Annotated in this window: 48 protein-coding genes (2 of these 48 running past the window's edge); 31 read left to right on the plus strand and 17 right to left on the minus strand. The window is 62.8% G+C overall.

What is annotated here, in order from left to right:
- From ABIC76_RS00510 to tssA, 10 genes are all read left to right on the plus strand, one after another.
- Positions 1 to 825, plus strand: partial view of a DUF4123 domain-containing protein gene (locus ABIC76_RS00510; RefSeq protein WP_354532592.1) — the 3' portion only. Its footprint begins 243 nt before the window's first position; 825 of the gene's 1068 nt are visible here — the last part of the coding sequence; its start codon lies off the left edge, out of view; the stop codon is at positions 823 to 825.
- Positions 826 to 831: 6 nt separating this feature from the next.
- Entirely contained in the window at positions 832 to 3723 is a 2892-nt protein-coding gene (locus ABIC76_RS00515; RefSeq protein ID WP_354532593.1) for a T6SS effector BTH_I2691 family protein, read from the plus strand.
- Positions 3720 to 4850, plus strand: coding sequence for an MFS transporter (locus ABIC76_RS00520; RefSeq protein ID WP_354532594.1), 1131 nt, complete (start codon positions 3720 to 3722; stop codon positions 4848 to 4850). Before ABIC76_RS00515 ends, ABIC76_RS00520 begins: the two co-directional genes overlap by 4 nt.
- Positions 4851 to 4880: 30 nt before the next feature.
- Complete coding sequence (locus ABIC76_RS00525; RefSeq protein WP_354532595.1) at positions 4881 to 5387, plus strand: hypothetical protein; 507 nt, start codon at positions 4881 to 4883, stop codon at positions 5385 to 5387.
- A gap of 20 nt (positions 5388 to 5407) precedes the next feature.
- The gene (locus ABIC76_RS00530; protein WP_354532596.1) at positions 5408 to 6484 is read left to right on the plus strand and encodes an MFS transporter; all 1077 of its coding nucleotides are present in this window, start codon (positions 5408 to 5410) and stop codon (positions 6482 to 6484) included.
- Positions 6485 to 6669: 185 nt separating this feature from the next.
- A complete protein-coding gene (locus ABIC76_RS00535; protein ID WP_354532597.1) occupies positions 6670 to 7446 on the plus strand; it encodes a putative type VI secretion system effector in 777 nt (258 codons plus the stop codon).
- Positions 7447 to 7542: 96 nt separating this feature from the next.
- Positions 7543 to 8289 (plus strand): putative type VI secretion system effector, encoded by a 747-nt coding sequence (locus ABIC76_RS00540; protein WP_354532598.1) that lies wholly within the window; start codon positions 7543 to 7545, stop codon positions 8287 to 8289.
- Positions 8290 to 8407: 118 nt separating this feature from the next.
- Complete coding sequence (locus ABIC76_RS00545; protein WP_354533519.1) at positions 8408 to 9361, plus strand: DUF6708 domain-containing protein; 954 nt, start codon at positions 8408 to 8410, stop codon at positions 9359 to 9361.
- A gap of 169 nt (positions 9362 to 9530) precedes the next feature.
- Complete coding sequence (locus ABIC76_RS00550; protein WP_354532599.1) at positions 9531 to 9938, plus strand: hypothetical protein; 408 nt, start codon at positions 9531 to 9533, stop codon at positions 9936 to 9938.
- A 33-nt stretch (positions 9939 to 9971) separates the two neighbouring features.
- On the plus strand, positions 9972 to 11048 hold the full coding sequence (gene tssA / locus ABIC76_RS00555; RefSeq protein WP_354532600.1) for a type VI secretion system protein TssA: 1077 nt from the start codon (positions 9972 to 9974) through the stop codon (positions 11046 to 11048).
- 5 nt (positions 11049 to 11053) lie between these two features.
- Here the strand turns inward: tssA and ABIC76_RS00560 are convergent, their stop codons facing one another.
- The 8 genes from ABIC76_RS00560 to ABIC76_RS00595 form a co-directional block, all read right to left on the minus strand.
- Positions 11054 to 12607 carry a TIGR04222 domain-containing membrane protein gene (locus ABIC76_RS00560; protein WP_354532601.1) on the minus strand — a complete coding sequence of 518 codons (1554 nt, stop codon included), beginning with the start codon at positions 12605 to 12607 and terminating at the stop codon, positions 11054 to 11056.
- 75 nt (positions 12608 to 12682) lie between these two features.
- Positions 12683 to 13516: a hypothetical protein gene (locus ABIC76_RS00565; RefSeq protein WP_354532602.1), complete on the minus strand. Its 834-nt coding sequence runs from the start codon at positions 13514 to 13516 to the stop codon at positions 12683 to 12685.
- A gap of 155 nt (positions 13517 to 13671) precedes the next feature.
- The gene (locus tag ABIC76_RS00570) at positions 13672 to 14490 is read right to left on the minus strand and encodes an OmpA family protein (protein WP_092975298.1); all 819 of its coding nucleotides are present in this window, start codon (positions 14488 to 14490) and stop codon (positions 13672 to 13674) included.
- 2 nt (positions 14491 to 14492) lie between these two features.
- On the minus strand, positions 14493 to 15488 hold the full coding sequence (gene tagF, locus ABIC76_RS00575) for a type VI secretion system-associated protein TagF (protein WP_027678940.1): 996 nt from the start codon (positions 15486 to 15488) through the stop codon (positions 14493 to 14495).
- Positions 15485 to 19435, minus strand: a complete 3951-nt coding sequence (gene tssM / locus ABIC76_RS00580; RefSeq protein ID WP_354532603.1) for a type VI secretion system membrane subunit TssM — start codon at positions 19433 to 19435, stop codon at positions 15485 to 15487. Before tssM ends, tagF begins: the two co-directional genes overlap by 4 nt.
- A 52-nt stretch (positions 19436 to 19487) precedes the next feature.
- Positions 19488 to 20972: a hypothetical protein gene (locus tag ABIC76_RS00585; protein WP_354532604.1), complete on the minus strand. Its 1485-nt coding sequence runs from the start codon at positions 20970 to 20972 to the stop codon at positions 19488 to 19490.
- 11 nt (positions 20973 to 20983) lie between these two features.
- Positions 20984 to 21253: a PAAR domain-containing protein gene (locus tag ABIC76_RS00590; RefSeq protein WP_027678943.1), complete on the minus strand. Its 270-nt coding sequence runs from the start codon at positions 21251 to 21253 to the stop codon at positions 20984 to 20986.
- 27 nt (positions 21254 to 21280) lie between these two features.
- Positions 21281 to 22138 (minus strand): M15 family metallopeptidase, encoded by an 858-nt coding sequence (locus tag ABIC76_RS00595; protein ID WP_354532605.1) that lies wholly within the window; start codon positions 22136 to 22138, stop codon positions 21281 to 21283.
- 261 nt (positions 22139 to 22399) lie between these two features.
- Between ABIC76_RS00595 and ABIC76_RS00600 the strand changes: the two genes are divergently transcribed.
- The 11 genes from ABIC76_RS00600 (at position 22400) to ABIC76_RS00650 (ending at position 34120) form a co-directional block, all read left to right on the plus strand.
- Positions 22400 to 23167 (plus strand): hypothetical protein, encoded by a 768-nt coding sequence (locus tag ABIC76_RS00600; RefSeq protein WP_354532606.1) that lies wholly within the window; start codon positions 22400 to 22402, stop codon positions 23165 to 23167.
- Positions 23168 to 23316: 149 nt separating this feature from the next.
- The gene (locus ABIC76_RS00605; RefSeq protein ID WP_354532607.1) at positions 23317 to 26190 is read left to right on the plus strand and encodes a type VI secretion system Vgr family protein; all 2874 of its coding nucleotides are present in this window, start codon (positions 23317 to 23319) and stop codon (positions 26188 to 26190) included.
- Positions 26191 to 26258: 68 nt separating this feature from the next.
- Entirely contained in the window at positions 26259 to 27068 is an 810-nt protein-coding gene (locus tag ABIC76_RS00610; protein WP_354533520.1) for a DUF4123 domain-containing protein, read from the plus strand.
- Positions 27065 to 27721: a DUF3304 domain-containing protein gene (locus ABIC76_RS00615; RefSeq protein WP_354532608.1), complete on the plus strand. Its 657-nt coding sequence runs from the start codon at positions 27065 to 27067 to the stop codon at positions 27719 to 27721. Before ABIC76_RS00610 ends, ABIC76_RS00615 begins: the two co-directional genes overlap by 4 nt.
- Entirely contained in the window at positions 27714 to 29696 is a 1983-nt protein-coding gene (locus ABIC76_RS00620) for a T6SS phospholipase effector Tle1-like catalytic domain-containing protein (protein ID WP_354532609.1), read from the plus strand. The genes ABIC76_RS00615 and ABIC76_RS00620 overlap by 8 nt, the downstream gene beginning before the upstream one ends.
- 44 nt (positions 29697 to 29740) lie before the next feature.
- Positions 29741 to 30016, plus strand: coding sequence for a hypothetical protein (locus ABIC76_RS00625; RefSeq protein ID WP_354532610.1), 276 nt, complete (start codon positions 29741 to 29743; stop codon positions 30014 to 30016).
- A gap of 64 nt (positions 30017 to 30080) precedes the next feature.
- On the plus strand, positions 30081 to 30785 hold the full coding sequence (locus ABIC76_RS00630) for a DUF3304 domain-containing protein (RefSeq protein ID WP_354532611.1): 705 nt from the start codon (positions 30081 to 30083) through the stop codon (positions 30783 to 30785).
- Between the two features lie 94 nt (positions 30786 to 30879).
- Positions 30880 to 31341 (plus strand): hypothetical protein, encoded by a 462-nt coding sequence (locus tag ABIC76_RS00635; protein ID WP_354532612.1) that lies wholly within the window; start codon positions 30880 to 30882, stop codon positions 31339 to 31341.
- Positions 31338 to 32261, plus strand: a complete 924-nt coding sequence (locus ABIC76_RS00640) for a hypothetical protein (protein ID WP_354532613.1) — start codon at positions 31338 to 31340, stop codon at positions 32259 to 32261. Before ABIC76_RS00635 ends, ABIC76_RS00640 begins: the two co-directional genes overlap by 4 nt.
- 172 nt (positions 32262 to 32433) lie before the next feature.
- Positions 32434 to 33798 carry a T6SS immunity protein Tli4 family protein gene (locus tag ABIC76_RS00645; protein ID WP_354532614.1) on the plus strand — a complete coding sequence of 455 codons (1365 nt, stop codon included), beginning with the start codon at positions 32434 to 32436 and terminating at the stop codon, positions 33796 to 33798.
- 52 nt (positions 33799 to 33850) lie between these two features.
- Positions 33851 to 34120: a hypothetical protein gene (locus ABIC76_RS00650; RefSeq protein ID WP_102067667.1), complete on the plus strand. Its 270-nt coding sequence runs from the start codon at positions 33851 to 33853 to the stop codon at positions 34118 to 34120.
- 40 nt (positions 34121 to 34160) lie between these two features.
- Here the strand turns inward: ABIC76_RS00650 and fliD are convergent, their stop codons facing one another.
- The 5 genes from fliD to ABIC76_RS00675 all read right to left on the minus strand — a co-directional run bounded on the left by fliD (position 34161) and on the right by ABIC76_RS00675 (position 45376).
- Positions 34161 to 36197 carry a flagellar filament capping protein FliD gene (gene fliD / locus ABIC76_RS00655; protein ID WP_354532615.1) on the minus strand — a complete coding sequence of 679 codons (2037 nt, stop codon included), beginning with the start codon at positions 36195 to 36197 and terminating at the stop codon, positions 34161 to 34163.
- 194 nt (positions 36198 to 36391) lie between these two features.
- Positions 36392 to 42241 carry an excinuclease ABC subunit UvrA gene (uvrA, locus tag ABIC76_RS00660; protein ID WP_354532616.1) on the minus strand — a complete coding sequence of 1950 codons (5850 nt, stop codon included), beginning with the start codon at positions 42239 to 42241 and terminating at the stop codon, positions 36392 to 36394.
- Positions 42242 to 42485: 244 nt separating this feature from the next.
- Positions 42486 to 43379 (minus strand): class II glutamine amidotransferase, encoded by an 894-nt coding sequence (locus ABIC76_RS00665; RefSeq protein WP_354532617.1) that lies wholly within the window; start codon positions 43377 to 43379, stop codon positions 42486 to 42488.
- Positions 43380 to 43829: 450 nt separating this feature from the next.
- Positions 43830 to 44285 (minus strand): universal stress protein, encoded by a 456-nt coding sequence (locus tag ABIC76_RS00670; protein ID WP_027678951.1) that lies wholly within the window; start codon positions 44283 to 44285, stop codon positions 43830 to 43832.
- Between the two features lie 80 nt (positions 44286 to 44365).
- Entirely contained in the window at positions 44366 to 45376 is a 1011-nt protein-coding gene (locus ABIC76_RS00675; protein ID WP_354532618.1) for a zinc-dependent alcohol dehydrogenase family protein, read from the minus strand.
- Positions 45377 to 45529: 153 nt separating this feature from the next.
- Here ABIC76_RS00675 and ABIC76_RS00680 point away from each other — a divergent pair, with 153 nt between their 5' ends.
- A complete protein-coding gene (locus tag ABIC76_RS00680) occupies positions 45530 to 46756 on the plus strand; it encodes an MgtC/SapB family protein (RefSeq protein WP_354532619.1) in 1227 nt (408 codons plus the stop codon).
- On the opposite strand, the gene ABIC76_RS00685 is transcribed toward ABIC76_RS00680, so the two are convergent.
- Both ABIC76_RS00685 and ABIC76_RS00690 read right to left on the minus strand, forming a co-directional pair.
- Positions 46757 to 46939, minus strand: a complete 183-nt coding sequence (locus tag ABIC76_RS00685; protein WP_354532621.1) for a YgaP family membrane protein — start codon at positions 46937 to 46939, stop codon at positions 46757 to 46759.
- Between the two features lie 32 nt (positions 46940 to 46971).
- The gene (locus ABIC76_RS00690; protein ID WP_354532622.1) at positions 46972 to 47439 is read right to left on the minus strand and encodes a CBS domain-containing protein; all 468 of its coding nucleotides are present in this window, start codon (positions 47437 to 47439) and stop codon (positions 46972 to 46974) included.
- A gap of 286 nt (positions 47440 to 47725) precedes the next feature.
- On the opposite strand from ABIC76_RS00690, the gene ABIC76_RS00695 reads away from it, so the two are divergent.
- The 6 genes from ABIC76_RS00695 to ABIC76_RS00720 are packed head-to-tail and all read left to right on the plus strand — an operon-like array spanning position 47726 to position 51432.
- Complete coding sequence (locus ABIC76_RS00695; protein ID WP_354532623.1) at positions 47726 to 48226, plus strand: universal stress protein; 501 nt, start codon at positions 47726 to 47728, stop codon at positions 48224 to 48226.
- A 38-nt stretch (positions 48227 to 48264) separates the two neighbouring features.
- A complete protein-coding gene (locus tag ABIC76_RS00700) occupies positions 48265 to 49104 on the plus strand; it encodes a universal stress protein (RefSeq protein WP_354532624.1) in 840 nt (279 codons plus the stop codon).
- Between the two features lie 33 nt (positions 49105 to 49137).
- On the plus strand, positions 49138 to 49791 hold the full coding sequence (locus tag ABIC76_RS00705; protein WP_354532625.1) for a BON domain-containing protein: 654 nt from the start codon (positions 49138 to 49140) through the stop codon (positions 49789 to 49791).
- Between the two features lie 20 nt (positions 49792 to 49811).
- Entirely contained in the window at positions 49812 to 50342 is a 531-nt protein-coding gene (locus ABIC76_RS00710) for a flavodoxin family protein (protein ID WP_354532626.1), read from the plus strand.
- A 46-nt stretch (positions 50343 to 50388) separates the two neighbouring features.
- The gene (locus ABIC76_RS00715) at positions 50389 to 50751 is read left to right on the plus strand and encodes a TraR/DksA family transcriptional regulator (protein WP_354532627.1); all 363 of its coding nucleotides are present in this window, start codon (positions 50389 to 50391) and stop codon (positions 50749 to 50751) included.
- A 30-nt stretch (positions 50752 to 50781) separates the two neighbouring features.
- A complete protein-coding gene (locus ABIC76_RS00720) occupies positions 50782 to 51432 on the plus strand; it encodes a BON domain-containing protein (RefSeq protein WP_354532628.1) in 651 nt (216 codons plus the stop codon).
- Positions 51433 to 51521: 89 nt separating this feature from the next.
- Here ABIC76_RS00720 and ABIC76_RS00725 read toward each other — a convergent pair whose 3' ends face one another.
- Positions 51522 to 52322 (minus strand): helix-turn-helix domain-containing protein, encoded by an 801-nt coding sequence (locus ABIC76_RS00725; protein WP_354532629.1) that lies wholly within the window; start codon positions 52320 to 52322, stop codon positions 51522 to 51524.
- Between the two features lie 296 nt (positions 52323 to 52618).
- Between ABIC76_RS00725 and ABIC76_RS00730 the strand changes: the two genes are divergently transcribed.
- The 3 genes from ABIC76_RS00730 (at position 52619) to mgtA (ending at position 57334) form a co-directional block, all read left to right on the plus strand.
- Entirely contained in the window at positions 52619 to 53965 is a 1347-nt protein-coding gene (locus ABIC76_RS00730; protein WP_354532630.1) for a PAS domain-containing sensor histidine kinase, read from the plus strand.
- Positions 53962 to 54609 (plus strand): response regulator, encoded by a 648-nt coding sequence (locus ABIC76_RS00735; RefSeq protein WP_354532631.1) that lies wholly within the window; start codon positions 53962 to 53964, stop codon positions 54607 to 54609. Before ABIC76_RS00730 ends, ABIC76_RS00735 begins: the two co-directional genes overlap by 4 nt.
- Positions 54610 to 54727: 118 nt before the next feature.
- Positions 54728 to 57334 carry a magnesium-translocating P-type ATPase gene (gene mgtA / locus ABIC76_RS00740; protein WP_354532632.1) on the plus strand — a complete coding sequence of 869 codons (2607 nt, stop codon included), beginning with the start codon at positions 54728 to 54730 and terminating at the stop codon, positions 57332 to 57334.
- Between the two features lie 29 nt (positions 57335 to 57363).
- On the opposite strand, the gene ABIC76_RS00745 is transcribed toward mgtA, so the two are convergent.
- A protein-coding gene (locus ABIC76_RS00745; protein ID WP_354532633.1) for a phosphoribosyltransferase crosses the window boundary here: on the minus strand, positions 57364 to 57671 show its end. It continues 343 nt past the right edge of the window; 308 of the gene's 651 nt are visible here — the last part of the coding sequence; its start codon lies beyond the right edge, outside the window; the stop codon is at positions 57364 to 57366.

Genomic DNA, 57671 nt, shown 5'->3' on the forward strand with positions numbered 1-57671 from the left:
CCAGACAGTGCCTTGCCAGACGGCACTAGCGACACGTTGGAGCAAGCACACGCACAAGACACTCTGGCGCCTCTCCTGGAGGCCGCCAGCAGGCAAGCGCACCAACGGCTGGTGCGGCAGGACCTGGGCGCCGTGCTGTTCAGCGCCGATTCTGCCGCCTGCGTCGCGCAATACCTGCGCATGCTCGGGCTTCAATACCCGCCGCAAAGCCGCAGAGCGAAAGTGTTCCGCTACCAAGACCCGCGCGTCATGCAGCGCGTTTGGCCCGAGTTGAGCGCCGCACAGCAAGGCATGTGGCTAGGCGCGGTGCAAGCATGGTGGACCTTGTCCCAACCCTGGGGGCCGTGGGCGATGGAAGATCTCGTCGAGACGGAAAGCGTCGCCGCGCCGATCCCCGCCTGGTTCAAGGCCGAGCGGACGATGGTGCCGGACGGGCAGACGGAAACGCTGATGGTGAACCGACTGATGGACATGGGGCAGTGGGGGGTGGCGCATTCGGCGCCCGTGGGGAATCAGAGTTGGGCGGCGTTCGCCAGCGCAAAGGTTCCCACCACGCAGCAGCCCGATGGGGCAGCCATGTCTGCCGCCATTGCTCGAGGCCAGCGCCTTGGGCTCGATGGCCAGGATCTAGAGGCATTCATCGAGGTGTCGTGGCTGCTTCCCGGCGAAGCGGGCGCGACCCATGCCCACGCACGCAATTGGGATGACGCACCGAACCGCGCCGCGCTTGAGCACACTCTGAGCCAGATGCGCAGTCAATCTGGCTTGCGTTTTGCAAGCGCGTGGCTAAGCACCCAACTCCATCCAGACCGTAGCCGTAGCTGACCGACCATGCCGTGTGAAAAACCTTGTACAAATTGCAGCCGCGAGGGCCTGCCGATTCTTTTCACCCGTTACGCGGCCGCCTACAGCGCTCAGGACAAGGGCATGGCGGCGTTGCGAAAGCTGGCGCCCGTCAAGCCCTTTGAAAACAAGCCGGGCGGCGTGGACATCAAGACCGCGGTGTATGGCGTGCGGATGCTGCGTGCCGGCTATCTCTATGTCCGTTTCAGTCATCCCGCCTACCGCGCCCCACAATGGTGGGGCTTCGCGGTGCATCCGCATGGTTACCTTGCGCAATTCACAGTTTCGCAACCGGAGACGGCGCAAGCCAAGGTGGCGTGTGCGCGCGATTCACGTCAGGCAAACAACTCCCTGGTATGGATTCCTGACGCCAAGAACGTCACCGAATTGCATTACCTGTTCCACCCTGACGTCATCGACTACAAGCATCTGATGGATGAGATCGAGCCCAAGCGAGATCAATACATGCAGAAGCTTGATATTGCCCGATGGGCTAACGGGTCCACTTCGCAGTATCACACCTGCACGCCCGATAGGCTCACCACTCAGGTGGCGGAGTTTGCGGCGCTAGGAAACCAAGTCGTTCGAGATGCCTTTGAAGGGCAGTTCTTCGGCCTCATGGGCAGCGACCCTATTGAGCGCGGTTGGGGGGATTGGGAGGAAGCTGTTGAATATGATGAAGAAGAGGATGCGCCAGGCACCGCCGGCATGATGGGCGTCAAGGTGCCAACCGGCAACAAGCTAACAACCGTCGTCAATCGCAAGGGGCCCAGTTACGACCAAGCCCATGGCCAGCGCCTCAAGCAGATGGCCGAATTCCTGCAAAAGAACAAAGGGGCAGTAGTGGCCTGCGCGGATCCCATCGGCATCGCGCAGACCCTGTCGATGTGTCTTCCACTGATGGCTGCGCCCTACGAGTTGTGGATGAATAGCGCACCAGTCAAGCCGCTCACCGACTTCCCCAAACTCACAAATGGCTGGCTAGTTTCTGCTGCGGGTTCGATCGAGAACCTGCTGGGTGCCATGAAGCAGGGGTTGACACAGTCGCAAAATGCCGAACTTAAAGCATTGAAGGAGCACCGCAAGCTGGTCAGCGATCACAACCTTTTTGTGCCGAGCAGAATGGAGCGTCAGCCGGACGGTACGTATCGCTCAATCAGCCCGGATCAAGCTCGGGCTGAACTGCTTGCACGGCTGGACGCGAGAATCAGCAAGCAGCAGGCAGACATCGATGCGGGCAAGGTAGCGGACCCCAAGAACACCTTGACTGAAGCGCGCAAACTGTTCGATCAGTCCAAGATCGACGCCTTCAACAAGGAGCAACTCCAGCCGGAACTGAAAGCGCTGGATGAACGCTTAGACGCCCTGAGCCACGATCTGATCGCCTGGCTGGATGCGGCAGCCATGCGCGGCGTGCTCGAACGCTACAACGGCAAAGATCCCGACCTGGGTGGCGACGGCGAGAACTTTGCACTCCACCTGTCAATAGCGCTGATGAATTTGGACAGTTCCAACACGGGCCGACGCTATCTGGGCGCCAAGAACCCATTCACTTACGCGCGCGACAATCTCGTAGCTCGCGTGGTTGGTTGCAACAGCAAGGCGGTGAGCAGCGAGATATACAACGCATGCCAGAAGCTGAACTTCTCCGCCGCAGCCAATACCAACGCCGCACAGCAGCGCGACCCGGCTGAACTCGAACTCAAGCAACTGGACGCCATGATCTCGATGGTGAGCGGCTGGGGCAAGGTCATCAAGTCCGCCGACAAGATGAACAAGCTGTATGACAAACCGCCTACGACCGTCAGTGAGCGGCTCAAAGCCGCCAATGATGTGCAGTCGGCCATCAAGGCGGCCGCCGGTGCCGGATGGTCCTCTGTGCTGTTTGCAGCCGCTACGTTGGTAGCCGCGCGCGCAGGCGGCACTGAAAAGGAAAAGACCTTGCTGGGCGCCCGGGCGCTGGCGTTCGCGCAGGGTTTTGGCACCGATGCGCAAAGACTGTTGCTTGCCCAGCGCAAAGAGCAGGTAGAGAAGATTCTTGCCAAGAATCCGACGCTAACCACCAAGGTCGGTGTGGGCGGTCCACGCGAGTGGCAAGCCGAGGCGGCAAGCCTGCAACGTAAGCTGAACAAGGCAGTGGAAAGCAGCGGCACCAAGAGCATCGTGGGCAAAATGCGCGTGAGCGGTCTGCTCTTCATCGCTGATGCCTTCGGCACGTTGGTGGGCGGTACAGCCAAGGCGGGCATCAAGATGGATCCTCGGACGGCAATGGAAACCACGGGTCAGTATCTGACGCTGGTCGGTACCTTCCGAGACCTGCGTACCACCATGTGCGAAGAGATGGTGTTCAAGACGGTGGTGACAGAGGTCAAGGGAGCCGAGATTACGGTGGCGCCGTTTGCTCAGGGCACAAAGCTCGATGCGGTGGCGATCAAACAACTGCTCAAGCTCAGGCAGGCGGCCGGGCGGTTTACCATCGCAGGTGCGACGGTGATGGTGGGGTTGGACGTGTTTGATGGATGGCGGTCCTTGAAGGACGACCAAAAGCTCCTTGCCACAGCGTATTTCGTAAGAGGGGTCGGCGGTAGCTTTGCAATTGCAGGTGTAGCTATCGCAATGACTACCCTCAGATATGCCACTCTTGTTGTGCGCTTGAATCTGGTAGGCATTGTCATCACTGTGGTCAGTACCGTCGCCATCGAAATGCTCAAGCCCAAGTTATGGCAGGACTGGTTCCGCGCCCAGCCCTTCCGTAGGGAAGAGGACAATACCGATGGCAGTTGGAGTCAGTGGTTTACCAAACCATCGCCGCACAAGAGCAAGACACAGATGCTGAGCAAGCTGGACGAGGCAGTTGATGATGCAAAAAAAGGAGCTTGAAATTGTTTCAGCCGCAGCTTGAGCTAGCTCATGAGTGCCGAAAGCACGGGAGGAAAATCGCGGTAGAGCTTCTTGGGGACATTCACGAATACACAAAGCTGTATGGCCCCAAAGAGCAAGCAGATGTGCCGTATCTGAACGCGCGCCAATTGTTCGACTTCAACGAGCATTTCATCGAGTGGGGCGGACCGACAGGGGATCGGACGGTGGTTAGCATGGTGCTATTGCCTGTCCTCATGCTTCTGTTGCCTGTTGGATGCTATCTGGCGCCGAGTGTGCTGTACGACACCATATTTGCGTGGAGGGATGGTGCTGGATGGGGCGGCCTCGCGCAAGGATGGGCGATCTTTGCGGGCATGTTCCTGCTGCTCGGAGTATGGTCTGTTGCGGGCATATCTTGGTACTTCTTACTGCGCGCTCATTTGTTCACAGCACTTTGCCCACGCTACCGATTCAACCGCACTACGCGTAAAGTCTATGTGCTCCGCCCTCGCCAGTTCGGCGGTAACGTGATCCTCGATTGGGATCGCGTGCTAGCACATCCGAATTGGTGCGCTGCTCCAGACAATGTATTTCACCCAGGGTTTCAACATGACCCGGCGCTGCGTGAGGCGCGCATTTCCGGCAAGGGTGGCGTCATGATGAAGTACGGTTTGGTGCTTTATTGGCCACCACTGGACGCAGAGGACCCCGAGCGCACAGGCGAAGAATTGCTATGGGTGGGTCAATGGCATTCGAGCATTAGCGACTGGGAATACATTCGCCGCTTTATGGAAGAAGGTATGGATGCCGTGCCGAAGCCCGAGGCCAGCCATTACCGACGCAAAGGGCGCAGTTCGATGCGGCAGTACTACTGGGAAGAGGAAATGGACCCGGAGTTGCGCCAAGCTGAGCTACTTGGTGAACCCGATCCACGGGCAAAACTGAACTGGCTCCAACGCTTACTTCCAGCACCATTCTTGTTCTTCAATACCCTAGGCCAATGGCTGTGCTATTGGCCAACCTTCCCCAAGGAGTGGAACAGTGACTGCGGCAGGACGCGCCGCGAGAGCGGGATTGGACCAGAAGAGCCGTTGCGCTGGACGCCAGAAAAGTGTAACGCCAGCAGGACACGGATCTCTTTCTGAACCGGCGTGATTCCCTCCAACACGTACCGCATGCCCATCACTGCTACACCAATTCTTGACCGGCTACTCTTCGACAAACTCGTCAGCCAAGAACATCATGATCTCGCCCGCCAGAGATTGGATGCCTTGCCGAACGAGCCCTACTCCAATACAGGCGAAGCCCTGATCTGGCTGCGTACAGAAGACATCCTGTCCGACTCAGATCTAGAGGAAATGGAAACGTTGTCGATGTCACAAGCCGGCTTCGCGGGTAACGCCGCTCGCATTGAGGCGGTTGGGCAACTGCATGTAGCCGTGCAGCACCACGCCGAGGCATGCGTCAAGGAAACGCTAAAGCAAAGTGACAAGGCCATGCTGGATGCGATGTTCCCTGGGCCTCGGTGGCTCTGGCTGTCCGGCGGTGCAGTCCTTGCGGTGGTCGTTGGGGCCGAAGTTTCCGAAAGAGTGGAACAGCGATTGTGGCCAGAAGCGCCGCGAGAACGGCATCGGGCCAGAGGAACCTCTGCGGTGGAAAGCCTCTCTGGAAAACACTGTTGACGAGCGCCTAGAGTCCAGACATGTTCGACTGTGAGGCGGCATTCCACGTGCATCGAAAGAAGCATGGCAGGAAGGAGGCCGTCGAATTCCTGGCTGATATCAATCGGTACACCGTGCTGCACGCTCCCAAGGAGCGCCGCAAGGATGATGCTAAGCCCAGCTTGGAATGGGCGCGTACGCTGTTCGATCATAACGAGCACTTCATCGAACTCTCCAATATGGGCGAGGAAGATCGCTCTGTTGAGTTCATGGCGGTGGGCTTGTTATGGCTTGCGCTCGGTGTTTGTTTGTTCTTTTGGATGCTGCTATCCACGATGGACCCCGTGTTTTCCAGCGGGTGGTACATCTCCATGCTGATCGGCGCCGGCATGACAGGAGTCATGGGATTTGTGTTGTCTCTCTTTTGGCCAGAGAAGATTGCGCCTAACTATTTCACGCTGCTGCGACCGCGTTATCGCTTCAATCGCACCACACGCAAAGTGTATGTGGTGCGTCCGCAGCGTTATGGCGGGAACGTCGTTCTGGACTGGGATCGCGTCAGGGCGCATACCAGTTGGTGTGCACCACGTGACATGCGGCCAGACCAGATTGATGACAAATTCGCTCGCCAGCGCAGGCAGGAGACAGGTGGAGGCTATTTTGGGCTGCGTGGCCTGGTGCTGTACTGGCCGCCGTTGGACCCGAGCGACCCCGAACGCAAGGGCGAGGAGGTTCTTTGGGTCGGCCCCAAGCTGGCTGGAGAAGGTTTGTGGCAGTACATCCGCACGTTCATGGAAGAGGGCATCGACAAGGTGCCGGTCCCGACCGAATACGAATGGCTGCGAAAAGGCTTCCATACCCCGAGTCAGCATCTTGAGGAAACGGAGTTGTCGGCCTCGCGCGTACTGGATCGTGTCGGTGGTCGCGGCGAGAATTCCGCGCAAACGCAGCTCACATTCTTGGCGACGTTTCTGTGGGCGCCTCTGCATTGCCTGGCTGAGCGTCTGTGCACCTGGCCGACGTTCCCGAAGGAATGGAACAGCGATTGCGGACGGCCGCGTAGAGAAGACGGGATTGGGCCAGAGGAACCGTTAAAGTGGGTGCCAGAAAAAGCGTGATTGGACTGGCCATAGAAACGCGTCACCTTCTTAAAGCCGAATCGCGGAAAGCAAAGCCATGTTGATGTCTTGCAGAAGTGATGCGATCGCTGCGCCTTCGGCTTGAAACGGGTGCAACCGTAAGACAGCTACAAGACCGCCGAGTCGCAGCTTGCCGCCTTCAACAAAGCCTTGACGGGGGCGGAATGAGCGATGGACTGGAACTGATCTCGGGCATGGTCAGCGGCCTGACGATTCACGATGGCGAACAAGCTTTCTTGAGCGAAGCACAGCAGGGCTCTGGTGCGGCCGTGGCTGCTGGCCTTGCGACGGCGGGGCTGACTGGAGCCGGTGCGGGCGCGGGCTTGGCGGCCACATCCACAGGTGACGCGGTGCAGTTCTTTACTTGCCAGTTGGGCGAGCGCACCGTGGCAGGTGGCTTCAGCAAGGTGACGTTCAAGAATGGGGATGAAGTCTCGTTTGTGGTTGCGCGTCAGCCACGTGCAGCAGATCGGGCCTTGGCCGCCATCAGGCCGAGGGACCACACACTATGGATGAGTTTGCATTGCTCACGGGGTGTGCGAGCGCATAGGCGCTTTGCGTATGGAGTTTTTTTGCGACTGGTAGTGGGTTTGCCGGTATTCTTTTGTGCCAGCTATTTGGCATCAAGCCTGTTTTCGTTTGGCCCCAAAATCGATGCCGGAACATTTCACGTTGTGTTGCCGATGTTTTCTACATTCGGGGTTGTAGCAGCGATTTACTATGGCCTTCGCTTCTACTTCCAATGGCGCCCCGTTGCTCAGCAAGCCGAACGTATCTTTGCCGTCCTCGGCTACCCCAATCCTTCACGCGTCGATCTGCCGCGCGACCACAAGCGTTACAGCAAGGCCCGCGGCATAAAATGGCCTTACCTCAGCGATGGGCCATGGATCTACCACTATCTTGATCCGCATGAAGAACGCGGCAGGGCAACAAGGCCTTGACAGGGACAGAATGAGCGAAGGGCTGTCGGCTAAAAGACAGCCAAGGAACAAGGCGAAAAATTGTCGGCTGCTTTGGTCAAAATGCGTTTCCGATAAATGAGCGTCGAGCAACGGCCTGAAGGGTTGGTAAAGCTGACGGGCACGATAACGAGCTACAAGGTGACCCGTGCAGAAGCGAGTTTCGTATTTACGGAGGCCGATCGGGACAAGCTCGGAGTGGTCGCCGTTGCAGCGGGCATCGCCGGGTTGAGTGGACCCGCGATCGCGACAGCAGCGTCCGCATCGAGTGCGGAGGAACATGCTGATTACGTCGAATTCGACCTCGACGGCGATCCGGTCAAGGGCTGGGTCTGGCGCAGTCCTTTCAAAGAAGGGGACAAAGTCGAAGTGGCCGCCGAATGGCGTGACGATCACTATGAGACAGCGGGCATTGCGAGACCAGAGGACCGCATCATCGCGTTGTACCCGCATTGCTCTCGGGGTAAGGCCCGGCATATCAAGAATGCGGTGAAGTGGTGGGTTATAGGAGTAGCTGGGATACTTGTGGGACTAGGGGCGCCGCTACTGGGAATCATGCTGCTGCTCGTCGAGTCGCCGCAGAATTTGCTGCACGACGTTTTCCCGTACGGCTTTTTAGCCATGAGCGCAGGGTTCTATGCGTTCTTCGGCCTGATGGCCATTAGCCTCGCCAGAAAATGGATGCCATTTGTACGTCTGACGGAGAAGGTTTGCCGCACGCTGGGCATTCCCGATTCCGGGAACGTCGATCTGGTCAAGTCGGCCAAGGTCCAACGCAAGCCGGATGACCCGGGCGAATACGGCACCTTCTACTTCAGATACTGATGCGTTGGCAGGCGGCGAGAAACAGGGTTTGGCCGATCCAACCCGGAGGGCTGTTGCGCAAGCCGGCCATGTGCCTATGCACCTAGGATTCCAGAGGGAACGATGATGAGTGCTCGAGATGACGGGAAATGCATCGAAACTGCAGCCGCAGAGCCCCTACTGGTATGAAGACTTGCCCGGCCCAACCGTGCCGCTCAAGTCCAGCGACAAGAATGACCAACCTAACCTCGCACTCGACCTGAATTACGTGAATGAAGACGTGTTTGAGTTGTCCCGGGCGTCGTCCATCCAGCGCGGTTTTGGTCTGATGTTTGGGGTGGGCGTCTCCATCGCGTTTGTCGCCATGCTGCCGTTCATCGGCCAGATGTATCAGGAGGGCCACCCTGAAGAGTCGCCGGTCATCGCGTCGGTGCTGGCCTTGATGCTGCTGGGGCTTGCGGTTCTTTTGCTTCACCTCATCAAGAGAGGGGTGCGGACGCCACGGGACCTTCCGGTTCTATTCGATCGAAAAAATCGGAAGGTCTTTGCGTTTGAGTATGTGCCCAAGGCGAATCCATTCGCCACATGGAAGACCGTGGTCAAGGAGCTGGATTGGTCGCGCGTCGAAGCGGAAATTGGAAAGATCGCCGGATACAACGGCAAGACATACTCGGTGCGCTATGGGCTGATTTTGGCGCAGTGCGAAGCGAATACAACCAAGGTCCAGGATCGGATCATCGTGAAGTCGCAAGTGGCGACTCCACTCGTGCTGCATCAGATGTGGGCGTATATCCGATGCTTCATGAGTGAGGGGCCAAAGAATCTCCGAGACATCAGGCCGTTCCCGCGCGATATCAGTTTCCGGCGGTGCCTGCTGGAGTTCTATCCGTTGTTTGACCGGACAGAAGAGGGCGCGCGGCTTCGCGCCAATATGCACGCGGTTGAGTTGGTGCTGCTGACGGCGGTTGGGATCCCGCTGTTTTGGCTGTTTCTTCCTGCGGGTATTTTCGAGTACGTCGGGCAACGCCTTGCGCCGGAGCCAAAGTGGCCGGCAGAGATCGTTTCGCGAACCGGGCGACCCTCGCGCGATTGAGTTTCCTTGTACCGGGATGCGCCACCCGTGAAGCTCAACGGTGCAGATGTGAGCGATGGGTCCGCCCACACATGAAGATTTAGAAACAATCCCCCCAACCGCCTTAAGCCTGCGTAGCATCTCCACCGTCCGCCCCGCGCGCGCGGACGTCTCATTCACGCACGCTGATATGAACGCACTGTTCCGCCTCGCCGCCGCTTCTGCTGGGGTCGCGTTGTTCGTCACGCCCGCCTTCGCACAGGACGACACCCCGTTGCAGGTTTCGTACCGCCAGGTGCTGACCGAATATTTCAAGGATGCGCCGACCGCGTCGAAGAAATACGACGGTCGCCGCCTTGTCTTCAAGGGTCAGGTCTATCCGCTGTCCGACGACAGTCTGAACACGCTGGCCCTGACGGAAGACCTGAAGGTGGGCGCGCCGTTCCAGGACGATCAGCGTGACGCGCTCAAGGCGCTGTTTCCCGATCACAAGCTTGCGGCGTACAAGCCCAGCAAGGACATCACGCTGGACTGCCTGAACCGGCAGTTCGTTGGCCTGACGCTGGCGCTGGCGGAGTGCCGCGTCGGCAAGCCCTGATTTTCGTATTGCATCCCGGTTTCGTTCCCGACCATGGCCTCTCTTCCGTTTGACCAATTGCTCGCTCCGCTGCCCGGCGCCCAACCCTGCGGCGAAGACATGCTCTTCTCTGCAGAATTCGACAGCATCCAGGATGCTCGCCGCTTTGATGACCCGTCACTCGATCAGGGCGAGTGGGTCACGGAGATCAAGGAAGCCGACTGGCGCGCCGTCATCGCCGAGAGCACGTCGCTGCTGCAAAACCGCACGAAGGATCTGCGCCTGGCCGCATGGCTGGCCGAGGCGTTGTCGAAGGAGCGTGGCTTTGCCGGCCTGCGCGAGGGCTACGAATTGATCGCCGCATTGTGCGAGCAGTTCTGGGAGCACCTCTATCCGCTGCCGGAAGCCGACGATCCTGAAGCGCGTACGGGCAGCATGGCGTGGCTTGCGACGCGTTCGAGCCAGCTCATTCGCGAGGTGCCGCTGGTGGAGGCGGGCAAGGGAGGCTATAGCCTGATCGATTGGGAAGTCGCGACCAGCCTGGTTGAAGCCATCCGCCGTGATCCGGAACAGGCCGACGAGCTGTCGCGCGGAAAAATCACGCAGGAGCAGTTTGAATCCGCACGGCGCGCCACGCCGCCAGCGTTCTACAAGACGCTGCACGACGATGTGGTCGGCTGTGGGGCCGCGCTGCTGCGGTTGGAGTCCGTGCTCGACGCACGGGCGGGTGATCACGCGCCGAGTTTCCGCCCCGCGCGCGAAGCCTTGCAAGCGGTGCGCGCGTTGGTGGAGCGCTTCGGTGGCAAGCCGGAGCCCAAGCCTACCGCCGTGGAAGCGAAGGGCGCTCCGCAACAGACGGCTCAGTCTGCCGCCGGCACCGTCATCGAGACGGTGGTTTCCGGCCCCATCCGCACGCGCGCCCAGGCGCTGAACCAGCTGCGCGATGTGGCCGAGTTTTTCCGCCAGACCGAGCCGCACAGCCCTGTTGCGTACCTCGCCGCACGTGCTGCGAAGTGGGGCGACATGCCGCTGCACGCCTGGCTGCGTACGGTGGTCAAGGACGACGCGACGCTGTCGCAGATCGAGGAACTGCTGGGCCTGGGCGATCCGCCCTCGGAAAGCGCCAGCTGATTCCGCTAGCTGCTCGAGCAGCCGCCGCAGCCGCTGGATCCGCAGCTACTCGAGCTGCAACTGCTGGAGCCACTGCTGCTTGAACTGCAGTTGCTCGACGTGTCGCCTCCGGAGCCGCCGGAACTGGCGCCGGCGGGTGGTCCCATCATCGATCGGTATCCGGCCCATGCTGTGTTGGCCAGCACGCTGGTGCCGCCAAACGCGGTCAACCACAGCAGGTCGTGCGTCGACAAACCGGCGCGTGGCCCCTGCTGGCCGCGCTGGCGATAGACCTCAAGCGCGGCGTTGGCCCCCGCGGTGGGGCCGGCTCGGCCGACGCCGATCAGCCGCGCCGTCACGCCCCAGTACACGATGGCGAACAGCGCCATCTCGATCAGTAGCCACATCACCGGACGCTCCCGGGACAGGCCCACAAAGACCTTCATCACGCCCAGCCCCAGCGTCGCCAGCACAATGACCCACGCAACGAGCGTCGTTCCCCGCATCGCGCCGCGGGTCCACAGCCATCCTTCGCTGCGCAGCCGATCTGTCATGTCGGATGCTTCGTCGACGAGCCGATTGCGAAAGTTCGGCCACGGCGAGCGCTGCTGCGTTTGCCGGGCGAGCCATGTCCACGCGTTGACGTGGCGCTCCGGCCTTCGATCTTCGTTCGCCACCACGTAGGTGTTGCGGTCGCGTTTCCGTTTAGCCGGAGGGACCATGCGGATCGCACCCGCATCAAGCAGCGTCAACGCCGCGACCTGTGCCATTCGTGCGGCATCGCCTGTGATGAGCGCCGCCTCGGCAGGCGTCAGCTGACGCGGCACGTTGCCACCCACAGCTCCCCAGGGGTTCCGGCTGTAGGCAGCGCGATGCAGGCCCCGGATCAGCAGACACGCCATCACGCACGCGCCCAGGTAGAACGCGAGAAAACGCGGCCCCGAATAGCTGAGCACATCGACATCCGAGGCGACATTCGTGGTGATGGCGATGAGGATGGCCGCGATCAGAAGCCATACGGATGGCATGAATGAGCGCGCTGTGGATGCGGGCTGCGGCATGACCGGCTCCGGCGCATGCTGTGTGGGGACGACAGTTTCCCGCGCCTTGGCTGCCTCGGGCTGCTCCGGCCTCGGCCAGACGTCGACCGGCGGCTCCTCGCCGAACGTGCGCCGGTAGCTTTCCAGTGTTTGCGCGTAATGCTGTGCGTAGGCGTCGTCTTCGTCCGGCAAGCCAATCCCCGGCGCGTGATGCAGCGGCGCGCGCAGGACTTCGCCGCAGAACACCGTCCAATACTCTTTCGAATATTGCAGATGGAGATGCCAGGCGGCATCGATCGCCTCGGAGGGCGTGACGGGGTGCCCTGCAAACACCGCCAGATACGCGAAGCGCTTGTATTCCTCGATGACGGTCAGCGTGTATAAGCGCGACCATCCTTCAGCGTCCGCCAGACGTTGGCTGTAAGGGACCGGCGCGTCAGGCGCATCGGGCGAATATTGACTCAGCCGAAGCAGGCAGGCTTGGCGATCGGCTCCGGTCGGGGCGGAATCGGGCAGGGTCGATGGGGCGGACGGTGTCATGTACGTTGCTGTCAACCGTTAATGCCTACTTGCTGGGAGGACACTGCGCGCTTGCATGCACCTAGCCGCGAACGACTAATTCTCTTCATGTCGCTCCAACGCTTCAAATACCGCGCGCTCACAGCGGCCGAAGTCAAAGCTGCGCAAGCGGAGATGGCGGTTGCCGTATTCACCAGCTGCCATTATTTCTGGGATGGAGCGCAGGGGCCCAGCCATCAGGCGCATCAGCGTCTGTGAAATGATCACGAACAACATCGGCGCGAGGGTAAACATCCCGACCATCATCCCCGTGAGGGCACTGGCACCTGCCAGGCCCAATTCGCTACCTGCCACAAAAAGCATGATCACGAGCATCAGCGCACTGAAATAACCGAGAAGGCCGATCGCCTCACTAAGGCCGGAGTTCCTGCGCGACAGTATGGTCTCCAGCGGTTCGGGCAAGTTTCGAGGGCGCTTTGCAACATAGACAGTCTGTGGCTCACGGCGGCCGGACAAGCGCATGCCCCACGCTGAAAAACAGTCGTTGTCCCACCAGCCTGCAGCAAGCACGCGCATGCCATTCAGGCCCGCGAAATAGGGTGCATTGGACCAAACCCGACGGTCAGTGACCAGGTATTCGCAGAAGTGGATAACCCGATTGTCGGTCAACGTGATAACGACGGGAGTTACGCGATAGTAGGTATCCCGCGAGATGTCGTCGGTGTAGTCGTATGCGCTGCGCGCGTTGGCGTCGACGCTCCGTCCCATGGCCTCGTAGGCCTTGAATGCCGCGCTATCCACCTGTACTGAGCGAATGATGCCGCTGACGATCGCGACAGGCGCACCCCGTCGCCGACTGGCAAGCCAGTGCTCAAGCTGTTGCCAAGCCCATACCAGATGGCACCAGAGCCACCAAATGCGCTCTTTCACCGGAGAAAATTGGGCGATTGGGTCGGACGGCCTCCTAGTGGGGTCGTGGTACTCGAGGCGGATCTGGGTGGAGGCACGCCGGTCATCACCTGGCTGCAATGGGCTAGCAGGCGACGGTTCACGCAACCGTGCCCGCCGACGAGCGTCCTCCCGCGTCACTTACTCGCCCGAAACTCGATCCGCCGATTGCGCGAGCGGCCTTCATCGGTGTTGTTGGCCGCCACGGGCTGATCCGGCCCCACGCCCATCGCGGTGAGCGTGCCTTGCTCGGCGCCCTTGGCGATGAGGTAGTTCTTGACCGTCTCGGCGCGGGCCTGGCTCAGGTTGAGGTTCAACGCGCGGCTGCCGGAGTTGTCGGTGTGGCCGACGATTTCGATCTTGCGGCCGTTCAGGCGCGGCAGCACGGCGGCCATTTCATCCAGGATCGCGCGGCCCTTGGGCGTGAGCGTGGCGCTGCCGGTTTCAAACTCGATGATGCGGTTGGCGAGCGTCTGGTCCAGCAGCCCTTGCTCGGACACCGCCGCCACGCGCAGCCCGTTCTTGATCGTGTAGCTCTGGCCCAGCGCCGTCGCCATGTCGCTGGTCAGCTGCTGGCGCTGCGCCTCGTTGCCGACGTCGCCGTGCAGGGAAACCTGCGTGCCGTCGATGTTGAGCTGCCCGCGGTTGACCTGCTTGATGGCCGGCGACAGGATCTTCTGCACATTGGCCGACCAGTTGGGCGGCGACACCACGTTGCCCACTTCGATCTGGTCGACCACGTTGGCACTGCCGTACAGCTCGCGCAGCTTGGCCAGTACGGTCGCCTTGGTGGCTTCGTCCGGCACCATGCCGCCCGCGACGACCTGGCCAGGCACGGGCGCCGCATCGCCCGCCGCGGCATGCGCGGGCAGGGCACTGCCCAGGCAGGCCAGCATTGCGGCGTTCGCCAGGAGGGTTGCAGGCCGGAAGCCGCGCTTGATTGCATCCAGACCCATGTTCATTCTCCGATGAAGACTTCGCGGAAGGTGTCGACGGCCACGCGCAGCGACAGCTGCGGTTGATCCAGGTAGCTCACGAACTTGGCCAAGCCGTACTCTCCGCTGACGTGCTGGTCGACCCATTCCGGATCGTCGATGTTGATGTTCTGTTCGGCATACGCCAGCGGCGACATGACGCTGTGCAACGTGCGTGACGAAGCGCCATTGAAGCCGATGACGAGCCGCTCTGCGCCGTTGATATCGCCCAGGAACAGCGACAGCTCGAAGTCCGCCCGCTGCAGGAAGCGCGACACCAGCTCCAGCCAGAAACTCGCGACCAGGCTGCGATAGAGCGGGTCTGCCGGCAGCGGCAGCGTGAGCCCTTTCTCAAGCCGCGACGAGCCGTTCGCCATCACGGGTTGCAGCAGCGTGCCAAGCGCAAGCAGGGTGCGGCGCAGGCGGATGTTGTGGCCCTCAGCGCGCAGCATCTGCTCAAGGCCGGCAACGGTCTGGAAGTCGATGAAATCCGAAAAGCTCGCGTCGTGCGACTGCGTGCTGGTGCCGCCCGTGCCGGTCTCCACACCGTGCTGCCCTTCGGCCAGCAGGCGTAGGCCTTCGGTGGCGTCGGTGGCGGTGCCAAGCGAAAGCATCTGCTGGCCGGCGCGCGTCCACAGGCGGGCGAGTGCAATCGGGCTGCGGGCGATGAAGTTGATCGGGCGCTCGACCTCCATGGCCGCCGCCGTCAGGAACGGAAACCGGCGCGACGACAGATCGCTGCTGGCCATGAGCGTGCCCGCAATGGCGAGCTTGCTCTGCGAGCCGAGAAACGCAAACTGCACCGGCTTCCAACTGTCGTAGGTCGTCTTCCAGTCCGGGGCTTCGGCCAGCAATTCCATGCCTTGCGCCAGCCAGCGGTCCAGCGTGTCGAGCAACTGGACGTTGTTGGCGCTTTTGACGAAATCGCCGCGCGACGGAAGCTTGCCGAAATACGAAAGCTGCAACTGGGTCTGGCTCATTGCGCCGTCCCTCCTTGCTCTTCCGTGATGTTGTGGCGTGCGGCCTGCGTGGACACGGCCGCTTGCGCCGCAGGCGGCGTGCCTGCGGGCGCTGCCGGGGCAGGCGGCGTCAGGGTGTTCTGCGGTGCCGATGCATCGGCAATCGACGTCGGCAGGCGCAAGCCGCGCAGGCCCTGGCCTTGCGGCGAATCCGATGCCGTCGTGCCGCCGGCCTGCGGGCTGCTGATGATGCGCAGGCTGATCGATACCGTCAGGTTGTCCTTCGTCCACGACAGATCGAAGGCACCATCTGGACGACGCTTGCGTTGCGCCGTTGCAATCAGGCGTTCCAGGCCAAAGCGGCCCGGCTCGTTGAGCAGCTCCACCGTGCGGCCGTCAAACGTGGTGGCCGTCACGCGGGCGCCCGGGGTGCCCTGCGGATTGGGCCACACGAAGTTGGCCCACTGCGGCGGCGTGTTGCGATAGCGCAGTTGCTGCCCGTCGATCTCGATCGTGTATTCGGTAGCGCCTTGCGACGGCACCGGCAGGATCTGGAACACCGTCTGCGGCGCTGCGGCCGCGGCACCACCAGCACCGCCGGCAGCGCCACCCGTGAGCGGCGCGATCCAGCGCGTGAAGCCCGTGGTGAACTCGGGCACAAACGCGATGCCCAGGTCGCCCCACGTGCGGGAGGCGATCATGTCGCCACGACGCACCGACAGCGGACCGATCGTCGTGCTGGCGAACTTCGCGATCGCGCCGTCCGGGCCGAACACCTGGCCGATCTCGGCCGCGCTGGCTTCGATCTTGGCGTTGGGCGCAAACGGGTACTTGTCTGCCAGCGTGGTGGCGAACGGCTGATACACCTGCGCGTTCCAGACCTTGTTGACTTCGGTCGTCGCCGGGCGGATCGCCACCGCGTACGACTGCAGCAGCGGGCGCACCAGCAGCGGACGCAGCGTCGCGCGCTCGCTGTCGGTCATGCCGGTCAGCATCTGCTCATCCACGTACTTGAGCGTGTCGGCCAGTTCGGAGCCGTTGCCGTCCAGTGTCTGCTGCATCAACTGGCGCGCACCCGGACCCGGGTCGCCCTGGTTCTTGATCTGGTTGAAGCGCGTGCGCACCTTGGAGAGTGAATCCATGTAGCCGCGCAGCAGCGACTTGTCGTCGCGCATGACGACCACGCGTGCCAGCCCCGAGAACTCCTTGCCCACCGGGCCCATCGGAATGGCGCCGGCTTCAGCATTGCCGCCCACCTCCAGGTTGACGTTCACCTGCGACGGCGTCTGGCGTGCGAACAGCTGCTTGAACCAGCCGAGCACGCCCGTCTTGGCCTGCTTCAGGCCCGCGTTGAACATCGACGGGTTGTCCCACGACGTCTGCTCATACGCGGTGTCGAGCACCTTGCGGATCGGCGAATTGGTCGGGTCGCCCAGCAGGTTCATGCCGGTGACGGCCTGATCGAAGCTGCTGAAATCCTGGATCGCCACGCCCTGCATGAAGCGTTGCCATTCGCGCGCGTATTCGGTCTTGTACATCGTGACGAGCGCCTTCTGGATCTGCTCGGGGCTGCCTTCCAGCGTGAGGTCGTCGCGCGCGGCAACGTTCAGCACCCAGTCCTTGGTCTGCAGTTCCTTGTTGGCCGCTTCCTTGATGGCGGGCTGCACATAGCCCAGCCACGCTTCCTTGGTGAACGTGCCGGGCACCGCGTAGCTGCCCGCAACCAGCCCGGCACCCGTATCGCCGACGATGCGTGCGACGGTCATCGGGGCGTAGCGCGTGGAGGCGCGGGCCTTGATCTCGGCGTACGCGCGTTCGCGTGCGGGCATGCCGCGCACCACGCGGCGCAGGTTCTCACGCGTCTGGTCGACCAGCGCGAGGTTGCCTTCCAGCAGCGGCCAGTTGTCGTCGTTCACGCGGGCCAGGAAGAACGACAGGTTGCGCTCCGCCGAGCGGATCATCTGCTCGCGCGGCATGTTGCCCCGGTTGTCTTCCAGCCAGCCGCGCCAGAAACGCGTCACTTGATCGGTCAGGTGCGCGACTTCCACGTGGCGCTTGTCCGACAGCATCAGGTAGGTCTTGAGCGCGTTGTAGCCGTCTTCCACGTTGGTGGGCGAGGCATCGGTGTAGCGCTTGGCACCGGTCGACGCCGTAGCCTGGTTTGGCGCGGCAGGCGCGTTGGCCGCTGCACCCGACGCACCCGAGGCACCGCCCACGGTGGCGGTAGCCGTCGTCACGGACGTGGTCATCACTGCGCCGGTTTCCGGCGGACGCACCATCGGGGCGAGCTGATCCGGATGCGCGTTGACCTCTGCCAGGAAGGTTTCGATCGCGCCGCCGACCGGCTTGAGCATGACCTGGCGCAGGCCGTTGTAGTACTCGTCGAGCAGCTTGTGCTGCAGCGTGTCGCCCTGGTACAGGCCCAGCGACAGCGCGAGCGGATGGTCGTTGCGATACCGGTCGAGCTGTTCGATCCGGTCTTGCAGAATGTCGAGCGCCTCCAGGCGGGCCTGCAGATCCACCCGGTTCTGCTGCATCTTCACGATCTTGTCGAGGTCTGCCTGCACGTTGGCCGTGAGCGTGCGGTTGCCCATGTACGACCACGTCCAGCCGCCCAGCATCACGCCCAGCGCCAGCACCAGCGCAAAGAACGTAGCGATGCGCAGGCGTGTCTTCGCGGGGCTAGCGAATTGCCGCACGGTTTGCTTGTCGGCAAAGATCACCTTCGAGAACAGGTCGCGCAGGAAGAAGCCGTTCTTGGAGAACACCTCGCGGGTGCGCGCGGCGCCGTCGGTCGACAGGCCAAAGCGTCGTGCGATGCGCTCGGCCGACACGCTGTTGGTGGCGCCTTCCTGCAGCGCGCTGGTGAAGTAGAAGCCGCGGAACACCGGCTTGTACTGGAACGGGTTCTCATCGAACAGCGTCATCAGGAACGCACGCAGCGTCGGCTTGATCGAGGCAAATTCCAGCGGGAAGCTCAGCAGCCCCGGCGAGAGCTTGTTGTTCCGGTGCAGTGCGATCTGCGCCACGCTGATCTCCTTCAGCCCATCGCACAGCTCGTCAAAGCGTTGGTCGAACACGGCCGCCACGTCGGGCTTCGAATCGGGCTCGAAGGGCAGGGTGGCGCCCCAGACGCGGTCGCGCTCCTGCTTCTCGCTGTCGCCAAAGAATTCGGTAAAACCGGTGATCAGGTCGGCCTTCGTGAACATCACGTACACCGGGGCAAACACTTCCAGGCGTTCGGTCAGCTCCTGCACGCGCTGGCGCAGGTTCTTGGCCAGGTTGATGGCGAACTCGGGGCGGTTTTGCGTGAGTTCCGACACGCTCACCGTCACGACGATGCCGTTGATGGGCGCCTTGGGGCGATAGCGCTTGAGCAGGTCGAGGAAGCCCAGCCACTCGCGGCGGTCTTCTTCGTGCACGGAGTAACGGCCGGCCGTGTCGAGCAGGATGCCTTCGGTGGTGAAGAACCAGTCGCAGTTACGCGTGCCGCCGATGCCCTGGATGACCGCGCCGCCCTTGTCGGCAAACGGAAACTGCAGGCCGGAATTGAGCACGGCCGTACTTTTGCCCGCCGCCGGGTTGCCGATCACGATGTACCAGGGCAGCTCGTACAGCGCTGCGCTGCCCGACATCTGCCCGAGCTTGGAGCGCTTGATGGTCTTGACGGCTTCTGCCAGGCGCACGCGCAGGGCTTCCACTTCTTCGCGCTTGTCCGGCGTGGCGGTCTTGTCAGCGGCGGCCTGTTCCAGAACGCCCTCCAGCTTGTTGCTGGCCTGGCGCGCGCGCCAGCGCTTCCAGAGATACGTCAGCAGCCACAGCGCGAGCAGCACGCCCAGCGCGATGCCGACCCAGACCAGGCCAACCTCGAAGGTCTGCGCCATCAGCAGCAGGAAGATGGTCAGCACGATCACGCCAAGAATCGATAGCGTGCGTGAGTTGGTCAGGAAGTTCAGGAAGCGTTGCATGTTGCCTTCGGCTCGGGAACAGACGGAATCGGATTCGAAATCTGGAACAAGATCAGGTCAGGCTGGGCAGCACCGCGATGGCGCCGCGCTGCTGGATGTCGTTGGCGGTAATGGCCAGCACCGGCTTGCCGGTCTGCTGGCTCAACTGGTGCGCCACCACCACCGACAGCAGCGGGCCTGCAGCGCCCACATAGCCGCACGGCGTGCCGACGGGCAGCAGATCTGCGGCAAGGTCCAGTGCGGGGAAACGTTCGGAAAACACGCGTGCCACCTCAACGGTGCGCACGGGGTGCATGCCGGTGTCTGAAACGACGCCGGCCACGGTGATGGGTTCGGCACCCGAATGGCCCTCCGCGGTTTCGGCCTTCTCGGCGGGCGCTGCATCCTGCTTGGCCTTGACCGGTGCGGCGGCCAAGGTGTCGAGTACGTGGCCCACGGCGTCGCCCAGCGCCTGCAGTTGCGGCTGGCCGCGATCAGGTGTCGGCGATTCCAGCCGCGCCACGCCGGCGCGCGTGATCGTGAACGGCGCCGTTGCCGCGGCGTCGCCGTCCAGCGCGGGTGGCAGCAGGCTCTGCGCCATCGTCGGCGCGCACAGCAGCACGCCCGCAGCGGCTTCGCCCGGCACGCGGCCATGCTGCCGATTGGCTTCGAACAGCTGCTCGTGCTGCATCAGTTGTTCGACCGCGCTGGGGCCCACCAGCGAATCCGCCACCACCACCATGCGCAGCACGCGCTCGTCGCTGGCGCGGTTGACGCCTTGCGTGGCGCGATCGAGCAACAGCAGCGCATCGGCATCGCCCTTGGCGGTGATGGGCTCCAGCGTTAAACGGTCTGCCGGCCAGATCAACGCGATGCGGCGGCGCAGCCAGCCATCGGCGGCGGCTTGATGCTGCGGTGTCCACTCGCGGGGGAGCAGTGCGGTGATGATCAGCCGCGTGGTGTCCGGCTCCGTTGTTTCCGGGGCTTGCGCAACGGCGTGTGCGGCGAGTTCTTCGGCCACCTGGCCGGCCAGCGACAGGGCGCGCAGGCGTTCATCCAGCCAGTCGACATCGGGATGTTGCTCTGCCAGTTCGGCACGCAGGTCTTCGATGTCGATGCCTTCCACTTGCGCAGCAAAGATCGGCTGGCCGAAGCCTTGCACATCGGTCAGGCCGGGCTGCGCATTGGCTTGCACGGCCTCCACCACTGAAGCGGCATCGCCGCCGGCGGGCGCACGCAGGGCGCTGGCGAGCAGCACGGCGCGCCATTGGCGCGTGGCGTCTTGCGGGTCGGCGGTTTTGGCATCGGTGCCTGTTGCGGCCGGCGTGGCCGCCGCCAGTTCGCGGCCCGCAACGACATTCGAGCGAATGCCGTCCAGCGCACGCTTGATGACCCAATAGCCGACGATCATTCCGACCGGCAGCAACAGCAGGTAGGTCAGGATGTCGCCGGTGGTCGGCATGCGGTTGGCGGACTGCCACCACACGATGACGGCAATCCACACCACCACAAAGACAGCGAGCAGCGTCAGCCCGGACCGGAAGAGTCTTGCAACCATGTCGTGCGCGTTCAGATGCTGCCGGTGTTGCCCTGGCTGGACAGGAGCGTGGCGCCGCAGGCGGTTTTGTCGCCGTGGCGCGCCGCCTGCTTGCCGTCGATGATGACGTTCGGGTCGCCCGTCACGATGACGGTCGTGCCGCCGTGGCCGGTCTTCGGGCACGTCACCTTGTCGCCCACGCAGGCGATGCCCTTGCCGCCCGTGCTTGTGTTGCCCGACGCGGTGATCACCACGCCGCCGTGGTCCGTCTTGTCACCCAGCAGGATGAAGGGCCGTGTCATTGCATGCTCCCCAAGTGTGTCCTTTCGTCATTGCCTTGGTGCGGGCTGCTTGCCGAGCACGCCCTTGCGGCGCAGCTCGACGTGGCCCAGGTCCATCATCTTCCAGCGGCCGCCCCACACGAGGCCGACCGATTCCGACGTCTGGCCATACAGCTCGTAGCCGCGCATCGCCCACGGATCTTTCTCGCTGATGACCAGCTTGCCCTCGCGGAAGAACGCGCTGTCCGCGGCCAGGCCGTACTGGTGATAGCTCTGGAACGCCGTGGCCTGCGTGACATTGCTGCCCATCGCCGCCAGCTTCACTTGCCGCTCGGGGCTTCGGTAGCCTTCGAGCAGCGCCATCTCGTAACCGTGTTCGTCGCGCATGATCTTGTAGACCAGCAGCAGGCGCTGACGGAAATCCGCATCGAGCAGGTTCCAGTCGCGGCTCGCATCGCGGATGGCCGGGCGGATCTGCTCGACTTCACGCGTGGTGAACACCTCGGGCGGCAGGGGCGGCGGCGGGATCAGCCGTTCACCGTTGAGCAATGCCGAGATGTGCGGATCCGGCTCACGCACCTGGTCGTCATCGAACTCGAACGACTGCTGCTCGCGCAGGGCCAGTGCCAGCATGGGCGGCACCGAAAGCACGCCGAGCGCGCCGAGCAGCAGCATCCGCCGCCGCACCACGAACTGCTTGAACGCCGACACCCCGGACGTTGCGTTGTCCACCGACTCGCGCAACGACCCTGCGGAGCGCGCGCCCACCACCGCAGCCCCCGTGCTCACGCGCTGCCACTGCGCACGCAGCAACGCCGCGCAGCGCTGCCGTACCGACGGCAGCAGCAGCACGGCAGCCACCACCACCATGGCAACGAAGTAGAGAACCAGAGCGACAAAAACCATACCGACCTGCGGAGCGTGCGCGCCTACGTCAATTCATCCAGATTTATATCTGTATTTACAACGCTAAATTATTAATAAACGGTAATAATCCAGCGTTCGCTACACAGAAATATTAAGAAACGATAAAGAAAATACCGCAACCTGCGCCAATCATTTGTCTTTCAGCAAGGCCAGACTTAGAATCAGCAGCCACCACCGGAATCGGCGCTTGTTTGTAATCCATACGTTCGCCGCGCATTCTATTTCAATTCTGGACCCGTGATGAGTAATAACGGCGATTTGAAACAAGAAGGGCCTCCAACGCTCTTCAATTCTGAATCCGAGACCGATGAGGCCGGGCATACGCGCATTCTTGCGAGCCTGGAGGGCCGCGTTGCGGCCAACGGCAAGGCACCGAAAAAGTCGGGGCAGCGCTATGGCGTTGCGGCGGCGGTTGTCGTGCTGGCCGCCGGTATCGGCGCGTGGGTCCTCCTGAATCCGAGCGGCGAATCTGCGCCCGCGCAGGTGGCAGAACAGGCCACGCCTGCAGCCGCGCAACCGCCTGCGTCTACACAGGCTGCGGCCGCGGAAGCCGCTCACACGGCCGCTGCGGCGCCGGTTGCCTCCGCAAGCGAGCCTGTGGCAGAAGCGCAGGCCGCCACCATCGTCAACGTCGCGCCGGGCGAAGACCACGCAGACGAGAAGGGCGGTAAGAGCGAGAAGACGCCGGTTGCCAGCGTGCCCGGCAAAGACGCGCATGACGCAACGCCAGCCGCGCATGCCGTGGCGGCAAAGTCCGGCAGCACCACGGCCGATACCGAGGAAGGCAAGACGGCAACTGCCAAGCTCGTCGCCAAATCGACCAACACGCCATTTAAGGCGTTGCAGCAGCCGACCAAACCCAAGGCGCAATCCACTGCCAAAACTGCCAAGAACCGAAAAGGCACATTGGCACCCGATGATCCTGATGCCGATCTGCTGGCCGCATTGCTCGCGCCACAGAATGCTGCCAATAAGGCCGCCAATTCACCCACTTACAAAGGGCAATAGCCGCCCGGCTATCCGGTTGGTCGTTTTTACAATCGGGTAATTGAGCGGAGGCAAGTGCGATGCCCGACATTGCGCTGCCTCGTAAATGCCCGCGCTGGTCTCACGAAAATCGTCCGTGATACGCCACGCGTTGCAGCACCGGACAGCGAATGGACGCCACGACCCTTCTTCAGAACCTCTTCGCACCCACGCGCCGCCTCTATACGCTTGAAGGCGAGGGGCCGCTTGCGGACCTTGCGGTGGAAGCCTGGCTTGGTCGCGAGGCGCTGTCCGAGCTGTTTGAATGGCGCGTGGTGGCCGTGAGCGCCAATGCGCGCATCGCACTGAAATCATTGCTGGGACAGCGGGTCACGCTGGTCACAACGCTGGCCGATGGCACGCAGACCAAGCGTACGGGCCTGATTCGCCTGGCCGAGAAACTCGGTGCGGACGGCAGCCTCACGCGCTACCGCCTGACGGTGGTGCCGTGGTTCTGGCTGACCACGCAGCAGCGCCACAGCCAGGTGTTTCAGAACCGGCCGCTCGCCGACATCATTGAGCAGATGCTGTCGCCGTACGAGCCGTACGCCTCGTGGCGCTACGCGGCCGGTGCCGAAGCACGCATGAGCGATTTCGGTACACGCGCGCACATCGCCCAATTTCGCGAGACCGACTACCACTTCGTTACGCGGCTGCTGGCCGAAGCGGGGCTCGGCTTCACCACGGTGGAAGACGACCAGGCGCATGGCGGCCACACGCTGGTGATCTTTGCCGACAGCACGCAGCTGCCGGAAGATGCGGAATCGGCTGCGGCGGGCGGTATCCGTTTCCACCGTGCGCACAGCCTGGAAGAGCGCGACGCCATCCAGCAACTCGCCTGCCACAGCCGCACGACGGTGGGCGGCGTGGCGGTGGCCGCGTGGGACCCGGAAGGCAAGCAGAACGCTCGCGCCCACGCCCCTGCACGTTTTGCCACCAGTGCGGGCAGCCCCGATGCGTATTTGTCGATCAGCCCATCGCTCGCACCGGATTCCGCCAATGCCCAGCGCATTGCCGAGCAGGTCATGGAAAGCCTGGAAGCGCGCGCGCTGTTGTTTTCAGGGCGCGGCACCGTGCGCACACTGCGCAGCGGAACGCGCCTGCAGGTGGTGGATTGCCCGCACTTACCGCAAGACGTGGAAGGCGCCTATCCGCTGCTAATGGATCTGGTCGAGCACTGCGGCATCAACAACCTGACCGTCGATACGCACAACGCGCTCAGCCAGCGTTTGGGCGGGCTCGATGCCGCACTGGCGTTCGATACGCCGCCCAGCGCACCGGAATCCGGCCCGGGCGTTTTTGGTTTCCAGGAAGCAGAAGGCCCCATCGAGCGCAGCACGCCGACTGGCGATCTGCTCAAAGCCGCACGGACGCACGGCTACGCTGGCCTGTTCCGCGCTAGCGACGCACGCCGGCCCTGGCGTCCGGCCGTGACTGAACCCGATTGCGGCCGTCTCTACGCGGCGCCCACCGCGCAAGGCGTACACAGCGCCATCGTGGTCGGCCCGGACGGCCAGACCCAAGCCGGCGGAGAAGGCGAGCATCATGCCAGCCCCGCAGGTGAAATCCGCGTGCGCTTTCCCTGGCAACAAGGCGAGCGCGCGGATGACCGCAGCAGCCGCTGGGTACGCGTCGCGCAACGGCAGGCCGGTTCCGGCATGGGCTGGCAATGGCTGCCGCGCATCGGGCAGGAAGTGCTCGTCAAGTTCAGCGAAGACGACATCGACCAGCCCGTCGTGATCGGCTCGCTGTACAACGGCCAGGGCGAGGCCGGCATCGCGCCCACGCCGGGCGGGCAGGGGGCATCCGACCAAAGCGACGGCACCGCCCTCTACAAGCAAGGCAGCGACAGCGCCGCAAGCGCGCAAGGCAACGTGGCCGGCGGCCACAGCCCCGCCTGGCACGGCATGGGCGCGGAAGCCGAAGGCCACCGCAACGCCGCCGCCCACACCGGCTTCAAGAGCGCGGAACACGGCGGCAGTGGTTACAACCACCTCGTCTTTGACGACAGCGACGGCCAGTTGCGCACGCAGCTCGCCACCACGCAGCAATTCACCCAGCTCAACCTTGGCCATCTCGTCCATCAGCAAGACAACCGGCGCGGCAGTTTCCGCGGCCAGGGCTTCGAGCTGCGCACCGATGGCCACGCCGCCGTGCGCGGCCAGGCCGGCCTGCTGCTGACCACCTACCGCGACGCCAGCAGCGGCAAAGCCGTGCCCACCGGCGACAACGCGGCCGGCATTGCGCTGATCAAGCAAGCCAAGGAATTGACATCATCGCTCGGGCAAGGGGCGGTCACGCATCAGACCGCCGCGCTGGACACTGCCAAGAACGACGATGCCCCGCTGGCCAAGCAAGCCAAGGCGGTTGCGGGGATGGTCGACGGCAAGGCGCTCGACGCTGCCAAGCAGGACGCCAGCGCCGGCAACACCGCCACGCAAGGCAAGGTGCCGCATCAGGGCGAGGCCATTGCCCACCTGGCGGGCCGCGCGGGCCTCGTCATGGTGGCGGGGCAAAACCTGCAGCTCGCCAACGGCGAGAGCATCGCGCTGGGCAGCGGCCAGGACACCAACCTCGCCGTCGGCAAACAGGGGCGCATGCACGCCGGCCAGGCGATCGGCGTGGCTGCCGGTTTGTCGAAGGCAGGTGACAACAACATCGGCCTGCAGCTCACCGCAGGGCAAGACAACATCGACGTGCAAGCCCAGCACGACGTGCTCAAGCTGATGGCCAAGCAGGACCTGAAGCTGGTGTCGGCCAATATGAACGTGGATTTTGCGGCTGCCAAGCGCATCCGCATCGCCACGGCGGGCGGGGCGTCGATCACGCTCGAAGGTGGGAATATCACTGTGGAGTGTGCGGGGCCGATTACGTATAAGGCGGCGCAGCGGACGTTTCAGGGGCCTGTCAGTGCGAGTTACCCATTGCCCCTTATGCCAAAGAGTATTTGCGTTGAGTGTTTGCTGGCCGCTCAAGCGTCTGGCGCCCCCTTTGCCGTGAGGTAGTTGGCGTGCAGCAGCTTCCGTCTCCGCTTTGGTGTTCTTTTGACGCCCTACCGCCTCCAGCTGTTGGTGTGCATCGATATCTTTTGATTAACCAGGCCGCTTTGAAAGGACGGCGGGCACTTTTCAGCAGTTTGTCAAAGTTTGAGTGTCGACCCTTGTTTGGGCAGAGTGACGCAGCTTGCCGAGATGGCGCGACACCATTTGTTCTGCGCGTTGATCCCACAACTCACATTCGGACCATCATTCGAGAACTCGCGGACGCAGCCTGCTATGCCTGCGCACTGACGCGGATCGATACACCGTCGGATATACAAACACTGACTGATGCATTGACGCGACGCTGCGAGGTATTGCTGCCCGGTGGTGTGGCAATGTTGTTGCGCTACTTCGATACACGCGTCTTCATGTCGCTGCTCGATGTACTTAGCCCCGAGCAGATTGATTCGTTTCTATCCTGCGCCAGCGATTGGTGGTACTCGGACCGAGAAGGGGCAATGGTGCCTGCACGGGGTACGGTCCGAACGGCCAGTGATGCTTTTTCTCCGCCTCTTACGCTTTCCGTAGCTCAGGAGCACGCGATGATCGAAGCATCCGAGCCGGATGCTGTCATCGACCTAATTGCTTCCAGCGGCCGGCATCAGCTTTTTGACACTCCATATCCGCAGCGCTATCCGATCGTGGTTGACCTCGTATATCGTGCACGCCAGTGGGGTCTGGAGGAGATACCTGACCTCGCGGCGTTCGTCACAATCGCGCTATCCAAGAGCAACGACTTCGATGTGCTACCCCCTTGGAATGAACTCCTGCCTCGGGTGCAGGCAGGCGAGCTGACTTTCAGTGCGGTGCTGGACCGAGTCCGGAATTTGGAAGAAACATGATGAGTAAAGTTGCGTTGAGTAAGGTCTGGTCCGCTCGCTGTGCGATCGCGATATTGGCCGGTTGTCTGCTGGTGGCGTGCGAGAAGAGCAGTGATGCGGCTTCCATTGCTGATGCCATGCCAAATGCAACGGAAGCGCAGCGCGAGATGATTCGTCGGATGGAGAAAACGGCTCCGCCAACACTCAACGGCGTTCAACTCTACACAGGGCCCGAACGGACACCTACGACGAAGAAAGGACTGACGATCGTCGGCTACAACTACACGGACTCTGCAATCACCAACTTCTCCGTCGGCGGGGCAGGGGCCGGCAACATCGAGGTGTCTTCACGTAGCTATAGCTATGGTGGCGGCGCATGCTGTGCACCGATTCCCCAAGAAAAGCCGTTGCCGATTCCGGTGGACATCAAGTGGCAGCGCGATGGAATTGGGGAGCGGCCATGGTGCAAACAGACCGTTTTGCTAACCGGTCCTATGCCAAAGGAAGCGAACTATTTCGAGGTGCACTTTTATCAGGATGGCACCATTCAGGTGGCAATTACCGACTATCCGTCGCGACCCCGCGTGTTGATGGATCGATATAGTCCTGCATTGCGAAAGGCTAACGGAAATGTGAACAACGATACTCAACACGCGAGGTGTGGTGATGAGTAACGCGAAGATGTCACGGGTATGTACGCCGCTGGAGCAGCCTATTGAGAATCGAGCGAGCGGTGCCGATGCCGCGACCCTGAACTCAGCGGCAACGATTCAGGTAGTGCCACCAGCCGCACCTTCCACGCTGGATGCCGCATCGGGCTTGGCGCATCGATCTGCGGAGCCAAAGCTACCTTGTCAACAGAGCATTACCATCTCGTTCTTCTTTGATGGCACGGGCAACAATCTTGATGCGGATACTCCGACTGGAGAGCACAGCAATGTTGCCCGATTGTTCCGGGCGCATGTCATGGACGACGAGGAGAAGCAGGTTCATCGCCGCTACATCCCGGGGCTGGGGACTTACTTCAACGCCATTGGCGACCCAGGTGGCACGAAGACCGGTCGCGGCATGGGGGCGCTCGGACAAAAACGACTGGACTGGGCGTTTTCTGAACTCGGGATCATCTTGGGTAAGGCGGAAAGTCGGGCTAACAATCCGAGCAACAAAATCCTCAAGGTAGGAATCTCGGTCTTTGGCTTTTCACGTGGAGCCGCATCTGCACGCGCTTTTTGCCGTGACCTACAGGCTCGTTGCAGTAGTGAGGGCAAAATTTTCAAGCTGAAGCCCGGAAGGCTCTTTAGCTCGAATGGCGTCGTTAAGGGCGGCTACCAAATCGAGGTTTTTTTTCTCGGTATTTTCGACACCGTTGCGTCGGTGGGGCTTCCCATGAGTGCGAACAACACGCTAACGAAACGTCGCAATGGCGTGGGTTGGCGCGATCTTATTGGGCCGCCGGGTGCATCGTATGCAGAGGCGGAGCGAAATCTGCGCGCGCTCGCATTTGGTGAGCCGGGGGCAGATCCATCCCCGGGTCCGGCTGACGGCCACGGTGCATGGGCGGATGGTCTTCAGATCCCGAAAATTGTTTCCAAGTGCGCGCATCTGGTGTCCGGCCACGAAATGCGTAATTCGTTTCCCCTCGATAGCGCCCTCGATGGATTGACCTATCCACAAGGAACGATTGAAGCTGTGCTCCCTGGGGTTCATTCCGACGTAGGTGGCGGTTACCGACAGGGAGAGCAGGGAAAGGCGTCTGTCTTGCCGATCGTACCTTTGCGAGACATGCTAAACCGCGCTATTGCTGCCGGGGTACCGATGTACAGCTTGAGTCAGCTACCGACCTCAAGTCAGCAAGAGGATTTTGCCTTGGTAGGCCCGGCGGCAAAGCGATATGAGGAAATGCTCCCCCTATGGCGAACTTACATGGGGACAATTCCAAGCGGATTACCACTGGGAAAGGCGGTTCTCGCGCATATGCGGCAATATTGGCGTTACCGTGTATCGGCGGCAGTGTTGCGAACACGAGGGAAAAAGACAACCGAGCAGAACTCGATTCAGAGCAACGAAGATGGCATGTTCAAGAAGGATAGAGCACGGCTTAAATCAGTGGCGGAAAAACAAGAGCGGAGCTATCGGCTAGCAGCAGCGGAAGTTGACGCGGCGGAGCAGGCCGCAGAGGCGGCAAAGCAGAGCCCCGGCTTTAGCAATCAAGAGCCGTTTTGGCGCGCTAAAGCACAAGAGGCAAGCAGCCGAAGGGATGAGGCCTATGACGCATGGAGGCGTACACAGGCGCGGCTCGACACCGCTGCGGATGACAGTGATTTGCTGGAAAACATGCAAACATATGACAAGTGGCTGCTTGAGGATGCGGAGCTTATCTACAAATGGCACAAGGAAGATCCAAATAAGCGAATGCGCCCGCACTACGCTGCGATTGTCTCGGCTTACGAGGAAGTTGTAGTCAACGGTAAGATATTGGCCGAAACCTCGGATATGTACAAGTTTTTTTCGACCTATGTACATGACTCATTAGCGGGGTTCGCAACGGATAACACGCGAACCACTGACCCTCGTGTTCTGTACATCGGTGGAGATCACAAAGAGAAGTATGCCGCTGTACAAACCGACAAGCAGCTTGAAGTTGCTTAAACCGAAATATTTCCCTGGTCACGCCTTTAAATCGACTCTGTCAAATGCAAGTGCAATACAAACTAGCCGTAGCGCTCCTGACCACCGCCTGGATGACCGCAGGCATCTGCGCCCAGCACACCTCCACCGAGCCGGCATCAGGCAATGCCCCGCAAAGTGGAATCAAGAAGGTCGTGCACACAAAGAAGCAGGGCAAGCGCACCAAGGTGTCCCGTGCACGCAAGAACACCGCAGTCGCGCGTGATGGCGATGCAGAAGTGCTCGCGCAAGTCCTGGGTTCCGATAGCAGGAATCCGTTGTGGGGGAAGCCGCAGCAGTAAGAGCGGTTTGTCGACAGATGGGTGATGTGGTGGAGCCCGAGACAGATCACGAAACGAAAACACAATGAAAACGTGGAGATGCTTCGGCGCAGCAGCCATCGCGTTAACTGCGTTTTGCATATTGGCTGCTTGCAGATCGAAGACCACCCAAACGGATGACCAGGTGGTGGCCAGCATCACTTCGTACAACCACACGCCCGACTATATCCACCAGTTTTACGTGGATGGCACTTGGGCGGGCAACTCGTTCGCCTACGGCGGCGGCGGTAGTTTCGTCTGTTGCGTCGCATACCCCAAGAATTGGCACCCCGGCCTAACTGCCAAGGTGAAATGGACGACCTCCAGTTCTGATCCGAACGCAGAGGGTGATGCTGCGAAGGAGCACTGGCACGAGGCTATCGTTTCGATCGACAGGTATGAGGAAGAAGCCGACACATTGAATGTGCACTTCCTGCCCGAAGGGAAGGTCCGGCTCATTATTTCGAATAAGGGGCCGGGCCAGCGTAATTATCCCGGGCCGCCTTACCCCGTTAAGCCAGCTGATTTCCATTTCGCGCCATGGAGGGGCGCTGCCAGTGAAGCTGAAGCACGGGCGCGCGCGCAGGCTGAAGGAAGAGCGCAGGCGGAGGCAGAGATGCGCGCGTTGAAGAATGCACCGCCACCCCCTCAGGTGCCGGCAGAGCCAATACCACTTTTGCCCGACGAGATCGCGCCCGGTGTGAAGCGAGACGCGACGACACCACCTGGCTACCGCCATATCCAAGGGTGATTCATATACCTCAGCGCACTCCGCCGCCGTCGGAATCGGACAACCAATATCTCTTGCTGACCTGGCTTCTTTGGCTTCCCACACGACAAGTTGCATGCGCCGCATAGCGACAGCGTTAGCGTTAGCGTTTTTCGTTGCGGCCCAGCACCCCGCATCGGCGGCCGACGCCGTTGCGATTTCGCTCGATCAACTCACCAACGCCACAATCGAAATACGGGGCAGCGACATCTACTACGAGTTGCGAACTCCGGCCGGCATTCGCAGCGCAACAATTGCCACTGAAACTGAAAAGGCAATTCACCTAGAAACTGCCGACTACGATTTCAGCGGACGACAAGGCTTCGCTTTCTGGTCGATCGACGAAGGGCAGGGCGTGTACAAGCTCTACCGTGTTTTCACCTTGTCACGAAGGCGGAACGATTTTGTTGAGCGCCATCCCGGCTGTGGCGACGCGTTCCTCAACCTTCGCGTGGACGGGCAACGAAAACGACTGATCAGTACATTCTTCGAGAACAACATTCCAAAGTCATGCGTATCACGGTTGGATCCGGATTGAAGGTGCTGCGCGGCGCTTTGCTGGCGTATGTATTGGCTTCGGCCTTTCCCGCCTTGGCGGATGGGCCGCTGGCGATTCCACGTAGCGAACAGACCACCGGCGGCTATCTGAGCACGGCATTGCTGCTCAAGCCATGCCTGGATATTCGTGAATGGTCGCCCGAGCCGAACAACGATCTTCTGAAGCAAGTCGCGGACGCGCGGAAAGGGCTACCTCCGAACACGTGCGAATTTCCCGCGCTGATGGAGAAGTTATTCAAAGCACGATTTCTGCAGTACGCCTCGATTGCGGTGGTAAGCGATCCATGGAACCTCGATGCAAAGATTCGCGTGCAGAACGAAGCCATCGGCCGATGCAAGGACACGGAATGCCTGGGCCGCGAGTTGGATGCGGCCATTACCGCTTTGTCGCCTGTGTACCTGAATTCCCATCCGGAATGGCCGAATGGAACAGGCCTATGCATGTCGAAAGCTGTCGACGTGCCATCGAACAAGGTGCGCGCATTGCTTGGCGCCAAAGTTCAGAAAGGCATTGTGGACAAGTGCGCCCCAGAGTCGTTTTCCGTGCAAACCTGCAGGGGGGCGCAAGGCACCCTCGTCTTTGCGGGATGCACCATGAGTGGCAATCAGGTGAACGCTCCAGAGTGGCTCTATCGCGTTAGAGGCGCCAAGCTTGAATCGCTACTCGACCTCGATGATGGACCGTCTGGCGTGTTGAAAACTACGTGCAATGGCATGCCGGATCTTATGACGAGTGCGCGCGTCAGCATGGGCGAGCATTACGTGACCTATTACCGCTATGACGGCACCCAGTACCAATCTGCTTATGCCTACACTGCGATAGGCGTTGGCACCGACGACAACGGAAACGATTTGGCGGTTGCGCAAGGTGGGCAAGTCACACGGGTGGTTTGCCGGTAGACCGATCTATTTACACACAGCGGGCAAATGGTCTGCATATGTTGCAGCAAACCGCTGCGCTATCTCCCGACCAACCCGATCAAATGAGTACCTAAAGACAAAGCACATAGGAAACATATTGATGCAGTATCGATCCTCTCTAGATGGCCTACGGCGACTAACGATCTGCACCGTGACCGTTCTCCTGGCCGCGTGCGGCCGGGGTGGGCATGCCGAGGAGCCCGCGCCAAAAGAGGTAGAGGTTACGAATCGCTTGGGTGAGCGAGTACGGATACCGAATCCGAGCAAGGCTGACAGGCTTGAGGCCACGGCACCCGGCTATGTCACACCGCCAGAAAGTCGGCTCGAATGCCTTGGCCGGTTGATGTTTGATGTCCCGCGCAGTTTAGAGTTTGAATGGGCGATCGCATCCAAATCCACGAAGCAGGGGCCTTACGAGCAACTGTTTCAGTATTTCGACAACGGCACCGGACGAGGTCGGATGGAAATCGAAACGCCCGAGTTGCGAACGACATTTGCCGTGTACGGCCCAGATACGCCAAAGCTGCGTGAGGAATTTCTGGGCTACCGGGCACGCATGAATGCTGCAACATTGCACGGAAAACTGGAGTCGCTACAAAGCCAGAAAGAAGACGAGGACCTATATAAAAGAAGGCCCGAGCTTTTGGGCCCGAACACCAAAGAGAGTTTGGTCGAAAGCCGACAAAAAATCGAAAAAGACATCGCGGATCTCAAGGCAGATCGTTACCAGAAGGCTATTGATCTCGGACGCCCCAATAGTGCCGCTTTTCGCTCAGATGAGCGCATACAGAGTGCATCGTATCTGCGGGGTGCGATCGTGCTGGGTAACCACCTCGTTGCGTTCGAGTCGATGCTTCGTGGCCTCAAGAATGATGACGATCCAACTGAAGCGCAATGGACTGCCGCCGAAAACGCTCTCCGTAAGCTAATCGGCCAGCTTCAAGCACGAGACCTCTACGAAATTCCCAAGGAACGCGGCTTCTGTCTGCCATACGCCTTCCTACGTGACGACGGTACCTATGGGAACGAGATTTCCTCGTCGTTCCGATTTGCTGACAGCCCGGCCGTGACCTACCAGCTTAACTTCGCGGCAATTCCTGCAGGAACGCCATCCCCTACATCGCTGATCAACGGAGCGGGCCGCTCTATGGGCGCCTTAGGCGACCGCGCACCTGCCGGAATGAAAGTGACCCAGCGGCTTGGCCCCCGTCCGGTGAAGATCGGTGCGCTGACTTCGGTGCAAGGCGGGATCGTCGTCGAAGCTCAACGCCCCGGGCAAACCACGCGTGAGGGGTATCACGCCTATGCGGGCAATGCCGGATGGTCGGGCTCGCAGATTTTGCCAACGATCGAGGTCGTGATGGAGTCTGCTAGCCGCAATGCCCATCCCAGGCTGAATGCCGATGCGCCTCCCTATGCCGAAGCGCGCCCGAGGTTCGACGCGCTACTCAAGAGCATTCGTCTGCGCCCAACGTCCCCGCCGATGCCTGAGTTGGAGCAGGTGGTAAAGCAGTAATCCAGCTGTGGATGTGCAGCGACCCAAAATCAAAATCTCTCTCGGATCAACGATGTACACGAAATTGGTAGTAGCCCTCCTCACCACCGCCTGGATGACCGCAGGCATCTGCGCCCAGCACACCTCCACCGTGCCGGCATCAGGCAATGCCCCGCAAAACGGAATCAAGAAGGCCGTGCACGCAAAGAAGCACGGCAAGCGGGCCAAGGTCACCCGCGCGCGCAAGGGTGCTCCGGTGGCGAGCGATGGCGATGCAGAAGTGCTCGCTCAAGTGCTGGGATCGGATAGCAAGAATCCGTTGTGGGGAAAACCGCAGCAGTAACCAAGCGGATGGCCGCGGCGGACGCGCACTCAGGGCGCCCTTAGCCCCCCGTCCGCTGCTTCTGCAATATCGCCAACTGCGTCGTCAGGTAATTGCTCGTATTCGTCATACTCGCCACCACCTTTGACAGCGCATTGAACTGCGCGTAGTACAGCGCCTGCTTGGCATCGAGCTGCTTCTGCATCAGATCGATCTGCTTGCCGAGCGAGGTGATGGAGCTGTTGATGGCGTCGCTGGCGTTCTGCACCATGCCGTTGTTCGATAGCAGGTTGCCCGACACGGTGTGCAGTTGGGCCGCGTAGCCGCGCTGCACGGTGACGGTGCCGCGGTCCCCCAATGCACCGCCCGTCACTTGCACCCTCAGGCCATCCACGGCCGAGCCGCTGGCGCCGTACAGGTTCTGGCCCGAACCCGTGGCGGCGGCGCCGTTGATGGTGCCTTGTACATCGCGTCCGGCCGTGGCCGTTGGGCTGCCGCCCAGCAGCGACGCGGCGCCATTCCCTGACACCGACACCGTCGATACCGAGCCGTATTGCTTGTCGGTCAACGTCAGTACGCCGTTGGCATCGGTGCCGATGGCGACTTCCACCTTGGCTCTCTGCAGGTCGGGCGAGGCGTTGATCTGGCTCTGGATCTGCGCAGCCAGGCTCGACGCGGTGTAGCTGCCGGCCGGCACCTGGATGTTGGTCGTGATGCCGCTGAGCGTGACCGACAGGCTGTCGTTCACACCGCTCTGGATGGTCGTGTTGGCCGCCGCCGAGCCCTTGAGCGAACCCTGCGTCGCCAGCTGGGTCACGTTGACGGCATAGCTGCCGGCTTGCGTGGTCGTTGAAAACGACGAGACCTTCAGCAGCGAATCCGTCGCCGTGCCCGTGCCGGCAAAGAGCGCTGCCACCTGGCTGGGCGATTTCTTGAGCGCCGCGGTGAGCTTCGCGTCGTCAATCGACAGCGTGCCTTCCTTGTCCATCGTCACGCCAACGCTGCCCAGCGACTGGAACGCGCCGTTGCCGATGCCCTGGCCCAGCACGTCGGTCAGCTGGTTGATCATCGCCTTGGTGCTGACGTCGCCGGCCAGTGCGCCGTTGTTGGCCGGGTTGGCGGTGTCGAACTTGGTCAGCGCGTTCAGCTGGATGCGCAGCGCGTTGTACGCCTTGACGAAGTTCAGCACCGACTGGCTGGCCTGGCCGGCGTCGCTGCCGACCGTGACCGTCGTGCTGCCTGTCTTGGCCAGCGTGAACGAGGTGCCGTCCACCACGTCCGTCAGCGTATTGGTGGCGCTTTGCACGTTGATGCCGTTGACGGTGGCCATGGCGTTGCGGCCCGTCGCGACCTCCGTCATGTTCTGCGTGCCGGCCGGATCGTGGCTCAGCAGGGATTGCAGTGCAGGGTCGCCCGAGACGGCGATCTTCATTTCCGAATTGGCGCCGCCTGCGGTGGACGTCAGCACCAGCCGGTAGGGCGAATCGCTGCCGTCGTTGACGATGCTGGCCGAGACACCCACGTTGGCGTTGTTGATCGCATCGCGGATGCCGGCGAGCGTGTTGTTCGACGGATCGATGGTGATCGAGCCGCCGGCCTGGTTGCCGTTCTGCGTGAAGGTGGCGCCGGTGTATTTGCCGTTGGCAAAGCTGCCGCCAGAGACACTGCCGAATGAAAACGTAAGCGTGGTGGGCGTGCCGCCGCCGATGGGCGTCTTGCTCGACGTCTGCCCGGCGGCCGACAGCACCTGCGCCTGCGCAAGCTGCGTCACGTTGACTTGATACGTGCCCGCCGGCGCCGTGTTGGACAGCGTGGCCGTGAGGATCGACGTATCGTGCCCGCTCGCCTTGTTGCCCGTGAACGTGTCCGGGTTGTTCAGGGCGGCCATCGCCGTCTGGAAGGTCGACAGCGCGCTTTTGAGCGAGCCGACCGCCGACAACTGCGTCTGAAACGCCTTCTGCTGCGTCTGCCGCAGCGTCATGCCCTTGCTCTCCGCCTGCATCAGCTTCGTAACAAGGTTGTTGACGTCGATGTTCGTCCCGATGCCCGGAATGGAAATCGGCGGAACGTAGTTGTTGCTCGTGGAGGAGGTGGCCATGGTCGGACGCGCGCAAACGCTTTCTTCACAATCTCCACAATGTGACGGCAGCGCAGCCCGGTTCTTTAGGGCAAACCCTGCTTGGGCAGGCTCTTTGTCCGGGTTTGCTCAGGAAAGCGAAAGAATTGCCGACGCCACACGACGCGGCGGGCAGCGCCGAGGGTCTCCACCAGGGTGAAGACCGCCGCGCCACGTCAGACCGTCGCGCCTTCCTTGCTCGGATCGACCTGCTTGCCGCGCGCCAGCACTGGCGCCAATGCTGCGCCGGTATGGCTGGCGGCCACCTGCGTCAACGCCTCCGGCCCGCAAGCCGCGACGATCGTGCCGCCTTCATCGCCGCCTTCGGGGCCGAGATCGAGGATCCAGTCCGCCTCGGCAATCACGTCGAGGTCGTGCTCGATCACGATCACGCTGTGGCCGCCGTCCGCCAGGCGATGCAGCACGCGAATCAGCTTGGCCACGTCGGCCATGTGCAGACCCACGGTCGGCTCGTCCAGGACGTACAGCGTGTGGGGCGCCTTCTGGCCGCGGCGCGTCACGTCATCGCGCACCTTGGACAATTCGGTGACGAGCTTGATGCGCTGCGCCTCGCCGCCGGACAGCGTGGGCGAGGGCTGGCCCAGCGTCAGATAGCCAAGGCCGACGTCCTTCATCAACTGCAGCGGATGGGCAATGCTGTTCATCGCGCCGAAGAACTCGACCGCTTCGTCGATCTCCATGGTCAGCACATCGCCGATGTTCTTGCCGCGCCAGGTGACGGCCAGCGTTTCTGCATTGAAGCGCTGACCGTGGCAGACGTCGCAGCCGACCTTCACGTCGGGCAGGAAGCTCATGGCGATGGTGCGCACGCCCTGGCCTTCACAGGCGGGGCACCGGCCGTCGCCGGTGTTGAACGAGAAGCGCGATGCGGTGTAGCCGCGTGCGCGCGCCTCCAGCGTGTCGGCAAAGAGCTTGCGGATGGTGTCCCACACGCCGATGTACGTGGCGGGGCAGGAGCGCGGCGTCTTGCCGATCGGCGTCTGGTCGACTTCCAGCACGCGGTCGATGGTTTCCCAGCCGGTGACGCTGTCGCAGCCGTGCCAGTCGTGTTTGACGTCGAGCTTGCGTGGCATCTTCGCCTCAGGCGTCTCAGCCTGCGCGGCCTTGCGTGCGCGGCGGGTTGCCGGCGAAGACAGCACCGAACGGCCGACCGCATCGAGCAGGTTTGTCATCAACACATCGCGCGCCAGCGTCGATTTGCCCGAGCCTGACACCCCCGTAATCGCCACCAGACGCGACAGTGGCATCGTCGCGGTCACGTTGCGCAGGTTGTGCAGCTTGGCACCGTGCACCGTCAGCCATTGCTCCGGCACGGCTTGCTTGCCGGCACGCGGCGCAACCACCTGGCGGCGCGGCTGCAGCGGGTGCTCGATCGGCTGCGACAGGAATCGGCCCGTGAGCGAGTCGGGCTGGGCTGCTAGGTCTGCCACGCCGCCTTGCGCGACGAGCGTGCCGCCGCGCTTGCCGGCACCCGGGCCGATATCGATGATGTGGTCGGCGCGGCGGATGGTGTCTTCGTCGTGCTCGACCACCACCAGCGTGTTGCCCTTGTCGCCCAGCTTGCGCAATGCGTCCAACAGGATCTGGTTATCGCGCGGATGCAGGCCGATGGTCGGCTCATCCAGCACGTAGCAGACGCCCTGCAGGTTGCTGCCGAGTTGCGCCGCCAGACGGATACGCTGCGCTTCGCCGCCCGACAGGCTCGGCGCGGCACGATCCAGGCTCAGGTAGCCCAGGCCGACTTCCTCCAGGAACGACAGGCGGCTGTGAATCTCGGCCACCACGTCGCGGGCGATGTCGGCGTCGCGGCCGGTCAGGTCCAGGCCCTCGACCCAGCGGCGGGTCTGGCTGACCGTCCACTGCGCAATGTCGACGATGGGCTTGTCGGCAAAGGTCACCGCGCGCGCCGTCGGGTTCAGGCGCGTGCCGTGGCAATCCGGGCAGGGCAGGTCGGTCATGCCTTCCGGATCGACTTCCTCCGACGGCAGCGTCTGCTCGCGGCCGCGATCGTCGCCGCCCAGGACAGTGTCGTCAAACGCGGCACGCTGTTCACGCGTGAGCGCCAACCCGGTACCGACGCAGCTCGCGCACCAGCCGTGCTTGCTGTTGTACGAGAACATGCGCGGATCCAGCTCGGGGTAGCTGGTGCCGCAGGTCGAGCACGCGCGCTTGGTCGAAAACACCTTCACATTGCCGACATGCGCCGTGCCGCCGTTGTGCATGGCGTGTTGCAGGCCGTCGAGCGGCGCGAGCACGTGCATGATGCCCTTGCCGTATTCCAGCGCCTGCTCCAGCAACGCACGCAGCGCGGCTTCGTTTTCCGGCGAGACAACGATGTCGCCCACCGGCAGTTCCAGCGTGTGCTCGCGGAAGCGGTCCAGGCGCGGCCATGGGTCGACGGTCAGGAATTCGCCGTCGACGCGCAGATGCGTATAGCCGCGCGCCTTGGCCCATTTCGCCAGGTCGGTGTAGACGCCCTTGCGGTTGACGACCAGCGGCGCGAGCAGGCCGATGTGCTGGCCGCGATGGTCGCGCATGAGCTGAGCAAAGATCGCCTCCGGGCTTTGCGCCGACACGGGCGTGCCGTCGTGGATGCAGTGCTGCACGCCCAGCTTCACATACAGCAGGCGCAGGAAGTGCCACACCTCGGACGTGGTCGCCACCGTGCTCTTGCGGCCGCCGCGCGATAGGCGCTGCTCGATGGCCACGGTGGGCGGAATGCCGTACACGGCATCGACTTCGGGCCGCCCCGCGGGCTGCACGATGGAACGCGCATACGCGTTGAGCGATTCAAGATAGCGACGCTGCCCTTCGTGGAACAGGATGTCGAACGCCAGCGTCGACTTGCCCGAGCCCGACACGCCCGTCACCACGTTGAACTTGCCGTGCGGAATGTCGACGTTCAGGCCTTTGAGGTTGTGCTCGTGGGCGTGGACGATACGCACGACGTTTTCGCCCTGGACTTCCGCCAGCGCCGCACGCTTGGCGCGGCGGTCGGCCAGTGCTGTCTGCAGCGGCACGCCTTCGATGGCTTCCGGCTGGCCGACGCTGGCTTCGTATTGCTTGAGCGCGGCGCCGGTGTGCGATGCAGCGCAGTCTTTGACCTGCGCGGGCGTGCCGGCGCAGACCAGCAGGCCGCCGGCGTCGCCGCCTTCAGGGCCGAGGTCGATGATCCAATCTGCCGCACGCACCACGTCGAGGTTATGTTCGATCACGATCAGCGAATGCCCGGCGTCAAGCAGCTTGCCGAACGCGCGCATCAGCTTGGCGATGTCGTCAAAGTGCAGGCCGGTGGTCGGCTCGTCGAACATGAACAGGCGGCCAGCGTTGGCCGGCACGTCCTGCTTCACGCGCTTGCGCGCCGTCGCCTGGGCGGCCTGTGCGGCTTCGGCCAGGAAGCCCGCCAGCTTCAGGCGTTGCGCCTCGCCGCCGGAGAGCGTCGGCACCGGCTGGCCAAGCTTCACGTACTCCAGGCCCACGTCGACGATCGGTTGCAGCACGCGCAGCACGTCGGCGTCATCGGCGAACACGCTGGCAGCTTCGCTCACCGTCAGTTCCAGCACATCGGCCACGGACAATGCGCGGCCGGCGCGCGGCAGCTTCACTTCCAGGATTTCGGCGCGATAGCGCGTGCCGTCGCAGTCCGGGCAGCGCAGGTAGATGTCGGACAGGAACTGCATTTCGACGTGCTCGAAGCCCGAGCCGCCGCAGGTCGGGCAACGGCCGTCGCCCGAGTTGAAGCTGAACGTGCCGGCCGTGTAGCCGCGCTGAAGTGCCATCGGCGCCTTGGCGAACAGCTTGCGGATTTCATCGAACGCGCCAACGTAGCTGGCCGGGTTCGAACGCGCGGTCTTGCCGATCGGGGACTGGTCCACAAACACCACGTCGCTGATCTGATCGGCGCCGCGCAACGCGCGGAATGCACCGGGCGATTCGGTCGCCTTGCCGAAGTGCCGCGCCAGCGCGGGGTGCAGCACGTCCTGGATCAACGTCGATTTGCCCGAGCCCGACACGCCGGTCACGCACACCAGGCGCTGCAACGGAATCTCGACCGTGACATCGCGCAGGTTGTGTTCCGACGCGCCTTCGAGCACCAGGCGCGGCGTGGCATCGTTGACGGGACGCGCTTGCCAGTCCGTCGCATCGGCCACGCGGCGCTGGCCCGCCAGATACGCGCCCGTGAGTGTGTCCGCCTGGCGGATCGACGCCGGTGTGCCGTCGAAGACGATGTTGCCGCCGCGCTCGCCCGGGCCGGGGCCCATGTCGATCAGGCGGTCGGCGGCCAGCATCACCGAAGGGTCGTGCTCGACCACCACCAGCGTGTTGCCGGCGTCGCGCAGGCGCTGCATGGCTTGGACAATCCGATCCAGATCGCGCGGGTGCAGGCCGATGCTGGGTTCATCCAGCACGAACAGCGTGTTGACGAGCGATGTGCCCAGCGCCGTCGTCAGGTTGATCCGCTGCACTTCGCCGCCCGACAGCGTACGGCTCTGGCGGTCCAGCGTCAGGTAGCCGATACCGACGTCGCACAGATAGGCCAGGCGCGTGCGGACTTCGTCCAGCAGCAGCTTGAGCGCGTCGTCGAGCAGGGTGGACGGCAGCGTCAGTTCATCGAAGAAGCGGCGGATGCGCTCGATCGGCAGCAGCATCAGGTCGTGCACGGTCAGGCCGGGCAAGGCTTCGAGCTGGGCACGGTTCCAGGCCACGCCGCGCGGCATGAAGCGGTGTTCGGGCGCGAGCACGGCGTCGGCGTTTTCCTTGGTGCCCAGGCGCCATTGCATCGATTCGGTTTTCAGCCGTGCACCGCCGCAGGTTTCGCAGGTCGTGTAGCTGCGGTACTTGGAGAGCAGCACGCGGATGTGCATCTTGTAGGCCTTCGACTCCAGGTAGTCGAAGAAGCGGCGCACGCCGTACCACTGCTTGTTCCAGCCGCCCCGCTTGAAGGCCGGGTCGCCATTGATGACCCAGTTGCGCTGGGCTTCGGTCATCTCCGCCCACGGCGTGCCGCGCGGGATGTCGGCTGCGGCGGCGTAGCGCATCAGGTCGTCCTGGCATTCTTTCCAGGCTGGCGTCTGCATCGGCTTGATGGCGCCGTCGCGCAGCGTCTTGCGCTCGTCCGGAATCACCAGCCCCAGATCGACGCCGATGACGCGGCCGAAACCGCGGCAGGCATCGCACGCGCCGTAGGCGGAATTGAACGAGAAGAGCGCCGGCTGCGGGTCGGCGTAGCGCAGGTCGCTTTCCGGGCAGTGCAGGCCGGTGGAAAAGCGCCAGATCGTGGGCTCCGCACCCTCATCGGCCGGCAAGACGTACACGCTGACGCGTCCGCCGCCGCGCTTGAGCGAGGACTCGATGGCCTCCAGCGCACGCGCACGCTCGGTGCCCTGCAGGCGGAAGCGGTCCGCCACCACATCAAGCAGCTTGCGTTTGCCCGTGGACGACTCGACCACGCGTTCGGCCTGCACGCGCGTATAGCCGCTGACCGACAGCCACTGCGTGACTTCTTCCGGGCTCGTATTGGCGGGCAGCTCGACGGGAAACGTCACCACCAGGCGCGGATCGCCCTCGCGCGTGCGCGAAAGCAGCTCGTCGTAGATGGTTTCCGGCGTGTCGTGCCGCACCGGCAGCGCGGTTTCGCGGTCGAACAGCTGCGCTGCGCGCGCAAACAGCAGCTTCAGGTGATCGTTCAGTTCCGTCATCGTGCCGACCGTCGAGCGCGAACTGCGCACGGGGTTGGTCTGGTCGATGGCGATGGCGGGCGGCACGCCTTCGACGTGCTCGACCTGCGGCCGGTCCATGCGGTCAAGGAACTGGCGCGCGTAAGCGCTGAAGGTCTCGACGTAGCGGCGCTGGCCTTCGGCGTAGAGCGTGTCGAAAACGAGGCTGGACTTGCCGGACCCCGACGGGCCGGTCACGACGGTCATTTCGCCCGTGCGCAGGTCCAGATCGAGGTTTTTGAGATTGTGCTGACGGGCTCCGCGCAGGCGAATGACACCGGAGGACATGGAGGGCGTTCCTTGGAGCTTGGAGGTAAGGGGGAATGCCGGCGCGGGTGAACCTATGGCAGCTGCGTCGGCAATCAGAATTCGAGCCGTAAACTGTAGCGGATTATGAAGATCCGGTTCGTCTACGAAACGGGTCGCGGGCGGGAGCGTAACGCAGGGCTCCTGACAGCGTTTTGTCAGGAGGTTTCAGCGGAGCAGGAAAAAAGAGTGGGGTGACGCTTGTATCACCCCTGTGGCTGGGTGGTCAGCCGACCTCGCGCCCGTAGGAAGCCTGGTTGGCCGGCAGGTCGAAGCCCGTGGGACCGGGCTTACGGGGCACAAAACGGTGGTGTTCCACCACGCCGCCCTTGACGATGACGACGGTTTCTTCGGGAATCTCCGCCCACGCGCCGGGCAGGTCGACAAGCGGCTCGGACAGCACAAGGAAGGCATCGTCCCCCGCGTCTTCAATTGCGGCGCTGTCAGGATAGAGCTGGTGCAGATGCTTGAACGACGTGCTGTGAAAAAGGGAGCGTGATTCGCCCTCGCTGGAATAGCGCGCTGCCACGATCTGGACGCCGTCCGTTGCACAAACCGTCATGTTCAACGGGTATTCGACACCGTGGCGGCGGCCGATGTCTTCGATCAGCCCGACCATCTGCTCCAAGGCGCCGCGCGGGTCGCGGTCCAGCCCGAACGACAGCGCCAGGAAAAACATGACTTCGGAATCGGTCGAACCTTCAATCCAGCGGAACAGCTCCGGCGCCACTTCCATCATCAGGGCGCGGCGGAGCAGGGGGTATTCGCGGATCAGCCCGTTGTGCGCAAAAAGCCACCGGCCGTAGCGGAACGGATGGCAGTTGGTCTCCTGCGCCGGGGTGTCGGTGGCCGCGCGCACGTGCGCGATAAACATTGACGAGCGGATGGCGCGGGCAGCTTCACGCAGGTTGGTGTCGTTCCACGCGGGATGCAGGCAGCGGTAGCGGAAGGGCACTTCTGAGTAGCGGCCGTACCAGCCGATACCGAAGCCGTCACCGTTGGTGGTCGTCTCGCCGCCAAGGCGGGAGCGCAGACTCTGGTCGATCAACGAGTGCCGCGGCCGGAACAGCACTGTCTCCATCTGAATGGGATTGCCTGAATACGCCAGCCAGCGACACATGATGCATTGCCTATAGAGATGCCTTGAAAGGTGAGTCTATGCAATGCGTTTGCGAATGCACAAGAAAATCCGGACCCTTATCGGGCCAGGGTGTCCGCGAATTTACGGCCTTGACGGCGCGGTCTTTCACCATTTCTTTGGCGCGCGCCAGGCTCGTTATGCAGCTGGCGAATCCGCAGGGACACGGCCCAGCCGGCCACGGCGAGGGCTATGCGGACGTGCCGGTAAGCGCCAGGCGCACTCCCAGCTCTACTCGGTTCAAGCCGGGACCAGCGCATTCAGCATGGCAGCACTGTCGTCAAAACGCATCACCCTGGCCCGCGGCCCGGGGGTCCGCCGGCGTGGTGAGTGCCTCATCCAGTCGGCGGGTGGGATTGCCGTGTCGTTGCGCAGGGAAAGCCGGCCGAGTGCCCCAGAGCACACACGGGGCGGCGGCCGATGAAGCCGGCTTTATTCCTCGACTTCGCTACGCACCATCAACACCGGCTTGTTGGTCTTGCGCACCACGCCCTCAGCCACGCTGCCGAGCACCAGATGCTTGAGCCCGCGCCGGCCGTGGGTGCCGAGCACGATCAGGTCCGTCGCGGTCTCGTTGGCTTCCGCGACGATCGTTGCGGAGATCTGCCCCGGCGCAATGGATTTTTCGAGCAACTTGGTCGAATGCTTGACGCCGGCCGCGTCGAGCTTCTTCGAGACCTCCGCGAGCGTATCCCGGCCGTAATTGACGACCTGCTTGGCGTAGGCAATTGAGTCTGCGCCGACCATGTCGAACGTGATGTCGCTGCTGTCGGCAACGAAGAGGGCTTCGACCTCCGCGCCCGTCGCCTTGCTGACCACAATGGCCTGGTGCAGCGCGAGGTAGGACGCGTGGCTGCCGTCGATGGCGAGCAGGATTCGCTGATACATGGTGGTCTCCAAGGCGTTGCGCAGTCGGGCACCGCGTGTAATCAGCGTAGACAGCGTGACGGCGCGGCTGTTGATGCGCGTCAAAGGTCTTTCGACGCAACCTGCAGGACGGCTGCGCCCGCCACGCGACCGGCGCGGAGGTCTTCCAAGGCGGTGTTGGCGTCTTGCAGCGGATAGGGCGTGACGTGCACCCGCAACGGGATGTCCGCCGCGACGCGCATGAGCGCCAGCCCGTCCGCCCGGGTGAGGTTTGCGACGGAGACCAGCTTGCGTTCTTCCCATAGCAGCCGGTACGGAAACGCCGGGATGTCGCTCATGTGAATGCCGCCGCAGACCACCGCGCCGCCCTTGACCACGGCCTGCAGCGCCTGCGGCACGAGCGCGCCGATCGGCGCGAAGATCAACGCGGCGTCGAGCGGTTCCGGTGCGGGCGTGTCGCTCGCGCCTGCCCAGCTGGCGCCGGTGTCCAGCGCAAGTCGCTGGGCCGCCGTGTCGCCGGCGCGGGTGAAGGCGAAGACTTCGCGCTGTTCTGCCACGGCAATCTGCGTGACGAGGTGGGCGGCCGCGCCAAAACCGTAGATGCCGATCCTGCGCGCATCGCCGGCCATGCGCAGCGTGCAGTAGCCGATCAGGCCCGCGCAGAGCAGCGGCGCGGCGTGGGCATCGTCGTACCGCTCGGGAATCGGCAGGCAATATCGTGCGTCGCAGACGACGTATTGGGCATACCCGCCGTCGCGTGTGTAGCCAGTAAAGGCAGGGTGGTCACACAGGTTTTCGCGGCCGTGCAGGCAGTATGGGCAGACGCCGCATGTCCAACCGAGCCACGGCACGCCGACGCGCTCGCCTAGGGCCGGCGCTGTCACGCCTTCGCCGCACGACTCGACAATGCCGACGATTTCGTGACCGGGAATGAGCGACGGTTTCGGCGTGGTCAATTCGCCGTCCAGGATATGCAGGTCGGTACGGCAGACACCACACACGGAGACAGCGATCCGGACTTCGCCCGGCCCCGGCGTGGGCATCGGCACTTCACGCCAGATCAATGGCGTTCCCGCGCGTTCCATCACCATGGCATGCATCGATTCAGACATCGCTGTCTCCGGGATTGGCGTGTCTGGTCAGTATGGATGCGTGCCTCGAAACTTCGTGAAGCCGGTCGACCGTCGACTGCGCCAGATCAATCGCAAAGCGTTGCCGCGCGCAATACTGAACAAGTGCAAGCAACGGCCATCGGTGTCCACGCAATGTCTTCACTGCTGTCTTTCTCGGTTGCCTTGGGCGTGGGGTTGGCGATCGGCCTTGAGCGCGAGCGCAGCCATGCCGACAGCGCGGAGTTGCCGGCGGGCATGCGAACGTTTGCGATCGCGGCGCTGGCAGGTGCCATTGCCGCAAGCCTGCCCATGCCCCTGGCCGTGCCGGCGGTGTTGCTGACGGTCTCGGTGTTGGCGGCGCTCGGGTATCACCATTCCGCCAATGTCGATCCGGGCGTGACGACGGAACTCGCGCTTGTGGCAACCACGCTGTTGGGCGCCTATGCCGTGAGCGAGCCCGAAATGACGGCTGGCCTCGGCACGGTCCTTCTTGTCCTGCTCTACGCCAAAGCGGGTTTGCATCGGTTTGCCCGTACGGTCATCACCCAGCGCGAACTGGCAGATCTGCTGATCCTTGCCGTGGCGGCATTGCTGGTCTGGCCCGCGGTTCCGGACCGGAACATGGGGCCGCTGAATGCCTGGAACCCGCATACGCTGTGGCTGGTGGTGCTGCTCGTCATGCTGACGGGCAACGCGGGGCATTTTGCGGCGCGATGGTTTGGCGAGCGCATCGGCTTGCCGCTTGCCGGCTTGTTCAGCGGGTTTGCATCGAGCGTAGCTACGACGACGGCCATGGCTGCGCGCGTCCGCAAACATCACGGCTCCGTTGACGGCGCGGCTGCCGGAGCGCTGCTGTCCAATGTCGCCACGCTGGTGCAGATGCTACTGCTGATTGCGGCCATCAGCATCGACTTGTTGCAGCTTCTCGCGGCCCCGCTGGTGGCGGGCATCACCGCGACCGTGGCATGGTCCGCGCTTTGGATATGGCGGGACAACACGCCACGTCAGAATGCGCAGGACAGTTCAGCGTCATCCATCAACTGGCGTGTCGCGATCGGCTTTGCGCTGTGGACGGCGGTGCTGCTGCTGGCGGCTGCCGTTGCGCGCACCTGGTTCGGGACAGCGGCGGTGGCGGCTGTCACCGTCTTGGGTGCGTTTGCCGACGTGCATGCCGCGACCGCATCCATCGCTACCCAGGTGGCGGGGCATACGCTGCAACCTTCAATAGCTGGCGCGCTGGTGATGCTCGCGCTGAGCGCTAACACGCTCTCGAAGGCCGTTGTGACCCTCGGCGGAGGCCACGCGTTTGCCGGCAAGGTCGCAGTCGGCTTGCTGAGCATGCTTGCGCTCAGCTGGGCGGTGTTCTGGTTTGTCGCCTAGTCAATCGCGGCCGATGCCCAGCACCCAATAGAGCGGGCACATGCGGATCAGCCCCGTCACTAGCGGGATCAACCCCACCCAGCCCACCCACGCCGGGACCTTGCCAAAAAACGCCAGCAGGATCATGGCGAGGCCGATCAAGATGCGGACGGTACGGTCCGCGGTTCCAACATTGGTGAACATGGCAGCGCTCCTGAAAACGGGTTGAAGACGATTTAGAGAATCAGGTTGGGCGGCGCGTGCTGTGGTGACCCGGTAACGTTGTCGCGACCGAGAATGCCGGCCAGCAAGGTCCATTCGCCGCCCATCGCACGGATGGTGTCGTCCAGACTCAGCATGCCCACAAGCCGTTGCTGACGATCGACCACTGCCAGGCGGTGCAGGCCGTGGCTCAGCATCGCGCGTAGGGCTTCGCTGATCATCGCGTCATCGTGGATGGTCAGAAGGCCGCGCGTCATGACTTCGGAGACGGCGGTTTCGCTGCAATCGCTGTGGCTGGCAATGCCGTGCACCACCATGTCGCGGTCTGTGACGATGCCGACCACGCGCGAACCGCCAGCGGCGTGTTCGGTGACAAGCAGCGCACGGGCGCTTTCGTCACGCATCAAACGCGCGGCCTGTTGCAGCGTCGCGGTTGCCCGGATGTGGACGATGCGGTGGGAGCAAATCTCGTCGATCCTCATGCTGAACTCCGATGCGCGTACGTTTTCACTATAAGAACGGGCCGGTGTCAGAAGTTGATCCCGCACAAGGTGCCGTGAGCTTTCGGTGGTTGCCCGAGATGGGCAGCGGATAGCGGACGAGTCTATCGAGCGTTGCGCCCGAGTCATTGAGGCAGATCAAGTGGCATTGGCGGCCGATCTGGCGAGCTAAACGCTGATGTAAATCAAGGGGCGATCCGCGTGGTGGTCCAACATGGAATTCAGCAACCCCGCTTGGGGCAGACGACGGATTCGATGGAGGCACATCATGTACGACAGGATTCTGGTAGCGGTGGATGGCAGCCCTACCGCAGATCGGGCGCTGGACGAGGCCATCCGGCTTGCACAAAAGCTCGGCTCCGAGCTGGTCATCGCGCACGTCGTCGACAACTCGTATCTGATGTACGACGTTGGCTATATCGACGTGGGCGCGTTCACCGAGGCGTTGGTCAAACAGGGCAATCAAATCGTTGCCGACGCGCGCGCCAAGGCCGAGAAGGCCGGCGTGCATGTCCACAGCGTGGTGGTCGACGATCCCATCGGCACCTTCGATATCGGCACGGCCATTGAACAGGCCGCCCACAACGTCGGTGCTCAAGCCCTGGTGCTGGGCACGCACGGGCGACGCGGCTTTCGCCGATTGTTCCTGGGTAGCGTTGCCGAGAGCGTTGTGCGCATGAGCACACTGCCGGTGCTGCTCGTGCGCGCGTCGCCGACGGAAACACGCCCTGCGGCGACGGAACCGCTCAGCAATGCTGTCATCGCCTGACCGGGTGCCTTCTCTCTGACACACATCGGGATCTGACCATGACCTACGCCAGCGTGATGGTGCATCTGGACCGCAGCGAACGCGCCATGCACCGCCTCAACCTTGCTGCCCAGTATGCGCGGGCACACAACGCCAAACTTGTCGGCATCTACGCGAGCTTTGCGCCCAGCATCAGCTGGTTCTACATGATGGAGAACGCCGCGCGCTATCTGGAGGAAGACCGCATCCGGCGCGACAGCATCCGCGATGCCGTGCACGCGCGCTTTCGGCAGGCAACCGAAGGGCTTCCGGTGGAAACCGAGTGGCGCGCAGTGGAAGGCGACCCCGTGGCGCTTGTGCTGCGCGAAGCGCGGGAGGCCGATCTGCTCGTGATAGGACAACGAAACCACGATGAACCGGATGAATTTGTCGCCGGGGACTTTGCGGAAACGCTGATCCTGGAGTCGGGCCGCCCGGTGCTGGTCGTGCCGTACGCCGGCGACTTCACGGCGTTGCCCAAGCGTGTTCTGGTGGCCTGGAGCGGCGGCCGCGAATCGGCCCGGGCGCTGCACGATGCCCTGCCCATCATGGCGGGCACGAACGTGCACGTGCTGCAGATCACAAGCAAGCAGCCAAAACACTGGGCCGAAGAAACCACGGTGGGGCAAGTCGCGCGTGCGCTGAACGCGCGCGGCATTCATGCCACGGTGGAAGAGACCGACTGCGCAGATTCCGACACCGCCATCGGCGAGTTGCTGCTCTCGCGCGCGGCCGATTTCAACGCCGATCTGATCGTAATGGGCGCATACGGACACAGCCGTCTGCGCGAACTCGTGCTGGGTGGGGTCACCCGCACGCTGCTCAAGACGATGACTGTGCCTGTGCTGATGTCGCACTGAGACCCCACGTCGATCAGACATCAGGAGATCTCCATGAAGAACGATATCCAGCTCAAGCACGATGTCGAAGAAGAACTGCAGTGGGATCCGGCGGTGGATGCCAGCTGCTTTGCGGTGAAAGCCAAGGACGGTGTCGTCACGCTTTCCGGCAGCGTCGATACGTTTGCTGACAAGCACGCGGCCGAGGAGGCTGTCCGGCGTGTTGCCGGTGTGACAGCGCTTGTTGTGCACGTGGACGTGCGGATGCCGCCGGATATGCAGCGCCCCGACGACGAGATTGCCCAGGCCATCAGCAGTGCGCTGCATTGGAATGCATCAGTGCCGTCGGAGTCGGTGCGGATCACCGTCGAAGACGGGGCCGTGACACTGCGCGGAGAAGTTGACCAGGACTTCCAGCGTCGCGCGGCACTCGACACCGTGCGCAGGGTGCGCGGCGTGAAGTCGGTGGCCAATGCGCTGACATTGCGAGCCGCCGCCGGTCCGGCCGATCTGAGCAACCGCATTGCGAAGGCGCTGCAACGCCTGGCCGCGGTGGATGCCTCGCGGCTCAATGTTTCCGTGGCAGACGGGACGGTGACGTTGTACGGGCCGCTGCGCAACCTCAACGAATGCCGTGCCGCCCGGGAAGCCGCATGGGATGCACCGGGCGTGCGGGCCGTCGTCGACCAGATGTGGGTGGGTTCCTAGAGGCAACGCTGGAGTTCGAGATGGAAAAGAAGCTGATCGTGTATTACTCGCGCACCGGCACGGCGCGTCAGGTGGCCGAGCAGATGGCTGCGCAGAGCGGATGGCAGCTTGCCGAGGTGACGGACGAATATCCGCGCGCCGGCTTTCTCGGAGATGCGCGCTGCGTGATCGAAACGGTATTCCATACGCGCGCCAAATATCGCTATGAGGGCCCGCCGCTTGATGAGGTCGAACACGTCATCGTGATCGCGCCCATCTGGATGGGCCATCTGGCTTCGCCCATGCGTGATTTCCTGGCTGACCAATTGCCGGGGTCGCGGCATCTGTCAGTGATCTGCGTCATGGCCGCGCGCGGGGCATTCAGTGCGATCGAAGAGATCGCGCGCATCACCGCCACCATTCCTGTGCCGGTGCTGGCGCTGTTCCAGCGGGACGTGCAGAGCGGGTTGTCGCAGGAGGAAGTTGCGGGCTTTATCGATCAGGTGAAGACCGCCGACCGGTGGGAGCAATCGAGGCAGCGCCCGGCCTGGCTTTCGCCAACGGAAGCCTGACGCCGGAAACACAGCCCGACGCTACGTCGATTGAAGGAGATTGGGCATGAGCCGCTTTACCGAGGCGCAATGGAAACGGCTGAGGAGCCTGCTCGACGAGCAGGAGGCGCGCGTGCGGCGCCAGTTGTCCGCGCTGGGCGCTCCTGGCGTGCCTGCGCCGCGCGAGGCGCCACTGGAAAACGCCGATCTTGCCGATGAAGAGGCCGGGGACCAGACAAACGACGTCATGCTCGCCCATTACCGAAGCGAACTTGAGCAATTGGACGCGGCACGCGAGCGTATGCAGCAGCACAGTTACGGCATCTGCGTCGATTGCGGCGAAGCGATTCCCTTTTTACGCCTGCAAGCCCAGCCGACCGCCGTGTGCTGTTTGTCGTGTCAAACAGCGCGCGAGCGCCGCTGGGCATAGCGCGGCGACTCTATCAAGCAGGAGCGAGCTATGAAAAGCGATCTGGGTATCAAGCAGGACGTGAACGACGAACTGCTCTGGGAGCCTGCGGTGGATGCCGCAGCCATTGGTGTGGAGGTGGACAACGGCGTCGTGACGCTGACCGGCCACGTGCGCAGCTACATGGAAAAGCTCGCGGCCGAACACGCAGCTGAGCGCGTTGCCGGCGTGCGCGGTGTCGTGCAGAAAATCGAAGTCCGCCTGCCGGGCACACACACGGACGCAGACGTTGCCCAGGCTGCCCGTGACGCGCTGGAATGGCAGGCCACGCTGCCGTCCAACCGCATCGAAGTGCTGGTCGAAAACGGCTGGGTGACGCTCTCGGGCGAAGTCGATTGGCCCTACCAGAGTGAACAGGCGGCGCATGCGGTCGGCTCGCTGCGCGGTGTCGCGGGGCTGATCAACCGGTTGCGGATCAAGGCGCGCGTACAGCCGGCCAACGTTGCCGAGCAGATCGGTGCGGCACTCAAACGGCATGCCGCGCGTGAAGCTGACCATATCCAGGTCTCTGTTCAGGGCGGGACGGTCACGCTCAGCGGGCACATCGGTTCCGCATCGGAGCGGCGCGCGGCCAAGGGCGCAGCATGGTCTGCACCCGGCGTGACGCAAGTCATCGATCATCTCCAGATCGCGCCGAAGTGAAGCGGAAATCAAGCGGGGAAGCAAGTGCGCCGCCCCACCCGAAAAAAAAAAAAGGGGGGCGGCGCTTTTTTATGTGGCGCACCGACCGATCAAAGCTCCGTCAATGCCGCCTTGTCGGTCAGTTCGATGTTCTTGCCGCTGACGACGATCCAGCCTTCGCGCTGGAACCGCGACAGGGCACGGCTGACTGTCTCCAGCTGCATGCCGAGGTAGCTGCCGATTTCCTCGCGCGTCATGCGCAGCGTGAAGCTGGAAGCGGAGTAGCCGCGGTCCTGCATGCGCGCGGAGAGGTTCAGCAGGAAGGTCGCCACGCGCGCTTCCGCACTCAGCCCGGCGAGCAGCAGCATGAGGCCCGATTCCCGCACGATCTCTTCGGCCATCAATTGGTGCAGGCGATGTTGCAGTGGCCGGATGTCCTGGCACAGGTCTTCGATGCAATGGAACGGGAGAGCGCAGACCGTGCTGTCCTCCAGCGCGATCGCATCGCAGGTGTGGCGATCGGCGGCTATGCCGTCGAGGCCCAGCGTCTCGCCGGCCATTTGGAAGCCGGTAACGTGGCTGGCGCCGTTGGGATGCGACACCACGGTTTTGAACGATCCCGAGCGGATGGCATACAGCGCATGGAAGCTGTCACCCGCGCGGAAAAGTGCGTCGCCCCGGGCGACCTTGCGCCACGTGTGCACCATCTGGTCGAGCTGATTGCGTTGCGCCGACGGCACCGCGCTCGCGATGCAGGCCCAGTGCATCATGCAGTTGGCGCACTGGCTGCTGGGAATCAGTGGCGTCGTCGATCGGACTTGGGTCGCGTCACGGACGAGCCTCAGCGCGGGAAGCGAAGCCGGATGACGGTTTTCAACGGGTGCAGGGGACTGTACGGTGCTGGGAATCATGGGGCGGCTCCGGAAGGCATCTGTGGTTTTTGAACCACGCATCCTCTGTGAGGTGGTGGTGATCCGGCCACTGCGCTCCATCAACGCTCGGTGTCCGTAAGCTCAGTATCGGAGGCGCGGCGTTTGCGCGAAATCAGGCACCGCTGAGATGTCCGTCGGCATTTGCCGTGCGCTTGTCAGGGTTTCCTGACAGCGGCGGCAGGGTTTTCCGGGGGGCGCCTCCATCACATGGGTAGTATCTGCTGCCCCGAGAATGGGCTATGTTGATTGCATCCCAGGCCTATTTTTGGTGTTCGGTGGCGGAGCAAGACACGCAATCCTCGAAGGCAGCGCACAGGCGCCTGCCGCAGTTGCAATCCACCTCTGCCGAATTCTTGGTCGGGGTACTCGCCGTTGTGTTGCTGGCCGCGACGTTGGCACGGCTGGCCTTTGTTCTGCGGGCCAGTGATGCCGCGTTCGTCTTGCTGGCCGCGGCAAGTGTTGCTGCGGTGATCGCGCTGATGTTCTATGGGCTGCGACTGCGCAAGCTGCGAGCGGCCGTCGCGCGCGATCTGACCTACCTTGAAAAAAGCGAAGCCCGGCTGGCCGGCATCATCCGCTCGTCCATGGAGGCGATCATTTCAGTGGATGACGCCCAGCGCATCGTGCTGTTCAATCCCATGGCAGAAACACTGTTCGGATGCCCAGCTCGCCACGCCATCGGCCGGCCGCTGGCGGACTTTATTCCCGAGCGGTTTCGCGGCGCGCATGAAGCCCACGTCCGGCGCTTCGGCGTGACGGGCGTCTCGGAGCGCCAGATGGGGAAGCAGCGCCCGCTGTTTGCGCTGCACACCGATGGGCGCGAATTCCCGATCGAAGCGTCGATTTCGCAGATCGAGGTGAATGGCGGCAAGCTGTTCACCGTCATGTTGCGCGACACCACTGAGCGTGTCCGTGCCGAGGCCGCGCTGCGGCGTTCACAGGAAGAGCTGCAGCATCTGTCGGATAGCGTACTGGCGACACGGGAAGAGGAACGCCACCGCATCGCACGTGAACTGCACGACGATCTGGGCCAACGCCTGAGCGCGCTGAAGATGGACATTTCCCTGCTGGCCGCGGATTTGCAGGCCGCGCGCAGCGACCAGACCCTGATCGACCAGACGCAGGCGATGCAACGGGTGATCGACGAGACGATTGCCGCAGTGCGGCAGATTTCCGCAGATCTGCGGCCGCCGTTGCTCGACGAGTTGGGGCTCGTGCCCTCCATCGAGTGGATGGCGAAGAATTTTCGTCAGCGCTTTGGCTTGGTCGTCAACGTGCATGCGGAGGAGGTGGCGATGGATGAGCGCGCCGCCATCTCCGTCTTCCGGATCGTGCAGGAGGCGCTCAACAATGTCGTGCGCCACGCCGATGCTACGCGCGTTGAGATCGAGTTTTCGCAGCAGGATGGCGTGCTGGAGCTGTCCATCCAGGACAACGGGCATGGCTGGAGCGGGGCCCCGCCCGCTGCGGGCGAGCGCAAGCCGCTGGGCTTGTTGGGCATTCGCGAGCGGGCCCGCTTGCTGGGCGGGCAGGCAACAACCACGCACGCGCCCGGCGGAGGCTTCCGTTTGAGCGTACGTTTTCCCGCCGTTCACAACGCCACCGAGGAGGCCCGGACATGATTCGCGTGATGATCGCCGACGATCATGCCGTGATGCGCGACGGCGTGCGTCACATCCTGGAGCGCGCGGGGAATTTCGAAGTCGCATGCGAAGCCTCCGACGGCACGCAGGTCGTGCAACTGGTGCGTGACCATCAACCGCAGGTGATCGTGCTGGATCTGTCGATGCCCGGGCGCAGTGGGCTGGAACTGGTGCGCCAGCTGCATGACGATCACCCGAGGGTGCGCGTGCTCGTGCTGACCATGCACGCCGAGGAACAATATGTGGCCCGAGCCTTTCGTGCGGGCGCGGCTGGTTACCTCACCAAGGAAAGCGCCGCGACCGAACTCGTCACCGCGCTCCAGAAGGTGGCGAACGGCGGCACGTACGTCAGCCCGCCCATGGCAGAGAAGCTTGCGCACAGCCTGGGCGAGCCCAGTGAGGAGGCGGCCCACACGCGCCTGTCTGACCGTGAAATGGAGGTCTATCGCCGGCTGGTGCGAGGCGAGCCGTTGACCGAAATCGCCACCAGCCTGTGCGTGAGCGCCAAAACCATCAGCACCTACAAGATGCGGTTGATGGACAAGCTGCAGCTTTCCAGCGAAGCCGCGCTCGTGCGTTACGCGATACGTCATCGTTTGTTTTCCGACGACGATACGCTGTAGCGCGTCCAGTTCAAGCGTGCTGGGGACGGATGACTGCGACCGTTGCGCTGCATCAAGCCCGGAGGTGAGCGCTGCGCTCTAATGGTTTGCACATCCACGCGTTTGCTTGCCATTCCCCATGCGCACCCCACCCGAGCAACTTCTGCGCTCGTCAGAGCACGACCTTTCGATGTGGTCGGCGCTTTCCGCGCAGAACGTGCTGCACAGGCTCCAGTCCGAGAGGCATGGGCTGACTCAGGAAGCCGCCGCGCAGCGCTTGCGCGAATACGGCTTTAACCGCGTGGCCAACGGCCACCACGAGGCAGTGTTTGCGGAACTGCTTCGCCGTTCCATCAATCCGCTGAATCTTCTGCTCATCTCGCTGGCGGGCGTCTCGGCGCTGTTGGGCGATGTGCGGGCGGCCGTGCTGATCGCCGTCATGGTGGTGCTGAGCGTGGTGCTGGGCTTTCTGCAGGAGCATCGCTCGAACCGTGCGGCGGAAGCACTGCGCCGCATGGTGCATACAACGGCGACGGTCAGGCGCATCGGGTCCGACGGCGCCGGGGCGAGCCGGGAAATCCCCATCGAGCAACTCGTGCCCGGCGACATCGTCCAATTGTCGGCCGGTGACATGGTGCCGGCAGACCTGCGGCTGCTCGACGCGAAGGACGTGTTCGTCAACCAATCGACCCTGACCGGCGAGGCCATGCCACAGGAGAAGCATGCGGAGCCGCTCGACAGTCACCCTGCGGCAGATTTCGATCGGGCCAATCTCTGCTTCATGGGCAGTGCCGTGGTGAGCGGCTACGCCACAGGCGTGGTCCTCACCACCGGGCGCCGGACGGCATTCGGTCATGTAGCCAACCTGATTGCCGCGCAACGCGTGCAGACCAGTTTTGATCGCGGCATTACGCGGTTCACCTGGCTGATGCTCACGCTGATCCTGGTGATGGCGCCCACCGTTTTCGTCATCACCGGCCTGACCAAGGGCAACTGGTTCGAGGCGCTGTTGTTTGCGGTGGCCGTGGCCGTCGGCCTGACGCCAGAAATGCTGCCGATGATCGTCACGGTCAATCTGGCGAAGGGCGCCATCGCCATGTCGCGCAAGAAGGTCATCGTCAAACGGCTCAATGCCATCCAGAACTTTGGTGCGATGGACGTGCTGTGCACGGACAAGACGGGCACGCTCACGCAAGACCGCATCATCCTCAAGCATCACCTGGATTTGCGTGGCGAAGAATCCGATCAAGTGCTGGAGTACGTGTTTCTGAACAGCTTCTATCAGTCGGGCCTGAAGAACCTGCTGGACGTGGCCGTGCTCAAGCATGTGGAGCTGGAACAGCGCCTGGATGTGCATGCGCGGTTCCAGAAGATCGATGAGCTGCCGTTTGACTTTGAGCGCCGGCGCATGTCGGTGGTGCTGGCGCAGGACGACGGCACGCATGTGCTGATCTGCAAGGGTGCAGTGGAAGAAGTGCTGGCTGCCAGCACACGTTACGTCAGCGGTGACGACGCGGGCCCGCTCGAGGCAAGCCACCTGGAAGATACGCGGCGACTGGCGGAGGGCCTGAACGCCGACGGCTTCCGTGCCGTGGCTGTCGCATACAAGGAAATGCCGGCCGAGCAAAGCGAGTACGCCGTGCGAGACGAGTCCGGATTGACATTGCTGGGGTTTATCGCCTTTCTGGACCCACCGCGTGAGACGGCGGCGCCCGCCATTGCCGCCTTGAAGGCCAGCGGCGTGGCGGTCAAGATCCTGACGGGGGACAACGCCATTGTTGCGCGCAAGATTTGTCGCGAGGTCGGCCTCGCTGTTGAGCCGGTGGTACTTGGCGCCGAATTGGCCGCCATGTCGCCAGACCAGATGGCCGACGTGGCCGAACGCGCATCGGTTTTCGCCAAGGTGTCGCCCGCGCAGAAGGCGGCCATTGTCGATGCGCTGCACCGCAGGGGGCATGTTGTCGGCTTCATGGGCGACGGCATCAACGACGGGCCCGCGCTCAAGGCAGCCGATGTCGGCATCTCCGTGGATAGTGCGGTCGATATTGCCAAGGAGTCCGCCGACATCATCCTGCTGGAGAAAAGCCTGGCCGTGCTGGGGGAGGGCGTGACGGAAGGGCGCAAGGTGTTCGGCAACATCGTCAAGTACATCAAGATGGGCGCCAGCTCGAATTTCGGAAACATGTTCAGCGTGCTGGGCGCCAGCCTGTTTCTGCCATTCCTGCCGATGGCGCCGGTGCAGGTGCTGCTCAACAACCTGCTTTACGACTTCTCGCAAACCGCCATCCCGACTGACAACGTGGACGACGACTACCTCGTCAAGCCACGACGGTGGGAGATCGGCAGCATCCTGAAGTTCATGCTGTACATGGGGCCCGTCAGTTCGCTGTTCGATTTCGCGACCTACGCGCTGCTACTGGGCGTCTTTCACGCGTGGGGCAACCCGGCGCTGTTCCAGTCGGGGTGGTTCGTTGAATCGCTCCTCACGCAGACACTCATCATTCATATCATCCGCACGGGCAAGGTGCCCTTCGTGCAAAGCCGGGCAAGTACCGCGCTGGTGCTGACGAGCATCGCCATTGCTTGCGTGGGTGTTGCCATGCCGTTGACATCGGCCGGAGCGCTGTTCGGCTTTGTGCCCCTGCCAGCGGCCTACTGGCTCTGCCTGGCGGCGATCGTGCTGGCCTACGGGTTGGCTGCTTACGCGATGAAAGCCTGGTACGTGCGCCGATACGGGCTGGACTGAACTTGGGCGTGGCGCCCTGCAGCCCAGTGTCAGCCAGCCCGGCGTTCGGTTTGCGGGGCGGTGTTCAGCGCTGCACGAACCTCAGCGTCTTCGACCTGAGGAAAGTCCGCGTAATACATGCCGACCGCGCGGAAACCCTTCGGCGCATAAAGGCAGACGACTTCATCGGCCAGGGGGCGAATGTCTTCCAGGCTGTCCGGCGCCGCCACCGGAACCGCGCAAATGAGGCGTTGCGGATGGCGTGGGCGAATGGCGTGGAGTGCAGCCTTCATGGAAGCCCCGGTCGCCAGTCCGTCGTCCACCACGATCACAACGCGTCCTTCTACGTCATACGGAC

This window comes from Ralstonia sp. 1138 (assembly GCF_040544795.1).
Classification (GTDB): Bacteria; Pseudomonadota; Gammaproteobacteria; order Burkholderiales; family Burkholderiaceae; genus Ralstonia; species Ralstonia flatus.

Coding starts and splice junctions, on each gene's coding strand:
- ABIC76_RS00635 (WP_354532612.1), top strand. CDS start 30,880: ATGCGCCGCATAGCGACAGCGTTAGCGTTAGCGTTTTTCGTTGCGGCC.
- ABIC76_RS00535 (WP_354532597.1), top strand. CDS start 6,670: ATGAGCGATGGACTGGAACTGATCTCGGGCATGGTCAGCGGCCTGACG.
- ABIC76_RS00680 (WP_354532619.1), top strand. CDS start 45,530: ATGTCTTCACTGCTGTCTTTCTCGGTTGCCTTGGGCGTGGGGTTGGCG.
- ABIC76_RS00530 (WP_354532596.1), top strand. CDS start 5,408: ATGTTCGACTGTGAGGCGGCATTCCACGTGCATCGAAAGAAGCATGGC.
- ABIC76_RS00670 (WP_027678951.1), bottom strand. CDS start 44,285: ATGTATCAGCGAATCCTGCTCGCCATCGACGGCAGCCACGCGTCCTAC.
- ABIC76_RS00540 (WP_354532598.1), top strand. CDS start 7,543: ATGAGCGTCGAGCAACGGCCTGAAGGGTTGGTAAAGCTGACGGGCACG.
- ABIC76_RS00720 (WP_354532628.1), top strand. CDS start 50,782: ATGAAAAGCGATCTGGGTATCAAGCAGGACGTGAACGACGAACTGCTC.
- ABIC76_RS00570 (WP_092975298.1), bottom strand. CDS start 14,490: ATGGGTCTGGATGCAATCAAGCGCGGCTTCCGGCCTGCAACCCTCCTG.
- ABIC76_RS00630 (WP_354532611.1), top strand. CDS start 30,081: ATGAAAACGTGGAGATGCTTCGGCGCAGCAGCCATCGCGTTAACTGCG.
- fliD (WP_354532615.1), bottom strand. CDS start 36,197: ATGGCCACCTCCTCCACGAGCAACAACTACGTTCCGCCGATTTCCATT.
- ABIC76_RS00695 (WP_354532623.1), top strand. CDS start 47,726: ATGTACGACAGGATTCTGGTAGCGGTGGATGGCAGCCCTACCGCAGAT.
- ABIC76_RS00705 (WP_354532625.1), top strand. CDS start 49,138: ATGAAGAACGATATCCAGCTCAAGCACGATGTCGAAGAAGAACTGCAG.
- ABIC76_RS00550 (WP_354532599.1), top strand. CDS start 9,531: ATGAACGCACTGTTCCGCCTCGCCGCCGCTTCTGCTGGGGTCGCGTTG.
- ABIC76_RS00595 (WP_354532605.1), bottom strand. CDS start 22,138: ATGGTTTTTGTCGCTCTGGTTCTCTACTTCGTTGCCATGGTGGTGGTG.
- mgtA (WP_354532632.1), top strand. CDS start 54,728: ATGCGCACCCCACCCGAGCAACTTCTGCGCTCGTCAGAGCACGACCTT.
- ABIC76_RS00585 (WP_354532604.1), bottom strand. CDS start 20,972: ATGGTTGCAAGACTCTTCCGGTCCGGGCTGACGCTGCTCGCTGTCTTT.
- ABIC76_RS00620 (WP_354532609.1), top strand. CDS start 27,714: ATGAGTAACGCGAAGATGTCACGGGTATGTACGCCGCTGGAGCAGCCT.
- tagF (WP_027678940.1), bottom strand. CDS start 15,488: ATGAGCCAGACCCAGTTGCAGCTTTCGTATTTCGGCAAGCTTCCGTCG.
- ABIC76_RS00615 (WP_354532608.1), top strand. CDS start 27,065: ATGATGAGTAAAGTTGCGTTGAGTAAGGTCTGGTCCGCTCGCTGTGCG.
- ABIC76_RS00525 (WP_354532595.1), top strand. CDS start 4,881: ATGCCCATCACTGCTACACCAATTCTTGACCGGCTACTCTTCGACAAA.
- ABIC76_RS00605 (WP_354532607.1), top strand. CDS start 23,317: ATGGACGCCACGACCCTTCTTCAGAACCTCTTCGCACCCACGCGCCGC.
- ABIC76_RS00600 (WP_354532606.1), top strand. CDS start 22,400: ATGAGTAATAACGGCGATTTGAAACAAGAAGGGCCTCCAACGCTCTTC.
- ABIC76_RS00560 (WP_354532601.1), bottom strand. CDS start 12,607: ATGACACCGTCCGCCCCATCGACCCTGCCCGATTCCGCCCCGACCGGA.
- uvrA (WP_354532616.1), bottom strand. CDS start 42,241: ATGTCCTCCGGTGTCATTCGCCTGCGCGGAGCCCGTCAGCACAATCTC.
- ABIC76_RS00675 (WP_354532618.1), bottom strand. CDS start 45,376: ATGTCTGAATCGATGCATGCCATGGTGATGGAACGCGCGGGAACGCCA.
- ABIC76_RS00700 (WP_354532624.1), top strand. CDS start 48,265: ATGACCTACGCCAGCGTGATGGTGCATCTGGACCGCAGCGAACGCGCC.
- ABIC76_RS00590 (WP_027678943.1), bottom strand. CDS start 21,253: ATGACACGGCCCTTCATCCTGCTGGGTGACAAGACGGACCACGGCGGC.
- ABIC76_RS00665 (WP_354532617.1), bottom strand. CDS start 43,379: ATGTGTCGCTGGCTGGCGTATTCAGGCAATCCCATTCAGATGGAGACA.
- ABIC76_RS00710 (WP_354532626.1), top strand. CDS start 49,812: ATGGAAAAGAAGCTGATCGTGTATTACTCGCGCACCGGCACGGCGCGT.
- ABIC76_RS00735 (WP_354532631.1), top strand. CDS start 53,962: ATGATTCGCGTGATGATCGCCGACGATCATGCCGTGATGCGCGACGGC.
- tssM (WP_354532603.1), bottom strand. CDS start 19,435: ATGCAACGCTTCCTGAACTTCCTGACCAACTCACGCACGCTATCGATT.
- ABIC76_RS00545 (WP_354533519.1), top strand. CDS start 8,408: ATGACGGGAAATGCATCGAAACTGCAGCCGCAGAGCCCCTACTGGTAT.
- ABIC76_RS00650 (WP_102067667.1), top strand. CDS start 33,851: ATGTACACGAAATTGGTAGTAGCCCTCCTCACCACCGCCTGGATGACC.
- ABIC76_RS00715 (WP_354532627.1), top strand. CDS start 50,389: ATGAGCCGCTTTACCGAGGCGCAATGGAAACGGCTGAGGAGCCTGCTC.
- ABIC76_RS00690 (WP_354532622.1), bottom strand. CDS start 47,439: ATGAGGATCGACGAGATTTGCTCCCACCGCATCGTCCACATCCGGGCA.
- ABIC76_RS00515 (WP_354532593.1), top strand. CDS start 832: ATGCCGTGTGAAAAACCTTGTACAAATTGCAGCCGCGAGGGCCTGCCG.
- ABIC76_RS00725 (WP_354532629.1), bottom strand. CDS start 52,322: ATGATTCCCAGCACCGTACAGTCCCCTGCACCCGTTGAAAACCGTCAT.
- ABIC76_RS00685 (WP_354532621.1), bottom strand. CDS start 46,939: ATGTTCACCAATGTTGGAACCGCGGACCGTACCGTCCGCATCTTGATC.
- ABIC76_RS00625 (WP_354532610.1), top strand. CDS start 29,741: ATGCAAGTGCAATACAAACTAGCCGTAGCGCTCCTGACCACCGCCTGG.
- tssA (WP_354532600.1), top strand. CDS start 9,972: ATGGCCTCTCTTCCGTTTGACCAATTGCTCGCTCCGCTGCCCGGCGCC.